This window comes from Stenotrophomonas sp. YJH_SMC_33 (genome assembly GCF_059372295.1).
This window is the reverse complement of sequence record NZ_JCAFVJ010000017.1, coordinates 1-57,671: the sequence shown is the minus strand read 5'-3', so window position 1 is coordinate 57,671 and position 57,671 is coordinate 1. Positions and strand designations below refer to the sequence as shown.

Annotated in this window: 45 protein-coding genes (1 of these 45 running past the window's edge); 38 read left to right on the top strand and 7 right to left on the bottom strand. The window is 66.7% G+C overall.

Going from position 1 to position 57,671, the window contains the following annotated elements:
• The 14 genes from AC5P9W_RS18660 to AC5P9W_RS18595 all read left to right on the top strand — a co-directional run.
• Positions 1 to 1,749: the 3' portion of a RelA/SpoT family protein gene (locus tag AC5P9W_RS18660; protein WP_010484045.1), read on the top strand. Its footprint begins 414 nt before the window's first position; the window shows 1,749 of its 2,163 coding nt (coding positions 415-2,163); the start codon falls outside the window, past its left edge; its stop codon occupies positions 1,747 to 1,749.
• A 177-nt stretch (positions 1,750 to 1,926) separates the two neighbouring features.
• A complete protein-coding gene (locus tag AC5P9W_RS18655; RefSeq protein ID WP_005410875.1) occupies positions 1,927 to 2,313 on the top strand; it encodes a RidA family protein in 387 nt (128 codons plus the stop codon).
• 7 nt (positions 2,314 to 2,320) lie between these two features.
• On the top strand, positions 2,321 to 4,432 hold the full coding sequence (gene recG / locus AC5P9W_RS18650) for an ATP-dependent DNA helicase RecG (RefSeq protein WP_495219393.1): 2,112 nt from the start codon (positions 2,321 to 2,323) through the stop codon (positions 4,430 to 4,432).
• Positions 4,433 to 4,769: 337 nt separating this feature from the next.
• Positions 4,770 to 5,708, top strand: coding sequence for a nucleoside hydrolase (locus AC5P9W_RS18645; RefSeq protein ID WP_021203710.1), 939 nt, complete (start codon positions 4,770 to 4,772; stop codon positions 5,706 to 5,708).
• 88 nt (positions 5,709 to 5,796) lie between these two features.
• On the top strand, positions 5,797 to 6,039 hold the full coding sequence (locus tag AC5P9W_RS18640; RefSeq protein ID WP_005410871.1) for a type B 50S ribosomal protein L31: 243 nt from the start codon (positions 5,797 to 5,799) through the stop codon (positions 6,037 to 6,039).
• Positions 6,040 to 6,335: 296 nt separating this feature from the next.
• On the top strand, positions 6,336 to 7,613 hold the full coding sequence (locus tag AC5P9W_RS18635; RefSeq protein ID WP_049453347.1) for a citrate synthase: 1,278 nt from the start codon (positions 6,336 to 6,338) through the stop codon (positions 7,611 to 7,613).
• Between the two features lie 291 nt (positions 7,614 to 7,904).
• Entirely contained in the window at positions 7,905 to 8,972 is a 1,068-nt protein-coding gene (locus tag AC5P9W_RS18630; RefSeq protein WP_111098861.1) for a hypothetical protein, read from the top strand.
• A gap of 350 nt (positions 8,973 to 9,322) precedes the next feature.
• Positions 9,323 to 9,685 carry a NirD/YgiW/YdeI family stress tolerance protein gene (locus AC5P9W_RS18625; protein WP_021203707.1) on the top strand — a complete coding sequence of 121 codons (363 nt, stop codon included), beginning with the start codon at positions 9,323 to 9,325 and terminating at the stop codon, positions 9,683 to 9,685.
• Positions 9,686 to 10,083: 398 nt separating this feature from the next.
• On the top strand, positions 10,084 to 10,593 hold the full coding sequence (locus tag AC5P9W_RS18620; protein WP_021203706.1) for a CS1 type fimbrial major subunit: 510 nt from the start codon (positions 10,084 to 10,086) through the stop codon (positions 10,591 to 10,593).
• A gap of 50 nt (positions 10,594 to 10,643) precedes the next feature.
• On the top strand, positions 10,644 to 13,370 hold the full coding sequence (locus tag AC5P9W_RS18615; protein WP_495219392.1) for a TcfC E-set like domain-containing protein: 2,727 nt from the start codon (positions 10,644 to 10,646) through the stop codon (positions 13,368 to 13,370).
• Positions 13,367 to 14,500 (top strand): CblD like pilus biogenesis initiator family protein, encoded by a 1,134-nt coding sequence (locus AC5P9W_RS18610; RefSeq protein WP_111098863.1) that lies wholly within the window; start codon positions 13,367 to 13,369, stop codon positions 14,498 to 14,500. The genes AC5P9W_RS18615 and AC5P9W_RS18610 overlap by 4 nt, the downstream gene beginning before the upstream one ends.
• A 16-nt stretch (positions 14,501 to 14,516) precedes the next feature.
• Entirely contained in the window at positions 14,517 to 15,224 is a 708-nt protein-coding gene (locus AC5P9W_RS18605; protein WP_111098864.1) for a pilus assembly protein, read from the top strand.
• Between the two features lie 68 nt (positions 15,225 to 15,292).
• A complete protein-coding gene (locus AC5P9W_RS18600; RefSeq protein ID WP_111103982.1) occupies positions 15,293 to 19,291 on the top strand; it encodes an ESPR-type extended signal peptide-containing protein in 3,999 nt (1,332 codons plus the stop codon).
• Between the two features lie 69 nt (positions 19,292 to 19,360).
• A complete protein-coding gene (locus tag AC5P9W_RS18595) occupies positions 19,361 to 20,104 on the top strand; it encodes a hypothetical protein (RefSeq protein ID WP_021203701.1) in 744 nt (247 codons plus the stop codon).
• Positions 20,105 to 20,491: 387 nt separating this feature from the next.
• On the opposite strand, the gene AC5P9W_RS18590 is transcribed toward AC5P9W_RS18595, so the two are convergent.
• Both AC5P9W_RS18590 and AC5P9W_RS18585 read right to left on the bottom strand, forming a co-directional pair.
• Entirely contained in the window at positions 20,492 to 21,136 is a 645-nt protein-coding gene (locus AC5P9W_RS18590; RefSeq protein WP_021203700.1) for a hypothetical protein, read from the bottom strand.
• Between the two features lie 271 nt (positions 21,137 to 21,407).
• The gene (locus AC5P9W_RS18585; protein WP_021203699.1) at positions 21,408 to 23,831 is read right to left on the bottom strand and encodes a penicillin-binding protein 1A; all 2,424 of its coding nucleotides are present in this window, start codon (positions 23,829 to 23,831) and stop codon (positions 21,408 to 21,410) included.
• 219 nt (positions 23,832 to 24,050) lie between these two features.
• On the opposite strand from AC5P9W_RS18585, the gene AC5P9W_RS18580 reads away from it, so the two are divergent.
• The 15 genes from AC5P9W_RS18580 (at position 24,051) to AC5P9W_RS18510 (ending at position 40,936) form a co-directional block, all read left to right on the top strand.
• The gene (locus AC5P9W_RS18580) at positions 24,051 to 25,109 is read left to right on the top strand and encodes a pilus assembly protein PilM (protein ID WP_021203698.1); all 1,059 of its coding nucleotides are present in this window, start codon (positions 24,051 to 24,053) and stop codon (positions 25,107 to 25,109) included.
• Positions 25,109 to 25,999, top strand: coding sequence for a PilN domain-containing protein (locus tag AC5P9W_RS18575; RefSeq protein WP_021203697.1), 891 nt, complete (start codon positions 25,109 to 25,111; stop codon positions 25,997 to 25,999). The genes AC5P9W_RS18580 and AC5P9W_RS18575 overlap by 1 nt, the downstream gene beginning before the upstream one ends.
• Positions 25,996 to 26,673, top strand: coding sequence for a type IV pilus inner membrane component PilO (locus tag AC5P9W_RS18570; RefSeq protein ID WP_021203696.1), 678 nt, complete (start codon positions 25,996 to 25,998; stop codon positions 26,671 to 26,673). The genes AC5P9W_RS18575 and AC5P9W_RS18570 overlap by 4 nt, the downstream gene beginning before the upstream one ends.
• Positions 26,673 to 27,206 carry a pilus assembly protein PilP gene (locus tag AC5P9W_RS18565; RefSeq protein ID WP_019659994.1) on the top strand — a complete coding sequence of 178 codons (534 nt, stop codon included), beginning with the start codon at positions 26,673 to 26,675 and terminating at the stop codon, positions 27,204 to 27,206. Before AC5P9W_RS18570 ends, AC5P9W_RS18565 begins: the two co-directional genes overlap by 1 nt.
• A gap of 21 nt (positions 27,207 to 27,227) precedes the next feature.
• Complete coding sequence (locus tag AC5P9W_RS18560; protein ID WP_134735199.1) at positions 27,228 to 29,198, top strand: type IV pilus secretin PilQ; 1,971 nt, start codon at positions 27,228 to 27,230, stop codon at positions 29,196 to 29,198.
• A gap of 202 nt (positions 29,199 to 29,400) precedes the next feature.
• Complete coding sequence (locus AC5P9W_RS18555; RefSeq protein WP_021203694.1) at positions 29,401 to 30,426, top strand: AAA family ATPase; 1,026 nt, start codon at positions 29,401 to 29,403, stop codon at positions 30,424 to 30,426.
• Positions 30,427 to 30,434: 8 nt separating this feature from the next.
• The gene (locus AC5P9W_RS18550) at positions 30,435 to 31,364 is read left to right on the top strand and encodes a DUF58 domain-containing protein (RefSeq protein ID WP_021203693.1); all 930 of its coding nucleotides are present in this window, start codon (positions 30,435 to 30,437) and stop codon (positions 31,362 to 31,364) included.
• A complete protein-coding gene (locus tag AC5P9W_RS18545; protein ID WP_019659998.1) occupies positions 31,361 to 31,810 on the top strand; it encodes a DUF4381 family protein in 450 nt (149 codons plus the stop codon). Before AC5P9W_RS18550 ends, AC5P9W_RS18545 begins: the two co-directional genes overlap by 4 nt.
• On the top strand, positions 31,807 to 32,811 hold the full coding sequence (locus AC5P9W_RS18540; protein WP_021203692.1) for a vWA domain-containing protein: 1,005 nt from the start codon (positions 31,807 to 31,809) through the stop codon (positions 32,809 to 32,811). The genes AC5P9W_RS18545 and AC5P9W_RS18540 overlap by 4 nt, the downstream gene beginning before the upstream one ends.
• Positions 32,808 to 34,646 carry a vWA domain-containing protein gene (locus AC5P9W_RS18535; RefSeq protein WP_180833030.1) on the top strand — a complete coding sequence of 613 codons (1,839 nt, stop codon included), beginning with the start codon at positions 32,808 to 32,810 and terminating at the stop codon, positions 34,644 to 34,646. The genes AC5P9W_RS18540 and AC5P9W_RS18535 overlap by 4 nt, the downstream gene beginning before the upstream one ends.
• A complete protein-coding gene (locus tag AC5P9W_RS18530) occupies positions 34,643 to 36,358 on the top strand; it encodes a BatD family protein (protein ID WP_021203690.1) in 1,716 nt (571 codons plus the stop codon). The genes AC5P9W_RS18535 and AC5P9W_RS18530 overlap by 4 nt, the downstream gene beginning before the upstream one ends.
• Before the next feature lie 57 nt (positions 36,359 to 36,415).
• Positions 36,416 to 37,735 carry a dicarboxylate/amino acid:cation symporter gene (locus AC5P9W_RS18525; protein ID WP_021203689.1) on the top strand — a complete coding sequence of 440 codons (1,320 nt, stop codon included), beginning with the start codon at positions 36,416 to 36,418 and terminating at the stop codon, positions 37,733 to 37,735.
• 336 nt (positions 37,736 to 38,071) lie between these two features.
• Positions 38,072 to 40,069, top strand: coding sequence for a transketolase (gene tkt, locus AC5P9W_RS18520; RefSeq protein ID WP_058980496.1), 1,998 nt, complete (start codon positions 38,072 to 38,074; stop codon positions 40,067 to 40,069).
• Positions 40,070 to 40,340: 271 nt separating this feature from the next.
• Complete coding sequence (locus AC5P9W_RS18515; RefSeq protein ID WP_010484073.1) at positions 40,341 to 40,619, top strand: type II toxin-antitoxin system RelE/ParE family toxin; 279 nt, start codon at positions 40,341 to 40,343, stop codon at positions 40,617 to 40,619.
• 11 nt (positions 40,620 to 40,630) lie between these two features.
• Positions 40,631 to 40,936: a HigA family addiction module antitoxin gene (locus AC5P9W_RS18510; protein ID WP_021203687.1), complete on the top strand. Its 306-nt coding sequence runs from the start codon at positions 40,631 to 40,633 to the stop codon at positions 40,934 to 40,936.
• An 86-nt stretch (positions 40,937 to 41,022) separates the two neighbouring features.
• On the opposite strand, the gene AC5P9W_RS18505 is transcribed toward AC5P9W_RS18510, so the two are convergent.
• Both AC5P9W_RS18505 and AC5P9W_RS18500 read right to left on the bottom strand, forming a co-directional pair.
• Positions 41,023 to 42,975: an acetyl-CoA hydrolase/transferase C-terminal domain-containing protein gene (locus AC5P9W_RS18505; protein ID WP_206621355.1), complete on the bottom strand. Its 1,953-nt coding sequence runs from the start codon at positions 42,973 to 42,975 to the stop codon at positions 41,023 to 41,025.
• A gap of 34 nt (positions 42,976 to 43,009) precedes the next feature.
• Positions 43,010 to 43,567, bottom strand: coding sequence for a flavin reductase family protein (locus tag AC5P9W_RS18500; RefSeq protein ID WP_134735193.1), 558 nt, complete (start codon positions 43,565 to 43,567; stop codon positions 43,010 to 43,012).
• A gap of 118 nt (positions 43,568 to 43,685) precedes the next feature.
• On the opposite strand from AC5P9W_RS18500, the gene AC5P9W_RS18495 reads away from it, so the two are divergent.
• Genes AC5P9W_RS18495 through AC5P9W_RS18485 form a run of 3 tightly spaced genes read left to right on the top strand, consistent with a single transcriptional unit; the run spans position 43,686 to position 45,845 of the window.
• Positions 43,686 to 44,051 carry a BlaI/MecI/CopY family transcriptional regulator gene (locus tag AC5P9W_RS18495; RefSeq protein WP_010484077.1) on the top strand — a complete coding sequence of 122 codons (366 nt, stop codon included), beginning with the start codon at positions 43,686 to 43,688 and terminating at the stop codon, positions 44,049 to 44,051.
• A complete protein-coding gene (locus AC5P9W_RS18490; protein WP_495219391.1) occupies positions 44,044 to 45,285 on the top strand; it encodes a TonB family protein in 1,242 nt (413 codons plus the stop codon). Before AC5P9W_RS18495 ends, AC5P9W_RS18490 begins: the two co-directional genes overlap by 8 nt.
• Entirely contained in the window at positions 45,282 to 45,845 is a 564-nt protein-coding gene (locus AC5P9W_RS18485; RefSeq protein WP_021203683.1) for a hypothetical protein, read from the top strand. Before AC5P9W_RS18490 ends, AC5P9W_RS18485 begins: the two co-directional genes overlap by 4 nt.
• 57 nt (positions 45,846 to 45,902) lie before the next feature.
• On the opposite strand, the gene AC5P9W_RS18480 is transcribed toward AC5P9W_RS18485, so the two are convergent.
• A complete protein-coding gene (locus tag AC5P9W_RS18480; protein WP_495219390.1) occupies positions 45,903 to 46,703 on the bottom strand; it encodes an MBL fold metallo-hydrolase in 801 nt (266 codons plus the stop codon).
• Positions 46,704 to 46,714: 11 nt separating this feature from the next.
• Positions 46,715 to 47,533 (bottom strand): S1/P1 nuclease, encoded by an 819-nt coding sequence (locus tag AC5P9W_RS18475; protein ID WP_308305413.1) that lies wholly within the window; start codon positions 47,531 to 47,533, stop codon positions 46,715 to 46,717.
• 113 nt (positions 47,534 to 47,646) lie between these two features.
• On the opposite strand from AC5P9W_RS18475, the gene AC5P9W_RS18470 reads away from it, so the two are divergent.
• Positions 47,647 to 48,774 (top strand): GGDEF domain-containing protein, encoded by a 1,128-nt coding sequence (locus tag AC5P9W_RS18470; RefSeq protein ID WP_111098873.1) that lies wholly within the window; start codon positions 47,647 to 47,649, stop codon positions 48,772 to 48,774.
• Between the two features lie 230 nt (positions 48,775 to 49,004).
• On the opposite strand, the gene AC5P9W_RS18465 is transcribed toward AC5P9W_RS18470, so the two are convergent.
• Positions 49,005 to 49,634: an OmpW/AlkL family protein gene (locus AC5P9W_RS18465; protein ID WP_005410839.1), complete on the bottom strand. Its 630-nt coding sequence runs from the start codon at positions 49,632 to 49,634 to the stop codon at positions 49,005 to 49,007.
• A gap of 192 nt (positions 49,635 to 49,826) precedes the next feature.
• On the opposite strand from AC5P9W_RS18465, the gene gap reads away from it, so the two are divergent.
• From gap to AC5P9W_RS18440, 5 genes are all read left to right on the top strand, one after another.
• Positions 49,827 to 50,831, top strand: coding sequence for a type I glyceraldehyde-3-phosphate dehydrogenase (gap, locus tag AC5P9W_RS18460; RefSeq protein WP_019660012.1), 1,005 nt, complete (start codon positions 49,827 to 49,829; stop codon positions 50,829 to 50,831).
• 125 nt (positions 50,832 to 50,956) lie between these two features.
• Complete coding sequence (locus tag AC5P9W_RS18455) at positions 50,957 to 53,632, top strand: DUF2339 domain-containing protein (RefSeq protein WP_495219389.1); 2,676 nt, start codon at positions 50,957 to 50,959, stop codon at positions 53,630 to 53,632.
• Complete coding sequence (locus AC5P9W_RS18450; RefSeq protein WP_021203678.1) at positions 53,629 to 55,005, top strand: DUF3999 domain-containing protein; 1,377 nt, start codon at positions 53,629 to 53,631, stop codon at positions 55,003 to 55,005. Before AC5P9W_RS18455 ends, AC5P9W_RS18450 begins: the two co-directional genes overlap by 4 nt.
• Positions 55,006 to 55,659: 654 nt before the next feature.
• Entirely contained in the window at positions 55,660 to 56,835 is a 1,176-nt protein-coding gene (locus tag AC5P9W_RS18445) for a phosphoglycerate kinase (protein WP_134735187.1), read from the top strand.
• Positions 56,832 to 57,485 carry an HAD hydrolase-like protein gene (locus tag AC5P9W_RS18440; RefSeq protein WP_019660016.1) on the top strand — a complete coding sequence of 218 codons (654 nt, stop codon included), beginning with the start codon at positions 56,832 to 56,834 and terminating at the stop codon, positions 57,483 to 57,485. The genes AC5P9W_RS18445 and AC5P9W_RS18440 overlap by 4 nt, the downstream gene beginning before the upstream one ends.
• Positions 57,486 to 57,671 lie beyond the last annotated feature (186 nt).

Genomic DNA, 57,671 nt, shown 5'->3' with positions numbered 1-57,671 from the left:
CTGCTGGCAATGTCGCGCGACCTGCGCGTGATCATGATCAAGCTGGCCGATCGCCTGCACAACATGCGCACGCTGGGCGCGCAGAGCCGCGAAGCGCGCGGCCGCATCGCCCGCGAGACGCTGGAGATCTACGCGCCCATCGCCCAGCGCCTGGGCATGAGCCTGGTCAAGAGCGAACTGCAGAACCTGGGCTTCAAGGCGCTGTATCCGTGGCGCCACGCGATCCTGGAAAAGCACATCCGCAGCCAGCCGGTGGTACGCCGTGAAGCGCTGGCACAGGTGGAAGTGCAGCTGTCGCAGCGGCTGGCGAAGGAAGGCATCGAGCATCGCCTGGTCAGCCGCATCAAGACGCCGTGGAGCATCTACAACAAGATGCGCGACGAGAACAAATCGTTCGACCAGGTGATGGACGTGTTCGGCTTCCGCCTGGTGGTGCGCAGCGTACCCAGCTGCTACCACGCGCTGGGTTCGGTGCATGCCACCTTCAAGCCGCTGGATGGCCGCTTCCGCGATTTCATCGCCATTCCCAAGGCCAACGGGTACCAGTCGCTGCACACCGTGCTGTTCGGGCCGTATGGCTCGCCGATCGAAGTGCAGATCCGCACCGAGGAAATGGACCTGATCGCCGAACGCGGTGTGGCCGCGCACTGGACCTACAAGTTCGGCGGCGATTCGCCCAACAGCGCACAGAGCCGTGCCCACGCGTGGATCGTCGAGCTGATCGACTCGCAGCGTGCCGCCGGGTCCTCGCTGGAGTTCCTCGACAACGTCAAGGTCGACCTGTTCCCGGACGAGGTCTACCTGTTCACGCCGAAGGGCAAGATCCTGGCCCTGCCGCGCAATTCCACCGCGCTCGATTTCGCCTACGCCGTGCATACCGACGTCGGCAACATGGCGGTGGCCTCCCGCGTGGACAAGAAACTGGTGCCGCTGCGCACCAAGCTGGTGTCGGGGCAGTCGGTGGAGATCATCACCGCACGCTCGGCCACGCCGAAACCGCAGTGGCTGGAATTCGTGGTCACCAGCAAGGCGCGCACTGCCATCCGCCACCAGCTCAAGCAGCTGGAGCACGAGGACGCCGTGCAGCTCGGCCACCGCATGCTCGACCGTGCGCTGGAGGCGATGGATTCGTCGCTGGAACGGTTGCCGAAGGGGCGCCTGGATGCGTTCCTGGCCGAGCATCGTTTCCCACGCCTGGAGGCGCTGCTGGCCGAGGTCGCACTGGGCAACTGGATGCCGACCCAGGCCGCGCAGGCGCTGATGGCCTACGCCGAACTGCGTGGCGGCCCGCATTCGCGCCACCACTCGCAGGAAAAGATCCTGATCAACGGCAGCGAGCGCGGCGTGGTCACCTTCGCCGGCTGCTGCCAGCCGATTCCCGGCGACGAGATCATGGGCTACCACACCGCCGGCAAGGGCATCGTGGTGCACCGCATGGACTGCCCGAACCTGGCCGAGCTGCGCAAGTCGCCCGAGCGCTGGGTGCCGATCGGCTGGGACACCACCGTTTCCGGCGACTACGACACTTCGCTGGTGGTGGAAGTAGAGAACGGCACCGGTGTGCTGGCGCAGCTGGCTGCTGCCATCGCGCAGAGCCATTCCAACATCGAGCGCGTGGACTACCTGGACCGCGACTTCAACGCCGCCGTGCTGGCGTTCAACATCCAGGTACGCGACCGCAACCATCTGGCCGAAGTGATGCGCCGTCTGCGCCGTCTGTCGGTCGTGCAGTCGGTACGCCGCCAGTAACGCGAACCCGGTAGTGCCGGCCGCTGGCCGGCAATTTCGCGGTGCTTCCGACGTTCATGAGGTTGCCGGCCAGCGGCCGGCACTACTGGAGCGGCGCGGTAGATCCACGCCATGCGTGGATGCACCCCCACCCGGTACAATCACCGCTCTGTTTTCCCCCAAGCACCGGAGCGACCCATGTCCCGCCAGATCATCAACACCGAAAAGGCCCCCGCTGCCATCGGCCCGTACTCGCAGGCCGTGCGCGCCGGCAACACCGTGTACTTCTCCGGCCAGATCCCGCTCGACCCGGCCACCGGCGACATCGTCGGCGCCGGTGACGTCGAAGCACAGGCCCGCCGCGCCTTCGACAACCTCAAGGCCGTGGCCGAAGCCGCCGGCGGCTCGCTGGACAAGGTCGTGCGCCTGGGCCTGTACCTGACCGACCTGGGCGAGTTCGCCAAGGTCAACGCGGTCATGCAGGACTACTTCCAGGCCCCGTACCCGGCCCGTTCCACCATCGAAGTCTCCGGCCTGCCGAAGGGCGCCAACTTCGAGGTCGACGCGGTGATGGTCATCGACTGACCGCCACGTGGCACGCAAGGCGGCGGTCACCCCGGTCCTGTCACCGTCCGGCGAAGCATCCCTGGCGATGCTCGCGGGCGTCGGTCCGGCCGTGGCCGCCAAACTGCAGGCGCGTGGCCTGGCCACCCTGCAGGATCTCTGGCTTCATCTGCCGCTGCGCTATGAAGACCGGACCCGGCTGACCCGCATCGAAGACCTGCGCAACGGCGTGCCGGCGCAGGTGGAAGGGCGGGTGGTCGCGGTCGAGCGCGGCATGCGCTACCGGCCGATGCTGAAAGTAGCGGTGGAAGACGAAGGGCAGGGCACCCTGGTGCTGCGCTTCTTCCATTTCCGCCAGCAGCAGGTCGGCCAGTTCGCGGTCGGCAACCGGCTGCGCTGCTTCGGCACGCCCAAGCCGGGCCACCTCGGCCTGGAAATCGTCCATCCCAGCTACCAGGTGCTGGGCCGCAACGACGATCCCGAACTCGGCGACCGCCTCGACCCGGTGTATCCCACCGTCGAAGGCGTGGGCCCGATGACGATGCGCAAGCTGATCGGCCAGGCGCTGGACCGCCTGCCGGAGGAAAGCACGCTGGAACTGCTGCCCAGCGGCTGGCTCGATGGCCTCGGCCTGCCGTCGCTGCGCAGCGCGCTGCTGACCGTGCACCGGCCGCCGCCCGATGCCGACCTGGCCGCGCTGGCGGCCGGCACTCATCCAGCGCAGCGTCGCCTGGCAATGGAAGAGCTGCTGGCCCACCACCTCAGCCTGCGTCGCCAGCGTATCGCGCTGCAGGCGCACCATGCACCGCCGCTGGCCGGCCCCGGCAAGCTGGCCAAGGCGCTGCTGAAGCAGCTGCCGTTCGCGCTCACCGGCGCGCAGGCGCGCGTGTTCAAGCAGATCCGTGAAGACCTCGCGCGGCCCAGCCCGATGCTGCGGCTGGTGCAGGGCGATGTCGGCTCCGGCAAGACCGTGGTCGCCGCATTGGCGGCGATGCTGGCGGTGGAGCAGGGCAAACAGGTTGCGCTGGCAGCACCGACTGAGCTGCTGGCCGAGCAACACCTCAACAACCTGCGCGGTTGGTTGGAACCGCTCGGCGTGCGCATCGCCTGGCTGGCCGGCAAGGTCACCGGCAAGGCGCGCGCCAAGGTGATGGAGCAGGTCGCCAGCGGCGAAGCGCAGGTGGTGGTGGGTACCCACGCGCTGATGCAGGAGGCGGTGGTGTTCCAGAATCTGGCACTGGCCATCGTCGACGAGCAGCATCGCTTCGGCGTGCATCAGCGACTGGCGCTGCGTGACAAGGGCGCGGGAGGCAACAGCGTGCCGCACCAGCTGGTGATGACCGCAACACCGATTCCGCGCACGCTGGCGATGTCCGAATACGCGGACCTGGATGTCTCGGCCATCGACGAACTGCCACCGGGCCGCACGCCGGTGCAGACCGTCGCACTGAACAATGACCGTCGCCCGGAGCTGATCGAGCGCATTGCGCTGGCCTGCCAGGAAGGGCGGCAGGTGTATTGGGTGTGCACGCTCATCGAGGAAAGCGAAGAGCTGGATGCAACCCCCGCGCAGGCCACTTACGAATCACTGCAGGCACTGCTGCCCGGCGTACGCGTCGGGCTGGTGCATGGCCGCCTGAAAGCCGCCGAAAAGCTGGCGACGATGGTGGCGTTCAAGGCGGGCGACATCGACCTGCTGGTGGCCACCACCGTGATCGAAGTGGGCGTGGACGTACCGAACGCCTCGTTGATGGTGATCGAGAACGCCGAACGCCTCGGCCTGGCCCAGCTGCACCAGCTGCGCGGCCGTGTTGGCCGCGGTTCGGCGGTGTCGCGCTGCGTGCTGTTGTACCAGGCACCGCTCTCGCAGATGGCACGCGAGCGCCTGCAGACCATGCGCGAAACCAACGATGGTTTCGTCATCGCCGAAAAAGATCTGGAGCTGCGTGGCCCCGGCGAACTGCTGGGTACGCGGCAGACCGGCCTGGCCGGCTTCCGCATCGCGGATCTGGCCCGCGACGCCGGCCTGCTGCCCGGCGTGCATGACCTGGCGGAGCGCCTGCTGGACCAGCAACCCGCGCTGGCTGATCGTGTGGTGCAGCGCTGGATCGGCACCGCCGTGCGTTACGCCTCGGCGTAAGTGCCGGGGGGCGGATCCCTTTGCACAGCAAAGGGCTCTAACCCCATTTCGGGGACGCACATCCACGCACGGCGTGGATCCACTGTAGAGCCGAGCCCACGCTCGGCTGCTGTGGGCGCTGCGCGCGGGAGTTGAGCATGGCCCGACTCTACAGAGAGCTCTTCCCCGCCATCCGCGGGAAACCCGCTTTTGACGTTGCTGTTGAAGTTGCCGGCCAGCGGCCGGCACTACCGCTTCGGCGGGTGCAGGGCGCAGCCCTGCCAGAACCCCAACACCCCGTACTTGCAACGGTCATCATCCCGGTCCACACTTCGTTGCCGATCTGAAGACGGCAACGATGACCCACAAGATCCCGCTGTTGATCGACACCGACCCCGGTGTGGACGACGCCCTGGCCCTGCTGATGGCCTTCGCCGATGAACGGCACGACGTGGTCGCCCTGACCATCGCCGCCGGCAATGTCGGCCTCGAGTACACCGTTCGCAACGCCCTCAAGCTCTGCGACATCGTCGGCCGCGCCGACGTGCCGGTGTTTGCCGGCAGCCCGGATCCGCTGCTGCATCCCTCCGTCGACGCTGCCCACGTGCATGGCCGTGACGGCTACGGCGACGTGGACCTGCCGCCGCCCAGCCGCCAGGCCGAAGCCGAGCACGCCGCACTGGCCATCCTGCGCCTGTCGCACGAGCACGCCGGCGAACTGATGCTGGTGATGCTGGGCCCGCTGACCAACCTTGCCCTGGCACTGAAGCTGGACCCGACCCTGCCCGAGCGCATCAAGCGCATCGTGGTGATGGGCGGCGCGGTCACCTGCCACGGCAACATCACCCCGGCGGCCGAATTCAACATTGCGTTCGACCCGGAAGCGGCGCACGTGGTGTTCACCTCGTTCAAGCACCTGCTGGTGTCGGACTGGGAGGCCACCGTCGCCCATGGCCTGCCGCTGCAGGACGCCGAGAAGTGGCTGCAGGCCGATTCCGATCGCGCCCGCTTCTACGAGTTGATCTCGCGCAAGACCCGGGGCCTGTCCGAAGACAGCAAGGGCGGCCGCTGGTACACCGCCGATGCGGTGGCCATGGCCTGGGCGCTGAACCCCGAAGGGCAGCTGCGGGTCGAGTCGCGCCCGCTGAACGTGGAGCTGAACGGCACGTTCAGTCGCGGCGCCACCATCGTCGACTGGAACCGCCAGACCGGCCAGCCGGACAACTGCGATCTGCTGATGGCCTACGACCAGCAGCGTTTCGAGGCCCTGGTGCGCCAGGCCCTGGGCGCGGACTGACGTCCATTACCCGGCACCGGTTGCCCCGGGCGGCAACCGGTGCTTATAATGCCGCTCTTGACCACCAGCCCATTTACGGTGTGAGCCCATGAAGGCCGATATCCATCCGAACTACCGCGACGTCGTCTTCCATGACGTCACCTCCGATTTCAAGATCCTGACCCGCTCGACCATGGCGACGAAGGAAACCATCCAGTGGGAAGACGGCAACGAATACCCGCTGGTCAAGGTTGAAATTTCCTCGGCTTCGCACCCGTTCTACACGGGCAAGCACAAGGTCATCGACACCTCGGGCCGTATCGACAAGTTCCAGAAGCGCTACGCGCGCTGATCTGTCGATCCAGCTTCGAACCAACGGCCGCGCTCTGCGCGGCCGTTTGTTTTTCCCCAACGCCAACCCAACGGGCGTTTGGATGGACGGAACACTGCGTTCGCGTGACAACGCTTTTGCCGATCCGGGCCGCTCAACGGCCGGCGTCTGGCTGCCTGTCGTATACGACTTCTGTCTAGCGCCGGGCAAATGCTGCTGTGCGATAATGACCTGATCCCCGGCACAGGCCGAGGACGTCATTCACGTGCCTGACCAATGCGCTTGGGCAGGCGCCTTCCCATGAAGGAGCGCACACAGTGTCCGATCTTGATCAGGTCACGCTCAACGCCGGCGACAAGTCGGTCGTTCTGCCCGTCATCAAACCCACCCTTGGCAACGACTGCGTCGACATCGCGAAGCTGACCAAGGAAACGGGGTATTTCACCTACGATTCCGGCTTCACCGCGACGGCCAGCTGCAAGTCCGCCATCACCTACATCGACGGCGACAAGGGCGTGCTGCTGTACCGCGGCTACCCGATCGAACAGCTGTCGGAAAAGTCGAGCTACGTCGAAGTGGCCTACCTGCTGATCAACGGCGAGCGCCCGAGCGCCGAGCAGCTGAAGGCCTTCACCGATGAGCTGACCGCCGAAGCCAACGTCGATGAGTCGATCAACACCCTGATCGGCAGCTTCGCCAAGGATGCCCACCCGATGGCCATCCTGGCCGCTGCGATCGCGCAGCTGTCGGCCATCTATCACGACTCGCTGGACCTGTCCGACGCCGAACAGCGCCGCCAGGCCGCCGTGCGCCTGATCGCCAAGGTGCCGACCCTGTCGGCGCTGATCTACCGCCACGGCAAGGGCCTGCCGGCCAACAAGCCGGACACCTCGCTGGACTACGTCAGCCGTTTCCTGAAGCAGACCTTCGAGTCGGCTGACGGCCAGTACGATCTGAACCCGGACGTGGTCAAGGCGCTGGACCTGCTGTTCATCCTGCACGCCGACCACGAGCAGAACGCCTCGACCTCGACCGTGCGCCTGGTCGGTTCGACCGGTGCCAACCCGTACGCGTCGGTCGCTGCGGGCGTCACCGCGCTGTGGGGTCCGGCCCACGGCGGTGCCAACGAAGCCGTGCTGAAGATGCTGGAAGAAATCGGCACTGCCGACAACGTCGAGTCTGCCGTGGTCAAGGCCAAGGACAAGACCTCCGGCTTCCGCCTGATGGGCTTCGGCCACCGCGTCTACAAGAACTTCGACCCGCGCGCCAAGGTCATCGGCGAGATGACCAGCAAGGTGCTCAAGCAGCTGGGCGTGCAGGATCCGCTGCTGGACGTGGCCGTGAAGCTGGAGCAGGCCGCGCTGCAGGACGAGTACTTCGTCGCCCGCAAGCTGTACCCGAACGTCGATTTCTACAGCGGCATCATCTACAAGGCGCTGCAGATCCCGACCGAGATGTTCACCGTCATGTTCGCCCTGGGCCGTACCTCCGGCTGGGTGTCGCATTGGCTGGAACAGCAGGTCGACCCGGAAATGAAGATCGGCCGTCCGCGCCAGGTCTACACCGGCAGCGACGTGCGCGACTACCAGGGCTGATCGCCCGCGTAGGTTGTGCCGAGAACGCCCCGCATCCGCGGGGCGTTTTTTTTGCGCGGACCTGGTAGGTGCGGACCGTTGGTCCGCACGATTTCGGCGCCCGCGAAAAATCATCCACGCATGGCGTGGATCTACCACCGCATCCGCCTTCGGTAGGTGCCAACCTTGGTTGGCACGCGCTTCACCGCGCCAAGACCGCGTGATTCAAGGGTCTCACCAGCTTCACAAGCGCTCGCGCAGCCTCAGGACGCCAGCTGCATCCGCAGCACCTGAAATGGAGCGTCCATCCCGATGAGCACCCGATTCGACCCACCCGAGCGCGACCCGCTTGGTCCCGACGTCGCCACTGTCGTCACCGCCCCCATCGTTACCCCTCCCAGCGAAAGCGCCGTGTCCTGGGGCGCGATCTTCGCCGGTGCCGCCGCTGCCGCTGCGCTCTCCCTCATCCTGCTGATCCTGGGCGTTGGCCTCGGCCTCTCCTCGGTGTCGCCGTGGTCATTCGAAGGCGTCAGCAAGGAAACCTTCGGCTGGTCCAGCATCGCCTGGCTCACCTTCACCGCACTGGCCGCCTCGGGCCTGGGTGGCTACCTCGCCGGCCGCCTGCGCACCAAGTGGACGCAGATCCATGGCGATGAAACCTATTTCCGCGACACCGCACACGGCTTCGTATCGTGGGCGGTGGCCACGCTGCTGACTGCGGGCCTGCTCACCTCCGCCATCGGTGGCGTGCTGGGCGCCGGTGCAAAGGTGGCGGGCGCCACCGCAGGCGCTGCCGCATCCACGGCCGGTGTTGCCGCTGCGGGCGCCGCCAGCACTGCCGCCGCGGCTCCGGAAGGCGACCTCAACTACTGGGTCGATTCGCTGTTCCGCAGCACCACCAGCGCAGGGCCGTCTGCTCCTGCAGCGCCGCCGCCGGGTGCACCGATGGATCCGAATGCCCCCCCGCCGCCGCCGGCCGCAAGCGTCGGCCCACGCGACGCGCGCATGGGCCCGCCGCCGCGCCCGATGCAGGGCAACGGCCCGATGGGCGACCGCCGCGAAGTCCGCGCCGAAGTGAACCGCATCATCGTCAACAGCCTGCAGGGCGATGGCTTGGATCCGGCCGACACCCAGTACCTGTCGCAGCTGATCGCGCGCGAAACCGGCATGAGCCAGGCCGAAGCGCAGGCCCGTGTGATCGATGTGCAGACGCGCATGCGTGCAGCGCTGGAGAAGGCGAAGAGCACCGCCAAGCAGGCGGCCGACGATGCCCGCAAGGCAGCAGCGTATGCCGCGCTGTGGCTGTTCATCACCTTGCTGATCGGCGCGTTCTTCGCCAGCCTCAGCGCCACCTGGGGCGGCCGCCGCCGCGACCTGTAACCCGCCTACCGTGCAAGGAGACCTGCCATGAAAATGATTCTGCTCTGGCTGTTGGGCGTGCCGATCCCGCTGCTGATCCTGTACGCGATCTTCTTCTGATCGCGCGCCAACGCGATGTCTTATCGGGCCGCCGAAAGGCGGCCTGATATCTGTAGAGTCGAGCCACGCTCGACTCCCGCGCGCAGCGCGGACAGCAGCCGCGCCCGGGCGCGGTTCCACAGGGACTCGCTTCAGGATCTGAATGCATTCTGACAATGGATGTCGCGTTCACATCTTTTCGGATCTATTGCATGGGCATCACATGGAGGGCGATAGAACCTGAGGGTACTCATCCCTCCACGGAGAACACCATGAACCGACTGCTTGCCATCGCCCTCATCGCCACGCCGCTTGCCCTGCTGAGCCCGCAGGCCTTTGCGCAGTACACCGGACCAGGCGCGGGAACGGCTGCCAGCACCGTCGCCGACGCACGCGCGCAGCGCGATGACCATCCGGTGGTGCTGCGTGGCACCCTCATCTCCAAGATCGGGGACGAACGCTACCAGTTCCGTGATGCCAGCGGCCAGATCGAAGTCGAGATCGATGACGAAGACCTGCCGCCGCAGGCCATTGGCGCCGACACCGTGGTCGAGCTGCGTGGCAAGGTCGACACGCATCGATTCAAGCCGACCGACATCGATGTCGATCACGTCACCGTGGTGCCCGCAGGTTGAAGCGAACGGCAGCCGCGCATGGGCCCGGCGCCACAGTAGATCCACGCCATGCGTGGATGACGTCAAAACGACCGGAAAAGCTGTCTGTAGAGTCGAGCCATGCTCGACTCGCACGTATGGTGCGAACAGCCGTCGAGCACGGCTCGACTCTACAAATGCGAAGCAATGAGGTTTATTGCATTCAAGCAGTGAGGGGAATTGCATAGCCCTCAAACATTGAACACCTTCAAGAATTCTCCTTAACGTTCCACGTTTTAGGAATGCTTGAATAGTCTGCATGGCAATGGATTCCTAACATTCTCTCCGTCGCCCGCAACCACCTCTGCGGGCGGCGCCTCCCTCCCTTTCTCCTTAGGGGAGGGGGGCTTTCATATTCCCCCTGTCCGAGAGAGACACCCATGCACGCCATTATCAAGAAGGCCGCGCTCGCTGCAGCGCTGGCCACTGCTTCGCTGTCCGCGCACGCCGTGGAAACCAAGATCTCCGTCTACGCCGACGTCGACCCGACCCTGGCGCTGCTGCGCGATGACGGCACGCCGCTGCCGGACATGGTCACCCTCACCCACGACCCGCTGCGCGGCCTGATTCCGAACACGCAGCGCGTGCGCATCCACTCCAACGATGAAACCGCGGATATCGAAGCCCGCATCGATGGCAGCTTCTTCCTGGCCAACGAGACCGGCGCCGTGACCGTGCCGATGACCATCAGCCTGAACAACCGCGCGCTGGGTGCAGCCGCCATCGAGTACAAGGCAACTGACCTGTTCAACGGTGCGGGCTCGACCCCGGGCGCCTCGATCTCGATGCCGCTGACCATCGCACAGACCACGCCGGCGCCGATCCTCACCAAGGGCGCGTACAGCGGCCTGGTCAACGTCGTGCTGAACCAGAAGGCGGCTACGCCGTAATCCCCCGCGCCGGCCCGCATCCCGGGCCGGCCGCTTGCAGCGGTGCCCCCATGACCCTACACGCCCCCGCCGTCACCCGGCTGGCGGTCGCGCTCGCCCTGGCGTTGTCCACTCCGCTGGCGGCCGCGCGCGGCGTCCCGCCCGGTTTTGAAGATCTGGTCGAAGGCCAGACCGAACAACTCGACATCCAGCTGTTCGGCCGCTCGGCCGGGCTGTCGCCGGTGCGCGTGACCCTGGAGCACGTGCAGCTGGAAGATCCCGCGCGCGTGCTGCAGGCACTGGACCTGACTGCCGAGGCGCAGGCCGCCCTGCTGCCTGCGCTGTCGCAGCCGCTGCCGCGCAACAGCCATCTGGCATGCCGCTTCGGTGGTGCCAGCGCCGGCTGCGGCTACATCGATCCGCCGGAAGCTCCCGACGAGGTGCGCGCGCTGTATGACGAAGGCGAGGGCGCGGTGCGCTTGTTCGTGGCGCGCCGGTGGATTCCCGGCAAGCCTGCCGCCGAGCGTTTCCACACGGTCACCGCCAATGCCGAGAACGCGTTCCTGCATCAGCAGACGCTCAACCTCAGTGGTGGCCGTGACTACCAGTCGCTGTCGGCACGCGGCGTCGGCACGCTGGGCCTGTTCGATCGCGGCCACCTGTCGGCCGAGTGGTACTACAACCAGCAGCGCTATCGCAGCCACAGCGACGACGATTTCCAGTTCGACAACGTCTATTACCGCCACGACCTGGGGCCGGCGCACTACCTGCAGGCCGGGCGCATGGACCGCCGCAACCTGTCCAGCCCGCAGGGCGGCACCTTCAGCTTCAGCATGCTGCCGCTGGACCGCTTCCAGGGCGCACGCCTGGGTACCACCCAGGCCTATGTGGACACCGACGCGGCGGTGCAGGCCAGCCCACTGACCGTGCTGCTGGCGCGCGATGCGCGGGTGGACGTGTTCGATGGCGAGCGCCTGCTGCAGACCTTCTACCTGCAGGCCGGCATCAACCAGATCGACACCCGCAATTTCCCGTTCGGCAACTACCTGGTCCGCATGCGCATCTACGAGGACGGTGTGCTGGTGCGCACCGAGGAGGCGCCCTTCGACAAGGGCGGCGACTGGACCAACAGCCAGTGGCAATGGTTCGTGCAGGGTGGCCACCGCAATGAGCGCCGCAGCGATGCGTTCGATGGCGAGCGCATCGCGATGGCCGGCGTGCGCGTGCCGCTGGGCCGCGACGCGGCCATGACCGCCGGTGCCGCCACGTTCGGCGGGCACCGCTACGGCGAGCTGCGCCTGGACCTGCGCCGGGTGATGGCCACGCAGGAAGTACGCGCCACCTTCAGCGGCATGCGCGGCAGCGACGGCAGCAACGGGCAGCAGCACCAGCTGTCGTACCGGCGCACGGCGTCGTGGAATCTCTACCAGCAGCGCATGCGTGGCAAGGCCTGCCAGTTCGAGGCCGAGGCGCGCGACCAGCTGGGCTGCACCAACGCGCTCAGTGGTTCGATGTCGCTGCCGCTGGCGGGCGGCAATGTTTACGTGGGCTACACCCGGCGCCAGACCTGGCGCACCGGCTGGCACCGGCCAGAGTTCGAGCAGGATCCGTTGTTCGGGCTTGAGCCGCTGTTGCCGCCGGGGCCGTTGGAACCGCGCCGCGAGCCGCTGCTCAGCCGCACCTGGCAGGCCAGCTTCAGCCGCAGCCATCGCTGGCAGGATTTCAGCGTCTCCACGCGCGTGGGCGTGTGGCGGCAGAACAGCACCGACAGCGTGCGTGGCAGCACCGAGCGCGACCGTGGCATCTACGTCAACCTCAGCCTGAGCCGCCGGCACCGCAGCGCTGCCGGTGATGGGCAGCGCCGCTATGCCGTGGATGTGCGCCAGCCGCAGCATCAGCGCCCGGCGATCGACTACAGCGTCGGCCAGAGCCTGCGCCAGGAACTGGATACACAGTACCGCGAGCTGTCCGGCGAGCTGCGCGCCAACAACAACGAGCGCTACAGCGCTTCACTGGGTGGCCAGCTGCAGAATGGCGTCGGCCACACCAGCGCCAGCGTGGCGCGCTACCAGCAGCGTGGCCGCAGCGAAACCGGCTACAGCGGCGCACACAGTTCCGGCTTCGCGCTCGGCCGTCGCGGCTTCTACTGGAGCGGTGCCAACGGCGCCGATGCCGGCCTTGCCGTGCAGGTGGCCGATACCGACGACGCCGACCTGCGCGGCGTGGCCGCCGAACTGCAGGTGGGCGGGCTGCGCAGGCAACGCCTGCAGATCGGCGAACGCCGGCTGCTGCCGCTGCCGGCCTATCAATCGCAACGTGCCGAAGTGCAGGACGCCAGCACGCTGGACAGCATCGCCGCCATCCGCGTGACCGGCGTGGGCGGTGCACGGCCGATGTTCCTCACGCCCGGCAAGCTGATGCGCATGCCGGTGCCGATCGAAGTGACCTACACCTTCATCGGCCATGCCCGCGACCTGGCTGGTGCGCCGCTGGGCGGCGCCCGCATTCTCAACGCGCCGGTGCCCGGCACCAGCGCCAACGGCGGCTTCGTCGCCGATTTCCCGCGTCGCGAAACGACGCTGTACCTGTTGCAGGACGACCGCCTGCTGCACTGCCCGCTGCAGGTGCGCGAGCGCCGCCAGGTGGTGCTGCTGGTCGGCGCCGTGCACTGCGAGCCGCTGGCCGTGGCCCAGCTGCCGGCCGAGATCCGCCAGCAGGCCCGCGTGACCCGGCTGCTGCAGGAACGCGCGTTGATTGCCGCCACGCCCCGGACCGCTGCTGCAGGAGGTACGCCATGAACCGGCGTTGGATGTTCGTGTTGATGCTGGTGTGTGCGCTCGTGCTGGTGATGCCGCGGGCGTGGGCGCAGTGGCCGCCGGAAACGCATCCGGCCGACCAGAGCCGGGACATCGTGATGAGCTGGGATCGCTCGGCGGTACCCGGTGATGTGGAGTTGTGGGCGCCGCGGACGGTGCTGGGATTCAGTCACGACCTGGCGCTGAAGTATGGGCAGATCCATGTGGTTTGTGAGTCTGCTTCAGATAGTGAATTCGGTCGGTGCCCGACGGAAGGAGATTCATCGATAGTTAGCGGGCCGTCCGAAGTCGCCTTGCGGCTTGTAGAGATCCGGACCGGCCTGCAGGCAGAGCTTCGGCTGCTCGGAAGCCTTCAGAGAATACTGAACGACTGGACTTGCAGCCCGGACTACTGGGATAGCAGTCAGCGTGCGCTCTATGAAGCGTTCTATTACACCTGTGGTATCGATCAGCCAATCGGTACGGGTGCGAGGCTTGCGCTTCCACCATCAGAACTGGCGCGCCTCGTAGCAGGTCACTGGAAAGCCACGATGCGCCTGAACATCAAGGCCGACCCCGCCGCAGCACCCGTCGCCACAGCCACCTTCAACTTCGATTTCACCGTCACCGACTACGACGCGATCTCGATCTACTTCCCGACCTTCGACACCGTCGCGCCGCTGGTCAATCTCGATCTGCGCTACGACCCCATCCAGAAGGTGGTGGGTGGCAGGAAACAACTGGACATGTGCCTGTACGACGGCCTGGGTTCGCAGAGCGAATACCTCGACGTCACGGTTCGCGACAGCGGTCCACGCCCACCTGCGGGATCGGACTTCTCGCTCTGGCACCGCGATGGCGGCAGCGATGCCAGCCAGCGCCTGGACTACCGCGTCCACCTGGACTACGGCGGCCACCGCCTGGCGATGAAGCACAACGTCAAGCAGCAGCTGCGCGGCATCGACAGCGCACAGCTGCGGCTGGTGATGCTGCCGGGCATCAGCCAGCCGGTGTACTGCGTGCCCACGCCGCTGACCCTGGAAACACCGCCTACCCCTATCGCCAGCCAGCGCCCCGGCCTGTACGAGGGCGAGCTGACCGTGGTGCTCGATGTCCCCACTGCCAAACCCTGATCCCGAGGAGCCTGCCATGAAGAAGCTGCTGTTCTGCCTGCTGCCGGTGAGCGCCCTGCTTGCCGTGCCGGCACACGCCAACCTTTCCATTCACCCGATGCGCGCAGCGGTGGATGCCAAGCGCGGCACCCATATCCGCGTGTACTCGCAGTCGACCATTCCGCAGTACGTGCAGACCCGCCTGCGGCGCATCGTCAATCCTGCCACGCCTGCCGAAGAAGAACAGGAGATGGAAGCCTCGGATGCGGCGATTGCCATCACCCCCGGCAAGTTCGCACTTTCCGGCGGCGGCAACCGGCTGATCCGGGTGATTCCGCTGCAGCAGGTCCAGAAGGAAACGGCCTACCGCCTCTACTTCGAAGGCGTGCGCGGGCCGGATGACGCTCCCCTCGAAGACGGCGAAGGCGCACAGGCAAACATCGGCGTCAGCCTGGTCTGGGGGGCGCTGGTCAACGTCACCCCCGACGACGGTGTGGTGGACCTACGCCTCCAGGACAACACGCTGCACAACACCGGCACGCTGCGCGTGGGAATCATCGGTGCCGAGGAGTGCACGGCCGCGGGCACCTGCACGCCACACCCCGTGTCGCACAGCCTCTATCCCGATGCCGCACTGACGCTGCCGTTCCAGCTTCAGCCGGGCAACTCGCTGCAACTGCGTTACCGGCTCACCCGCGATGGCTATCGCGAACACGTGCGGACGATCGAACCGACGGCGACCTGAGCCCGCACTTTGCCCGCCCCGTGCCCGGAACGGGGCCTCACTTTCCTTGTCCTGTTAAGGAGAAACACATGAATCGAATCTATCGTCGTATCTGGAATCACGCCAAAGGCTGCTGGGAGGTTGCCAGTGAATTTGCGATGAGGCGTGGAAAGGCCTCGCACTCAGGCATTATCGCGGAATCGAGGTGCATCCTTGCCTTACTGGTGCTCGGCTTTGCGTCAAGCAACGCTGGAGCAACGCAGTACTACCTCGGATGCAATGAGCATGAGGGGTGGGCAGCAAAGTGTACCCCGCTGTTTGGCAGCTATGACGAAAAGATGTTCACGGCAGGCGCTGGTGGTGCCGCATACAACGCTCTCGCCTTGGGAGCAGGCTCACGGGTGTATGGAGACAACTCCTTCGCGTTTGGCCACGGAACCCGGATTGAAAAGCAGAACAGCGCTGCGTTTGGCTTCAAGGCGCGGACCAGTGGCGTCGATAGTGTTGCCTTTGGGTACAACGCCAGTGCCAATGGCGGCCACGCCCTGGCAATGGGTGCGAACGCATACACCGGAGCACTTGGGGCTACGGCCGTGGGCAACGATGCTGCGGCCACCCGGCAGAACGCGGTGGCCGTTGGCAGCGGCTCCAGCGCGGAGAAGGAGAACGCAGTGGCGCTGGGTGCCAACGCGTGGTCCAACGGTGTGGATGGAGTGGCGCTTGGAAGCAGGGCACAGGTTGAGACCGGTGCAGGCACGGGTGGTGTCGCCATCGGTGGCGGTGCCCGTGCGGGAAGCCTGGGCTACACCGGTGCCATCGCCATCGGCGGCGATACGCGCGCGTACATCGACGGCGTTGCGCTGGGCTATGCGGCGTCTGCGTCCGCACAGGGCGCCGTAGCCCTGGGTGTCCGCTCGGTGGCCACGGAAGCCAATACGGTGTCGGTAGGCAGCGCCTCGGTGCGCCGTCGCATCGTGAACGTGGCCGATGGTCGTGTCACCGCCTCCAGCACCGATGCGGTCACCGGTAAGCAGCTGCATGCCATGAACGAGCGGGTTGACGGCATGATCAAGCAGGATTCCGCAGGCGGCATCGTACGCATCGCCAACAGCAACACCGGCTCGGAAGTCAGCATGCGCAACGCGGTGCTGGCCACGCGCAAGGTGAGCGGCGTGTCCGATGGCGCGCTGACGACGACCAGCACCGACGCTGTGAACGGACGCCAGCTCAACACGACCAATGGTAATGTCACCAAGGCGCAGACCGCTGCGGATGCGGCCAAGGCTGATGCCAGCAAGGCGCTGGCCCAGGTCACCACGGTGACCGGCCTGATCGGCCAGACTTCGTCCACCAGCAGTGTCCGCTTGGGCGAGAAGAACAGCGGTACCTCGCTGGATGTCCGCAACAGTGCCAATGCCAACCGCAAGGTGACCGGTGTGGCCGATGCCACGCTGAGCACCTCCAGCACGGAAGCGGTGACCGGCAGGCAGTTGAACACGACCAATGAGAATGTTGCCAAGGCACAGACCGCTGCGGGAGAGGCCAAAGCTGATGCGAGCAAGGCGCTGACTCAGGTGGTGACGCTGGGCGGCCTTGTCGGGCAGGTGTCTGCAACCGGCAATGTCCGTCTGGGTGAGAAGAACAGCGGTACAACGTTGGACGTCCGCAACAGCGCCAATGCCAACCGGAAGATCAGTGGTGTGGCGGATGGCTTGCTGAGTGCCGGCAGTACTGAGGCTGTATCTGGGAAGCAACTGTATTCAAGTAACTCACGGATCTCAGCTTTAGAAGGCGTGAGTCAATATCTGAGTATCGGCGTGGCCCCCATTAGTGAACCTGCTGAAGCTGGAGCGGGAGGGGTCGCTATCGGCAACTCGGCCAAAACCGGTGCTGAAAGTGGCACAGCTGTTGGGACGCGAGCCAGAGCAATGGGTAGGAATTCAACTGCGATTGGACGAGGAGCTACCGTTTTCGAGGACTCCGAGAATGGCTTTGCAATGGGGGCTGGTGCGGAGGTGGGGGCTGCAGGTGGCGGAGCAAATGACGGTGTCGCTATTGGTGCGGGTGCAAAGATCGGAAGCGGAGCCCATGGTTCGCTGGCACTTGGAAGAGACGCACAGGCAAATGAAGCTGGAGTTGTATCCTTCGGCAACAGCGGTATGCAGCGTCGCCTCGTGAACATTGCTCGAGGTACTGTCGATCACAATGCCACTACCGTCTCCCAGCTCAAAGACTCCCTCGCTACCCTTGGCGGCGGAGCAGGGGTGGACGCCAGCGGAAATATCATCGCCCCAACCTACTCGGTGCAGGCCGGAACGCAGAACTCGGTCGAAGACGCATTGATGGCGCTTGATGGCGCCGTCATCTCTGCAGGTCGTCGAGCGGGCAAGGTGGAAGATCAGCTCAGCTCCATCTTCCAGGACTCGCCGTCGGCCCGTGCCGATGGCATGAACCAGATCGCGCTCAGTGGCGTGAACGGCATGGTGCTGACCAACTTGGCTGACGGACGAGTGGCGCCAGGAAGCCGTGATGCTGTGACCGGTAGCCAGTTGTACGCCGCAGAGCAGAAGATCTCGCAGAATCGGAATGATCTGGAGGCGATGCGCAAGGAGAGGGAGATGGGGCAGCAGACGATGCGTGGATTGGATGCGAGCGGTCCGATTGATTTCGGTGGTGCGCGTTTGACTGGCGTGGCCGAGGCGAAGTTGTCGGCTGACAGCTCGGATGTTGTACGGGGTAGCCAGCTCTATGAGACCAATAGCCGTGTGTTGGCCATGGAAGGCATCAGCCAGTATGTCAGCGTGGGCACAGCGCCTGGATATGGCCCTGCTCAGGCTGGTCCGGTTGGTCTCGCAGTTGGGAACTTCGCCAAGGCCGGCAACGAGGGAGGAACTGCAGTGGGGACCCATGCGAAGGCACTAGGCAGAAATTCCATAGCGCTTGGTCGCGCTTCGGTCGTGCACGAGGATTCGGATGGTGGATTTGCACTAGGTACTGGAGCAGAGGTGGGCATTGCCGGAGGCGGTGCGCGAGGAGGCATTGCTATCGGCGCTGGAGCAAAAGTGGATAAAGGAGCGGATAGTTCGTTGGCGATAGGCGAAGGCTCTCAGGCGAATGAGGCCGGAGTAGCTTCATTTGGAAGTGCAACTGCTTATCGCCGCCTCGTAAACATCGCCAACGGCACCGCCAACCACAACGCCGCCACCGTCGGCCAGTTGCGCGGTGCGCTGTCCGCGCTCGGCGGTGAAGTCGATGCCAACGGCAACATCGTCGGCCCCAGCTTCACCGTGCAGGGCCAGTCCCAGTCCACGCTCAATGGTGCATTGGAAGCACTCGACGGCGCAGTGGTCAGCAACCGCTCGCGCGTGAACCAGGTCGAGTCGCAGCTGCGCAGCGTGTTCCAGGACACGCCCTCCGTCCGCGCCGACGGTCTCAACCAGCTCACCCTGGCCGGAACCCACGGCATGGTCATTTCCAACGTGGCCAACGGCCTGATCGCGGCCGGCAGTCGTGATGCCGTCAATGGCGGCCAGCTGCACTCGATGCAACAGCAGCTCAACGGCCGCATGGACGGGCTGGAGCAGCGCATCGATGCGCCGCAGCCGCAGGCAATGGCGGTTGCTTCGGTGCCGGAGCCGGAAGCGCCGGTGCCGCAGGCCGAAGGCGGCCAGCAGGTGGCGTCGGCAGGCGAGGGTGAGAAACCTGCACCGCAGCCGAAGACGAAGAAGGAGGACTCCCCGAAGCCCCAGGTCGATACCGCTGAACTGGAGAAGATGCTGGCCCGCGCCAACGAGTATACCGATGGCGCGATCAGCAACTTCGAGCGTCGCCTGGACAAGATGGACAAGCGTTTCAACCGCATGGCGGCAATGAGCAGCGCACAGACCGCGATGGCGATGAACACCGCCGGCCTGGCCACCTACAACCGCCTCGGTGCGGGCGTGGGCTACGCCGAGGGTGAGTCGGCGATGGCAGTGGGCTACCAGCGTGTGCTCAACGAGAAGGGCTCGGCCACCTTCAGCCTCAATGGCGCGTTCACCAACAGCGGCGAACGCAGCATGGGTGTCGGCGTGGGCATCGGCTGGTAAGCCATGCGGCCCCGGCGTGGTGCGCGTAATGAACCCCGTCGCGCCGGGGTCCTTGCCGAGGAGAAGGCAATGTACAGATGGGTAAGTGGAATCGTCAGCTATCGCACGTTCTATATCTGGCGGGCGCGCTTTCGCTACTACACCCGGAACCTGGACCTGTGGACGCTGATGAGCGGGCTATGCATCGCCGGTCTGCTGCTGGTGCTGTGGTATCTGTGGCAGATGCTGGGCGTGCCGCCGCCGCGCGTGCGTCCTCAGGCAGCGGCGCTGCGGATCGAGGGCGTCACCAGCGAGGCGATCCATCGCATCGTGCTGGTGCGCCACGCGGGCCGCACGCCGGGTGCACCGTTCACCACGCCGGAGGAGATAAGGGCGAGCACGTTGCGCACGATGCGGGTGCGGCAGGTGATGGACAGCGAAGTGGTGTGGCGGCTGAAAGCCGACATGCTGGCGGACATCGCCGACTACATCACCGCCACGGGTGGGTGCGTCCCGTACGACTGCCGACGGATTCGCGCTCGATTGGAGGATGTGCGCAGGGCGGGTGTTGAGAATGCGCAGATCAACACAGCACTGTTGACGATCCTGGAGGTGTCGCTGGACCAGATGCCGTCGTTGGAGGCGGTCGAGCATGAGCGGGTGAAGAGTGGGTGGTCGGATGGGTTCAACGACATCTATGATCAGATCTGGTTGCTGCGGGGCCTGCAGGTCATGCATGCACAGATGATGCGGGAGTATCCGCAGCGAGCCGCCGCGCCGTGGTTGCCGCGGTTGCTCAGCGACCCGCTGCGCGATACCCGTTTCGTCTGGTAGCGGGAGCATGATGGGCATCATCTGCCAGCGCAGGTAGCGCAGCTTTTGTAGAGTCGAGCCGTGCTCGACTGCTCTCCGGCCAGCAATCGAAATGCCTGAAGCACAGTGCGGACCAACGGTCCGCACCTACCGAACACGGGTGCAGCGCTTCTGTAGAGTCGAGCCGTGCTCGACTGCTCTCCGGCCAGCAATCGAAATGCCTGAAGCACAGTGCGGGCCAACGGTCCGCACCTACCGAACACGGGTGCAGAGCTTCTGTAGAGTCGAGCCGTGCTCGACTGCTCTCCGGCCAGCAATCGAAATGCCTGAAGCACGGTGCGGACCAACGGTCCGCACCCATCACTGGCAGGTACCGCTGCGCTCGCCGGCCATGGGCCGGCGCTACCGTCATCCGCCGATGTACGCGCTGATCTCCGCTTCGGCCAGCACCTGCCGCAACTGCGCCACGGACGCACGTCGCATCGGCTTCTCATCCACCGGTGACAGTGGGGCCTGGCGCAGGGCGTCGTACGGCAGCACGGCCAGGTCGAAGGTCAGCTCCTCGGCACTGAACACCCACACCGGCACGTCCAGGCAGCGTTCGCGGTCCATGCGCAGGCGGCGCGTCCGCGATTCGGCGGGAATGCCGTGCTCCTCCAGGAAGCGGTGCACGGCTTCCGGGTCGTCGCTGTGCAGGTGCAGCTGCACGGGACTGTTGGCGTCGGCGGTGCCCTCCAACACTGGGCCAGCCAGGCGCGGGGAGAAGCCGTGCAGGAACTCCAGCGCACGCATGGCAGCCTCGCGGCGGCGCTGAAGCTCGCTGCCGTGCTGGGGGCCAGCGAACAGCCGCTGGTATTCGCGCAGGGCGTCTTCGATCTCGGTGTTGCGGGGCAGGGAGGCATCGTCGTGGATGCCGAGCCGGCTGGCGGCCTTCAACTTGGCCTGGTGATAGTCGCGGATGCCGCCTTCGGCCATCAGGCGGGCGGCTTCGTGGGCGAGGCGGTGACGCCGCTCGCGGGTCTGGCTGGCAGCATGCTGACGGGCGCGATGCATGCGATGACTCCCTGTTGCGACCTGGCTACAGAGTAGCGCAGGGATGTGACATCTGCGTGGGTATGGCGGATGTTGCTGCTCTGGTAGGTGCCGACCTTGGTCGGCACGAAGCGCCAACCAAGGTTGGCATCTACCACGGCAAAAGGGTGCTGTTGATCCTGTAGAGCCGAGCCCATGCTCGGCTGCTCTACCGCGGGCCCCCGAAGCCGAGCATGGGCTCGGCTCTACAGAGGCGGCGCCAACCAACGGTTGGCACCCACCGAATGCTTCCTCAGAAGATATCGAACGCGGCGGCGTCGGCCTGCGGCGTATTGAGGTTCAGGTCGTAGTCGGTCAGGCGGTCCATGTCTTCCACCTTCACCCACTCGGTCGCGCCGTTGAGGGTGGCCTGGACCATGCCGCTGGGCGGCTCGTTCTGCGCAATCGGGGTGTCCTTCAGCGCGGTGCGCATGTAGTCGATCCAGATCGGCAGCGCGGCCTTGCCACCGTATTCGCGGTAGCCCAGCGAGCGGAAGTCGTCGCGGCCCACCCACACGGTAGTCACGTACGGGCCACCGAAGCCGGAGAACCAGGCGTCGCGGTGGTCGTTGGTGGAGCCGGTCTTGCCGCCCACGTCCTCGCGGCCGAGCACCTTGGCCTGCACGCCGGTACCGCGCTGGACCACGTCGCGCATCATCGACACCAGCTGGTAGGCGGTGCGGGCGTCGATCGCGCGCGGGGCGGTGCGGGCATCGGGGTTGACCGGCGCGGCCGGGGTCTCGGCCTTGGCTTCGGCCTTGGCCGCAGCAGCCGGGTCCACCTTCGGGGCCGGGGCGCCGAAGTTGAAGCCGTCCACCACCTGGTTGACCGGCTGGTCGCTGCTGCCGGCGCAGTCGCGGCAGGCCATCGCCGGGTTTTCCTTGAACACCAGGTTGCCGTCGCGGTCGTTCACCTGGTCGATCAGCCAGGTATCCACGCGCGAGCCGCCGTTGGCGAACACCGCGTAGCCACGCGCCACCGACAGCGGGGTGAGCGAGGCAGTACCCAGCGACATCGACAGGTTCGGCGGAAGCTCCGATTCGGCGAAGCCAAATTCGCTGATGTACTTGCGCGCATAGTCCACGCCCATGCCATCGAGCAGGCGCACCGAGACCAGGTTGCGCGACTGCACCAGCGCTTCGCGCAGGCGCATCGGGCCGCGGAAACCGCCGCCGTCGTTCTGCGGGGCCCAGGTCTTGCCGCGGCGGTCGCGGAACACGACCGGGGCGTCGAGCACGATCGAGGCCGGGTTGTAGCCCTTGTCGAAGGCCGCGGCGTAGATGAAGGGCTTGAAGCTCGAACCCGGCTGGCGGCGGGCCTGGGTGGCACGGTTGAACTTGTTGCCGGAGAAGCTGAAACCGCCAACCAGCGCCTTCAGTGCACCGCTGTGGGCATCCAGCGAGACCAGCGCGGACTGGCCGCGCGGGAGCTGATCCAGCAGCCACTCCCCTTCCTTGGCACCGGCACGCACGCGCACGATGTCACCGCGCTGCACCAGCTTGCCCGGGGTCTTGTTGGTCCACTTGGCGGCACCGGCCGGCAGCACGATCTCGGTCCGGTTGGCCAGCACCACCGTGGCGCTGCCATCGGCACCGGTGCTGGCAACGATGGCCGGCAGCAGGCCGGCCTGGCCGTACAGGCCACGCAGGTGTTCGGCCAGGGCGGCGGCGTCTTCACCGGCACCCACCTGCACCTGCTTCTCCACGCCGTGCCAGCCGTGGCGGTGGTCGTAGAGCAGCAGGCCATCACGGACGGCCAGGTTGGCGGCGGTCTGCAGGGTGGAGTCGATGGTGGTGGTGACGTGGTAACCCTTGTTGACCACATCGCCGCCGAAGCGGGCGATCATCTCCTGGCGCACCAGCTCGGCCACGTAGGGCGCGTCGACCTGCACCGGCGGCTCATGCGCGGTGGCGTGCATCGGCACGGCCTTGGCCGCGTCGGCTTCGGCCTGGCTGACGAACTTCAGGTCGGCCATGCGCTGCAGCACATAGTTGTCACGACGCTGGCGGGCGCGCTCCGGGTTGGAGATCGGGTTGCCCGAGGACGGGAACTTGGGGATGCCGGCCAGCGAGGCCATCTCGTCCAGGTCCAGCTCGTTGAGCTTCTTGCCGTAGTAGAACTCGGCGGCGGCGGCCACGCCGTAGGCGCGGTTGCCGAAGAAACTCTTGTTCAGGTACAGCTCGAAGATCTCGTCCTTGCTCAGTTCGGACTCGATCTTCCGCGCCAGCAGGATCTCGGCCAGCTTGCGGGTATAGCTGTACTCGGAGCTGAGGAAGAACTGGCGGGCCACCTGCTGGGTGATGGTGGAACCACCGGGCACGCGCTTGTCGTTGGTGGTGGCCAGCAGCCAGACCGCGCGGCCGATGCCCTTGTAGTCCACACCGCCATGCTCGTAGAAGCGGGCGTCCTCGGTTGCCAGGAAGGCCTGCTTCAGCTTCTCCGGCACGTCCTTCATGGTGATCGGGGTACGCCGGGTCTCGCCGAACACCGCCATCAGCTTGCCGTCGGCGGCATAGACGTACATCGGCTCCTGCATTTCCACGTCGCGCAGGGTCTGCACGTCGGGAAGCTTGGAGGACACGGCGTAGTACAGACCGCCCACGGCGGCCGCGCCGATCAGCGCCAGGACCAGGACAATCAGGAAGATCCAGCGCAGCCAGCGGCGGAGTCGAGTCATCGGGTTCAGATTCCGATTGCGAATTTCGTGGTCGCAGAGTATAGATTACGCAAGGTGGCGGCTGGGGTCGGCACCGGGGAGCGCAAGGGGAACAGTCAGGGGCTGCATCGTGAATCCGTGAGGAACTTCACAGCAGGGCCGTTGCCATTTGCTAAGAATACGTTATTAATGCTCGGGCGCAGGTCTTGCGTCCAAGTGCCCGTCGGCAGGGGAGAAACCGTGGGGCTCATCCCAAAAAGTCAGTCGCCGCTTGTAGGCGTCGACATCAGTTCGACTGCGGTAAAGCTTTTGCAGCTGTCCCGCAGTGGCAACCGTTTTCGCGTGGAACATTACGCTGTGGAACCTCTTCCGCCGAATGCGGTGGTGGAAAAGAACATCGTCGAAGTGGAGGCCGTAGGTGAGGCCATCCGCCGCGCGATGAACCGCTCGGGGAGCAAGGCCAAGCTGGCCGCTGCCGCCGTTGCCGGTTCGGCGGTGATCACCAAGGTGATCCCGATGCCGGCCGAGCTCGACGAGAACGACATGGAAGCCCAGATCGAGCTGGAAGCGGTCAACTACATTCCGTACCCGATCGAGGAAGTGAACCTGGACTTCGAGGTGATCGGGGCGATCCCGAACAACCCGGAGATGGTCCAGGTGCTGCTGGCCGCGTCGCGTTCGGAGAACGTGGAACTGCGCCAGTCGGCCCTGGAACTGGGGGGGCTGCAGGCCAAGGTGATGGACGTGGAGGCCTTCGCGGTCGAGAACGCCTACGCCCTGGTCGCCAGCGAGCTGCCGGTGTCCATCGACGGCGTGGTCGCGCTGGTGGACATCGGCGCCACCATGACCACCCTCAACGTTCTGCGCGGCGGCCGCAGCCTGTACAGCCGCGAACAGGTGTTCGGTGGCAAGCAGCTGACCGACGAGATCATGCGCCGTTACGGCCTGAGCTACGAGGAGGCCGGCCTGGCCAAGCGCCAGGGTGGGCTGCCGGAAAGCTACGAGATGGAAGTGCTGGAGCCGTTCAAGGAAGCCACGGTCCAGCAGATCAGCCGCCTGCTGCAGTTCTTCTACGCAGGCAGCGAGTTCAACCGCGTCGATCACATCGTGCTGGCCGGCGGCTGCGCCGTGCTCGGTGGCCTGCCGGAAATGGTCGAGGAACAGCTGGGCGTGCCGACCGTGGTCGCCAACCCGCTGGCGCAGATGACCCTGGGGCCGAAGGTGAACGCACATGTGCTGGCCCAGGATGCCCCCGCGCTGATGATCGCCACCGGTCTGGCGCTGAGGAGCTTCGACTGATGGCACGCATCAATCTATTGCCCTGGCGCGCCGAGCGGCGCAAGCAACGCCAGCGCGAGTTCTACGCAATGCTGGGCATGGCCGCGATCGGTGGCCTGCTGCTGTCGCTGGTGATCTGGTTCTATTACGACCGCCAGGTGAGCGGCCAGATGGACCGCAACGCCTATCTGGAAGCCGAGATCGAGAAGGTCAAGGAACAGAACAAGGAGATCGACCGCCTTGACGCGCAGAAGGAACGCCTGCTGGCCCGCAAGAAGGTCATTGAGGAACTGCAGGCCAAGCGCTCGCAGATGGTGCACCTGTTCGATGCGCTGGTGCGCACGATTCCCGATGGCCTGGTGCTGACCGCGCTGAAGCAGGAAGGCGACGTGCTGACCCTGGAAGGGCGCACCCAGTCCAACGCCCGTGTTTCGGCGTACATGCGCAACCTGGAAACGTCCGGCTGGATGACCAACCCGGAACTGTCGATCATCGAAGCGCGTGACCCCGAGAAGGACAAGGACGGCAAGACCGGCCCGGTTGCGGACATCAAGGCGCTGCCCTACGTGTTCGTGGTCAAGGTGAAGCTGCCGGCGCAGAGTGAGGAAGTGGCCGCTACGCCAGGCCTCAACGCCGATGGTTCGGTGGCAACGCCGGCGCCGCCCGCAGTGGCCCCGCTTGCCGCCGGCCCGGATGCAGCGGCGCCCGCCGCGCCGGCCGCAGGCCAGCCCGCTGCTGCTCCGGCTGCACCCGCCCCCGCCGCCGCTCCGGCCAACGCACCTGCTGCCACCCCGGCCGCGCCGAACCCGCCGGCAGCCCCGGCTGCCAAGCCTGCGCCGAAGCCCGAGGGCAGCCGCCTGGCGCAGCCGCCGCAGGCCTTCAACGCCCCGCTGCAGGGGGATCGCGCATGAGCCAGAAAATCGATCTGAAGAACCTGGATTTCAACGACATCGGCAACTGGCCGCAGAAGGCCAAGATCGTCTTCTGCTCGCTGTTGGCGCTGGTGATCATGTTCGTTGCGTGGATGCTGCTGATCAGTGGCAAGCGCGAGGAACTGGCCGGCCTGGAATCGAAGGAAGTCGACCTGCGTGCCGAGTTCACCAAGCAGCAGGAACGCGCGGTGAACCTGGCGCCGCTGAAGCAGCAGCTGGCACAGATGGAACAGGTGCTGCAGCAGATGCTGCGGCAGCTGCCCAGCAAGACCGAAATGCCGGACCTGATCATCGACATTTCGCAGACCGCGTTGTCCAGCGGCCTGACCAACGAGCTGTTCGAGCCGGAGCAGGAGCAGGTCAAGGAGTTCTACGCCGAAAAGCCGATCAAGCTGCGCATGGTGGGCAGTTACCATCAGTTCGGTGCGTTCGTCAGCGGCGTGGCCTCGCTGCCGCGGGTGGTGATCCTGACCATGCACGACATCAACCTCAAGCCCAAGGACAAGGCCAGCGGCAACGCCCGCAGCGGTGCGCTGGAGCTGTCCGGCACGGTCAAGACCTATCGCTATCTGGATGAGACGGAAGTGCAGGCGCAGCAGGCTGTCGCCGATGCCGAAGCGAAAAAGAAGAACGGCAAGGGGGGCAAGAAGTGATGCGCACGTACATCGCACGCAGTGCAGTGGCGTTGGCGGTCCTGTTGCTGGCCGCCTGTGGCCGCGGCGTGACCAGCACGCCGGGTGATGCGCCGAATCTTGAAAAGTGGGTGGAAGGCGAGCGTGCACGACCGGCGCAGCCGCTGGAGCCGCTGCCGGTGATGCAGCAGTTCGAAACCTTCGAATACTCCGCACAGGGCCTGCGCGATCCGTTCACCGATGCCTGGACCAATCCGCAGCAGGGGAATGGCGGATTGCGTCCGGATCCGAACCGGCGCAAGGAGCCGTTGGAAGGCTTCCCGCTGGATGCACTGGACATGGTCGGTACCATCGGCACCGGCGCCGCTACCGTGGCGCTGGTGATGGGGCCGGACAAGGTGACCTACCGGGTACGCCCGGGTGGGTACCTGGGGCAGAGCGACGGGCGGGTCACGGCGGTCTTCGAAGACCACGTGGAGCTGATCGAACTGGTGCCGGATGGCGCGGGCGGCTGGCTGGAACGGCCGGCAACGCTCTCGCTTGAAGATCAATGATCGTTTACTGGGGATAGCACGATGACCTTTCACCAAGCCAAGGGGCTGCGTCCCATCCGGCGCTCTACCTTGAACCGTGTCAGCGCGTTGGGAGTCGCGCTGATGCTGGCCTGCGCTCCGGCGCTGGCCGCCGCACCGGCCGAGAAGCCGGTGGGCGCCACCGTGGCACCGGCGGCAGCGCCGGCGGGCCTGTCGGTGGCCAAGATCGATTTCAAGCGCGGCGATGATGGCGCCGGGCGCCTGATCGTCCAGTTCGACGGCCAGGGCGCGGTCCCGGACCTGCGGACGCAGGGCAACAGCGTGGTGGTCGATGTCGGTAACGCCCGGCTGCCGGCCAACCTGCAGAAGCCGATGAACGTCACCGACTTCGCCACGCCGGTGCAGCGCATCGACGCCAAGCCGTCCGGTGCCGGTACCCAGCTGGTGCTCAGTACCGGTGGCGCGGTGGAGTCGCTGGCCTACCAGAGCGGCAACGAGTACGTGGTGGAGATCAGCCCGCGGCAGGCGCCCGCCGCGGTGGGCGCGGTCACCGCCGGCAGCGTCACCCAGGCCGCCAAGGCGGTGGGGCAGCGTGGCTTCACCGGCAAGCCGGTGACCTTCAACTTCCAGGACGTGCCGGTGCGCACCGTGCTGCAGTTGATCGCCGAGGAATCCAATCTCAACGTGGTGGCCTCCGATTCGGTACAGGGCAATGTGACCTTGCGCCTGGTCAACGTGCCGTGGGACCAGGCGCTGGACATCGTGCTGCGCGCCAAGGGCCTGGACAAGCGTCGCGATGGCAGCGTCATCTGGGTCGCTCCGCAGGCTGAGCTGGCCAAGTTCGAGCAGGAGAAGGAAGACGCGCGCATCGCCATCGAGAATCGCGAAGACCTGGTCACCGATTACGTCCAGATCAACTACCACAGCGCCACGCAGATCTTCAAAGCGCTGACCGAGGCCAAGGGCATCGGTGGAAGTAGCAACAATAGTGGTAATGGAGGCAGTTCATCGCAGGAGGATAGTGGCTTCCTTTCTCCACGTGGCCGTATCGTGGCCGACGAGCGCACCAACACGCTGATGATCAGCGACATCCCGAAGAAGATCGCGCGCATGCGTGAGCTGATCGGTGTGATCGACCGTCCGGTTGACCAGGTGCTGATCGAAAGCCGTATCGTCATCGCTACCGATACCTTCGCCCGCGAGCTGGGTGCGAAGTTCGGCATCAGCGGCAGCCGCGACAACGTGTATTTCAGTGGCAACCTGGAAGCCAATCGCCTGACCCGCGAATCCCAGGTCAAGGCTGCACAGGATAATGCCAAGGCCGAACGTGACTGGATTACTGGCGGCCGCGTCGGTCCGCCGCCCGTGCCGACGGGTTCGGCAATTACCCGTGGCCTGAACTGGAGTGTGCCGGTAGCCGCGGCCAACAACCCCGGCTCGCTGGCGCTGTCGATCCTCAACGCAGGCTACCTGCTGGACGTGGAGCTGTCGGCCATGCAGGAAGAGTCGCGAGGTGAGGTGATCTCCAACCCGCGCGTGGTTACCACCAACCAGCGCGAGGCGATGATCAAGCAAGGCAAGGAGATCGGCTACGTCACCATCAGCGGCACCGGTGCTGCCGGTGGCGCCGGCTCCACCCCGAACGTGCAGTTCAAGGAAGTGGTGCTGGAACTGCGGGTGACCCCGACCATCACCAACGACAACCGCGTGTTCCTCAACATGCAGGTGAAGAAGGATGAGGTCGACCGCCTGATCGAACTGCAGGGCTACGGCACGGTGCCGTCGATCAACCGCCGCGAGGTCAACACCGCGGTACTGGTCGAGGATGGGCAGACCGTGGTCATCGGTGGCGTGTACGAGTTCACCGACCGCAGCAGCATCAGCAAAGTGCCGTTCCTGGGCGACGTGCCGTTCCTGGGCAACCTGTTCAAGAAGCGCGGCCGCAACAAGGACAAGGCCGAGCTGCTGGTGTTCGTCACGCCGAAGGTGCTGCGCGTGGCCAAGCAGAACTGAGCCCGCGCCACCCGCGCAACGCAGAAGGGCCGCCATGCGCGGCCCTTCTGCGTTTCCACCCGTAGATCCACGCCATGCGTGGATAGCCCAGTAGATCCACGCCATGCGTGGATGGGCCGTTCAGCCGTTCTTGATGCCAATCGCAGGGCACCCTGCGATGATGTCGGGAACCCGTGCCGTCCCGCGCCGGTCAAAGGCCCCCATGAACCTGCCACCGCCGATGCCCGAAACCGTCTCGCCGCCGCCCGCGCCGGCCGCCTCCCGCCTGCATGGCGCCTTCACCCAGCTGCGCGATGCCCTGTCGGCCGAGATCGTCGGCCAGGCGGCACTGGTCGAACGCCTGCTGATCGCGCTGCTGGCCGATGGCCACCTGTTGGTGGAAGGCGCTCCGGGCCTGGCCAAGACCACGGCGATCCGTGCGCTGGCCTCGCGCCTGGAGGCGGATTTCGCCCGCGTGCAGTTCACCCCGGACCTGTTGCCGGCCGACCTGACCGGCACCGAGATCTGGCGCCCGCAGGAGGGCCGCTTCGAATTCGTACCCGGCCCGATCTTCCACCCGATCCTGCTGGCCGATGAAATCAACCGCGCGCCGGCCAAGGTGCAGTCGGCGCTGCTGGAAGCGATGGGCGAGCGCCAGGTCACCGTTGGCCGCCACACCTACGCGCTGCCGCCGCTGTTCCTGGTGATGGCCACGCAGAACCCGATCGAGCAGGAAGGCACCTTCCCGCTGCCCGAAGCACAGCTGGACCGGTTCCTGATGCATGTACGCATCGGCTACCCGGACCAGGCCGCCGAATCGGAGATCCTTCGGCTGGCCCGCGACCGCGCCCGTGGCGCGCTGGGCGAAGCCGCACCGGCGGCGGAAAAGCTGCCGATGCAGGATGTGTTCGATGCCCGCCGCGAAGTGCTGGACCTGCACATGGCGCCGGCGCTGGAACGCTACCTGATCGAGCTGGTGCTGGCCTCGCGTGATCCGTCGCGCTATGACGCTGGCCTGGGCCGCCGCATTGCCTGGGGCGCCAGCCCGCGCGGTTCCATCGCACTGGAACGCTGCGCGCGTGCGCGCGCCTGGCTGGCCGGCCGCGATTTCGTCACCCCTGATGATGTGCGTGCGGTCGCTGCTGACGTGTTGCGCCATCGCGTGCTGCCCAGCTACGAAGCTACTGCCGAAGGCTGGGATGGCGAACGCCTGGTGCAGGAGCTGCTGGCCCGGGTGCCGGCACCCTGAGCCTGCGCATGGCCGATCCATCCCTGCACCACGCCTCTTCCGTCAGCGACGGTGACGGGCTGCACCCGCAGCTGGCCGAACTGGTAGCGCTGCGCCGCCTTGCACAGCGACCGCCGCCGCCACGCCGTGGCCGCGCCGGCAACGCGGGGCAGGCGCCGTCGCCGCTGCGTGGGCGTGGCATGGAGTATGCCGAGTCACGCGAGTACGTGGCCGGTGATGATGCGCGCCATATCGACTGGCGGGTGACCGCACGCACCGGTCGTGCCCACACCAAACTGTTCCAGGCCGAACGCGAGCGGGTCAGCCTGATCGTGGCCGATACGTCGCCGGCGCTGTACTTCGGCACCCGCGTGCGCTTCAAATCGGTGCAGGCCGCACGTGCCGGTGCTGTCGCCGCGTGGTCGGCACAGCGTCGTGGTGATCGCATCGGCGCCCTGCGTGGCAGCGACCGTGAACCACCGATCGCACCGGCAGGTGGCCCGCGCGGCGTGCTGCGCGTGCTGGATGCGCTCACCCGGTGGTATGCGCAGCCACCGGCCGATGACCTTGGCCTGGAGCGCGCGCTGGACCATGCCGGTCGCGTCCTGCGCCCGGGTGCACGCGTGCTGGTGCTGGCCGACCCGCAGCAGGCCATCCGTATTCCGCCTGCGCGCTGGAGTGCGCTGGCCCAGCACCATGACCTCAGCCTGGTGCTGCTGGTCGATCCATTGGAACTGCAGCCTCCATCGGCTGCGCTGCAGTTCCAGACCCTGCAGCAGCGCATCGGCCTGGACCTGCGGCGCAGCGAGGTGCAGGCGCATTGGCAGGCCCACTTCGTCGAACCATTGCAGGAACTGCGGCGCCAGCTGGGGGCGCGCCGTGTCGATGTGCAGGTGCTGTCCACCGATGCGCCCAGCGATGCCTGGCTGGCACCATCGCCCACCGAGGTGCCGGCATGAGTGCCAACCTGCCGCTGCGCGACGTCCAAGTGCCACCGCCTCCGTCGTGGTGGCCACCGGCACCGGGCTATCTGATGATCGGCGGTGGGGTGCTGCTGTTGCTGGCGGCGATGGCCTTCGTGTGGTGGCAGCGCCGCCGACGCTGCCAACGCTGGTTGCAGCTGTTCGATCAGGAGCTGGCAACCACCGCCGATGCGGCTGCAGAACTGGCGGCGATTGCAGGACTGCTGCGTCGCGCCGCGCGCCAGGCACAGCCCGGCAGTGAATCCCTGCGCGATGATGCCTGGTGGCAGCGCGTGGATCCGGAAGGCACGCTGCCCGCGGCGCGTCGCAGCCTGCTGGCCGAAGGTGCCTATCGCCCACGCGTGGACGCCAACGATGTGGCGGCGCTGCGCAGCTGGGCGCGCGAGCGCTATCTGGCCATGCTGCTGGAGCGGCGCCGATGAACCTGCTGGCAAGTTACTGGCCATGGCCGGACCTGCAGCTGGCATGGCCGCTGGCCCTGCTGGCGCTGCCGTTGCCGTTGCTGGTGCACTGGTGGAAGCGTCGTGCCGATCCCGGCGCAGCACTGCGTGTGCCCTATGCGGCGACGGAACTGGAAGCGCTGGCCGGTGGCGGCCGCGTTGATGTGTCGTGGCTGCGCACGCTGCTGTTGTGGCTGGGCTGGTGCGCGCTGTGCGTCGCACTGGCACGCCCGCAACAGCTGGGCGAAGCAGTCACCCCGCCGCAGCAGGGCCGGCAGATGATGCTGGCGATGGACGTGTCCGGCAGCATGGGCGAGGGCGACATGGTGCTGGGTGGACAGGCGGTGGATCGCCTGACCGCAGCCAAGGCCGTGTTGGCCGATTTCCTCGATCGTCGTGCCGGCGACCGCATCGGCCTGCTGATCTTCGGCGACCGCGCCTACACGCTTACGCCGCTGACGGCCGATCTGGCCAGCGTGCGCGACCAGCTGCGCGACAGCGTGGTTGGCCTGGCGGGTCGCGAGACGGCCATCGGTGATGCCATCGGCCTGGCGGTGAAGCGCCTGCGCAGCCAACCCGAAGGCCAGCGCGTATTGATCCTGCTGACCGACGGCGTCAGCAACGCCGGCGTGCTGGAACCGCTGCGCGCGGCGGAGGTGGCCCGCGCCGAGGGCGTGCGCATCCACACCGTCGCATTTGGTGGCGATGGCAGCATGCGCCTGTTCGGTATTCCCATCTCCGCCGATCAGGACCCGGTCGACGAGGCCACGTTGAAGAAGATTGCCAGCATGACCGGTGGCCAGTTCTTCCGCGCGCGTGACACCGCGCAGCTGGCCGGGATCTACGCTGAACTGGACCGGCTGGAGCCGATCGCCGCGAAGGGGCCGAGCCTGCGCCCGCGCGAAGAACGTTATGCCTGGCCATTGGGGGTGGCGTTGCTGCTGGGCGTGCTGGCGTGGCTGTGGCCGGAGCGTCGCCGATGATCGCGCTTGCTTCGAATCTTCCCGATTGGAATGCGCTGCACTTCCTGCGCCCGGAATGGCTGTGGGCCTTGCTGGCTTTGCCGGTCATTCTTGCACTGGCGCTGTACCGGCAGCGGCGCAGCGATGTGTGGCGAACAGCGGTGGATGCCCACCTGTTGCCGCATCTGCTGGCCGCGGGCACGCGCCGCCGCGTACGCCTGCCCTGGGCCGTGCTGCTGGGCTGGACGCTGGCCTCGCTGGCCATGGCCGGGCCGAGCTGGCGCCAGCAGGCACAGCCGATGTTCCAGGCCAGCGCACCGCTGCTGGTCGTGCTGGATCTGTCCAGCCGGATCAATGCCACCGACCTGCCGCCGTCGCGCCTGCTGCAGGCCCGGGCGAAAGTGGGTGAGCTGCTGCGTGCCCGCCAGGGCGGACAGGTGGGCCTGGTGGTCTACGCCGAGGATGCCTACACCGTGGCGCCACTGACCGACGACGGCAGCAACGTTGCGCTGTATCTGGACGCGTTGTCGCCGGATGTGATGCCACGCGACGGCCAGCGTGCCGACCGCGGTATCGACTGGGCGACGCGGTTGATGCGCCAGATCGGGGCATTGCGGGGGCAGATCCTGCTGGTCAGCGATCAGGCGGATGATGAAGCGGCACTGGCCGCCGCGCAGGCGCGCAGCCTGGGCCTGCAGGTGTCGGTACTGGGCCTGGGCACCCCCGCCGGGGCGGCGTACCGGGATGGCAGTGGGCAGATCCGCCAGGCTGCGCTGGACGAAGGCAGCCTGCGTGCCGTGGCCACCGCGGGAGGTGGCCGCTATGCCCGCATCGCCGCCGATGCCAGTGATCTGCGCGCACTGGGTGTACTGGATGCACGCGAAGGTACTGCGGCGCAGCGGCCCGGGGAGGGCAAGCAATGGCGTGATGAAGGGTTCTGGCTGCTGCCACCGGTGATGCTGCTGGCGCTGCTGGCCTTCCGCCGCCGCGCGCTGCTGGTGGCAGTGCTGGCGGTGGGTCTGCTGCCATGGATGAGCGACGTGCAGGCGCAGGCGCCTGCCGCGCCCGCCGCACCGCCAGCGCAGGGCACGCTGTGGAAACGCGCCGACCAGGTGCAGCACCAGCGCTTGGCCGAAGGTGCGCAGGCGTACCGCAATGGCGATTTCGCCAGTGCCCGCAAGCAGTTCGAGGGCATCGACAGCGATGCGGGCTGGTACAACCTGGCCAATGCACTGGCCCGCCAAGGCCACTACGACGAAGCCATTGCCGCCTACGACCGCGCGCTGGCACTGCATCCCGGCATGGCCGATGCGGTCGCCAACCGCGCCGTGGTCGATGCCGCGCGCAAGCGCAAGCAGTCCGGTGGCAAAGGCCAGGATCAGCAGAAGCCACCGCAGAACGGGCAGCAGAAGCCACCGCAGAACGGCCAGGGGCAGCAGAATCCGCAGGGCCAGCAGCCGCAGCAGGGCCAGCAGGATCCTGGCCAGGGCCAGCCGCAACCGGGCCAGCAGGGGCAGCCCAAGCCCGGTGACGACAAGAACCCGTCGAGCCCGCAGCCCGGCGAGCGCGGCCGCGATGGACAGCAGGCGCCACCACAGGTGGAGGATGCCAAGGCACAGGCCCGGGCCGATGAGCAGCAGCGCCAGCGCATGCAGCGGGCAATGCAGCAGGCACGTGAGGGCAAGGGCGAGCAGGACGGCAAGCCGGTGCCCGGAAGCGACGGCAGCACTGCGCGCCAGCGCGAGGAGCAACAGGCGGTGGAGGCGTGGATGCGACGCGTGCCGGATGATCCGGGTGCATTGCTGCGGGCCAAGTTCCAGCTGGAAAACGAACGCAGGAAGAGGGAGGGGCGATGACGCGGGCGATCAACATGCACAGGCACTGGCTCCGACAGGTACTGGCGGCGTTGCTGCTGTGGCTGCCGCTGCTGGCCTGGGCGCAGCCGCGCGCGTGGCTGGACCGCGACCGCATCGCGTTGGGTGACACGGTCATGCTCAATGTCGAGAGCGACCAGGGCGCGCCGGACTTCACGTCGTTGCGTACCGACTTCAATCTCAGCGGCCAGACCAGCAGCCGTCAGGTGGAGTGGAGCAATGGCAGCATGCAGCAGCGCACTCTGTATGGCGTGGCACTCACGCCGCGGCGTAGCGGTGCGCTGGTGGTGCCGGGCCTGCAGGTGGGCAGCGTACGTACTGCGCCGTTGACCCTGCAGGTGGATGCCGCTGCCGTGGCCGGCCCCGACAGCAACGCAGTGGCCTTCATCGAAACCGTCGTCGATGACGAGACGCCGTATGTGCAGCAGAGCGTAGGCGTGGTGGTGCGGTTGTATTTCGCTTCGCAGCTGGCCTCCGGCGAACTGGTGCTGGATACCCCGGCCGGTGCGTCGTTGCAGCGGGTGGGCGATGACCGCACCGATGTGCGGCAGGTCAATGGCCGCCGCTACAACGTGGTCGAGCGGCGCTTCCTGCTGATTCCTGAGCGCAGCGGTGCACTTCGGCTGGCCGGTGCGCGTTTCAGTGGGCGCAGTGCCGGTGGCTTCTTCGACGATTTCTTTGGCGGCGGCGACGGGCGGATGAATGCCACCGGCGCCGACCGCACGTTGCAGGTTCAGGCACAGCCGGCACAGGCGCCGCAGCCGTGGCTGCCGCTGCAGGGCCTGCAGCTGCGCTACACCAGTGCACCGACCAGCGCACGTACCGGTGAGGCGGCCAACGTGGTGGTCGAGGCGATTGCCGACGGTGCCACCCGCGCGCAGTTCACCGACCTGCCGGTGCCCGACGTCGGCAGCGCCGCACAGGTGTTCGCCGAACCGGCGCAGTACGAAGAGACCTTCAACGGCAGCACGCCGCGCCTGAAGATCACCCGCCGTTATTCGATCGTGCCGCGCCAGCCGGGTTCGCTGGTGGTGCCGGGGCCGCGCCTGCCGTGGTGGGATGTTCGTGCGGGCAAGCCACAGGAAGCGAAGCTGCCGGACCTGACACTCGCCGTCGCAGCCGGTAATGGCGGTGGCAGTGCTTCACCTGCGCCGCTGCCGCCGATCGACACAGATGCTGCGCTGCCGGGGGGCGATGGCCAGGACAGCCGTATCGCGGCCACCGATCCGCGCGCCAGCGGCCTGGCCGAGCGTCCGTGGCCATGGATGGGCGCCGCTATCGGCCTGGCGCTGCTGTGGCTGCTGACCCTGCTGTGGGGCTGGCAGCGTGGCCGTCGCCCGCGCGTGGCGCCGCCTGAGGCGGGCAGGGGGGCTGTGCCGGCTGTGGCGACTGGACGTGCCGGCCTGGCCGAACTGCGCCGCGCGCTGGATGGCGAAGGCTTCGATCAGGTAGAAGCTCAGCTATGCGCGATGGCCGGCGTTGAACGCATCGAGCAGGTCATCGCCCGGTTGGATGACCCGGCCCAGCGCCAGGTGCTGCAGGACCTGCAACAGGCCCGCTGGGGCGGGCAGGGTGATCTGGCGCCGCTGCGCACGCGCCTGCGCGGGGTCTTCCGTGACGGACCGCACTGGTCGGCGGCGGCGATCACCGCTGACACTGGCCTGGCGCCGCTGTATCCGCCGCGGCGAACCTGAACCGGCGCCGCTTGCGCGCTTTGTTAGAGTGCATTCATTTTTCGAGGAAACCCGCGCATGACAGCAGCTGCTGCCGACAAGAAGAAGTTGCCCCTGCATTGGAAGATGGGCATCGGCTTTGCGATCGGCCTGATCCTGGGATTGATCGTGCACGCCCTGGGCGGCAGCGTCGAAGGTCTGCAGGCCGGTGCCAAGTGGGTAATGGACTACGTCACCACCCCGGCTTCGGGCCTGTTCCTCAACCTGATCTTCATGCTGATCGTGCCGCTGATCTTCTCGGCGCTGATCATGGGCGTGTCGGAGATGGGCGACATCCGCGCCCTTGGCCGCATCGGCTGGAAGACCCTGGCCTATACCGTGCTGTTGTCCGGCATTGCCGTGGGCATCGGCCTGGTGCTGGTCAACCTGCTCAAGCCGGGCGCCGGCGTCGATCCGCAGGTCGCCGCCATGATGCTTTCGGAGAACGCCGAGCGCAGCAAGGAAATCGTTGCCGGCATCCATGGCACGCCGAAGGGCATGGACATGCTGTTGTCGATCGTGCCGAGCAACGTGCTGCAGGCCGCGTCCGACAACGGCGCGATCCTGTCGCTGATGTTCTTCGCGCTGATGTTCGGCATCGGCATGGTGTTGACCGACGACGAGAAGGTCGCCCCGCTGCGCCGCGCCATCGAAGGCGTGTTTGAAATCTCGATGACCCTGATCAACCTGGTCATCCGCCTGGCCCCGTACGCGGTGGCCTGCTTCATGTTCAACCTGGCCGCACTGTTCGGCTTCGAGCTGATCATCCGCCTCGGTGCCTACGTGGGCGTGGTGGTGCTGGCGCTGGGCCTGCACATGATCGTGACCTACGGCACCGCCGTGTGGCTGTCCGGCCGTTCGCCGCTGTCGTTCTTCCGCGATACCCAGGAAGCGACGGTGATGGCGTTCTCCACCGCCTCCAGCAACGCCACCCTGCCGACCGCGCTGCGCGTGGCCGACCAGATGGGCCTGCCGCAGCGCGTGTCGCGCTTCGTGCTGACCGTGGGCGCCACCGCCAACCAGAACGGCACTGCGCTGTTCGAGGGCGTGACGGTGATCTTCCTGGCCCAGTTCTTCGGCGTGGACCTGAGCATCGGCCAGCAGATCATGGTGATGGCGGTCTGCATCCTCGGTGGCATCGGTACCGCTGGCGTGCCATCCGGCTCGCTGCCGGTGGTGGCGATGATCTGCGCCATGGTGGGCGTGAACCCGCTGGGCATCGGCCTGATCCTGGGCGTGAACCACTTCCTGGACATGTGCCGTACCGCACTGAACGTGACCGGCGACCTGGCCCTGACCACCCTGGTGGCCAAGGGCGAAGGCCACGATGGCCCGGCGCTGGGCCCGCAGCAGGACTGAGTCCGGATTCCCGCCCCCGGACTCCGGGGGCGGGTAGTGCCGGCCGCTGGCCGGGTACGCGTCATCGCATGCGCGCTGCCGCTCCCACGTTCCGCGATGCGAATCGTAGGCCCCCCTTACCGGCCTCCACACCCCCGCGCCTAGGGCGCAGCCCCCGGACTCCTGGGGCTGTAGTGCCGGCCGCTGGCCGGCAACTTCATGATCTTCATTGAATTCTGCGCACTTGGCGGCCAGCGGCCGGCACGACCGGACAAGGTGAACCGACCCCCCGCCCGGCGACTATGGGACAATAGGCCGCCCGCACGTCCGCGGCCGCCTCCCGATTCCGACAGAACCATGACGCAGCCTACCCGTCGCCAGTTGGCCAACGCCATCCGCTTCCTTGCCGCCGATGCGGTTGAAACCGCAAAGTCCGGCCACCCCGGCATGCCCATGGGCATGGCCGACATCGCCGAAGTCCTCTGGAACGACTACCTCCGCCATAACCCGAGCAACCCGCACTGGTTCAACCGCGACCGTTTCGTGCTGTCCAACGGCCATGGTTCGATGCTGCAGTACGCGCTGCTGCACCTGAGCGGTTACGACCTGCCGATCGAGCAGCTCAAGTTGTTCCGCCAGCTGGGCAGCCACACCGCCGGCCACCCGGAGCGCCATGAGACCCCGGGCGTGGAAACCACCACCGGCCCGCTGGGCCAGGGTTTCGCCAACGCCGTGGGCTTCGCCCTGGCCGAGAAGCTGCTGGCACAGCGCTTCAACCGCCCGGAGCTGGAAGTGGTCGACCACCGCACCTGGGTGTTCATGGGCGATGGCTGCCTGATGGAAGGCGTGTCGCATGAAGCGGCGTCGCTGGCCGGTACCTGGGGCCTGCACAAGCTGGTCTGCTTCTGGGACAACAACCACATCTCCATCGACGGCAACGTCGAGGGCTGGTTCACCGACAACACCCCGGAGCGTTTCGAAGCCTATGGCTGGAACGTGGTCCGTGACGTCGATGGCCACGACCCGGAAAGCATCAAGGCCGGCATCGAGGCCGCGCTGTCGCAGAGCGACAAGCCGACCCTGATCTGCTGCCGCACCACCATTGGTTTTGGTTCGCCGAACAAGGCGGGCAAGGAATCCAGCCACGGCGCACCGCTGGGCAAGGACGAACTGGAAGCCACCCGCAAGCAGCTGGGCTGGGAATACGGTCCGTTCGAGATCCCGCAGGCGATCTACGACGGCTGGCGCGCCAATGGCGCCGGTACCCTGCGCCAGGCCGAGTGGGAACAGCTGTTCGACAAGTACGCCAGCCAGTACCCGGGCGAGGCCGCCGAACTGACCCGTCGTTCGCACGGCGAACTGCCGGCCGACTTCGTTGCCAAGGCCGATGCCTACATCGCCCAGGTGGCGGCTGAAGGCCCGACGATCGCCTCGCGCAAGGCCTCGCAGCTCGCCATTGAAGCCTATGCCCCGCTGCTGCCGGAAATCGTCGGCGGCTCGGCCGACCTGGCGCACTCCAACCTGACCCTGTGGAAGGGCAGCAAGTCCGTTGCCAGCGACGACGCCAACGCCAACTACGTGTACTACGGCGTGCGCGAGTTCGGCATGACCGCCATTGCCAATGGCCTGGCCCTGCACGGTGGCTTCATTCCGTTCGACGCCACCTTCCTGGTGTTCAGCGACTACGCCCGCAACGGCGTGCGCATGAGCGCGCTGATCCCGGCCCACGCCATCCACGTCTACACCCACGACTCGATCGGCCTGGGCGAAGACGGCCCGACCCACCAGCCGGTGGAGCACCTGGCTTCGCTGCGCTACATCCCGAACAACGACGTGTGGCGCCCGTGCGATGCGGTCGAGTCGGCAGTGAGCTGGAAGGCCGCGATCACCCGCCAGGACGGCCCGAGCTGCCTGGTGTTCAGCCGCCAGAACCTGCCGCACCAGCCGCGCAGCGCCGAGCAGATTGCCCAGATCGAGCGCGGCGGTTATGTGCTGGCCGATGCTGCCGGTACCCCGGACGTGATCCTGATCGCCACGGGCTCGGAAGTCTCGCTGGCCACCGAAGCCAAGGCCCAGCTGGACGCGGCCGGTATCAAGACCCGCGTGGTCTCGATGCCGTCCACCGACGTGTTCCTGCGCCAGGATGCGGCCTACCGTGAATCGGTGCTGCCAAATGCCGTGCGCAAGCGCGTGGCCGTGGAAGCCGGCGTCACCGGTTTCTGGCGCCAGTTCGTCGGCCTGGACGGTGCTGTGGTCGGTATCGACACCTTCGGTGCCTCGGCGCCGGCCGATCAGCTGTACAAGCACTTCGGCATCACCACCGCCCACGTGGTGGAAGCGGCCAAGTCGCTGTAAGCAGCATCGCAGCGTGATGCAGGAAAGGCCGGCGCACGCCGGCCTTTCTCGTTTTCCTGGGTAGATCCACGCCATGCGTGGACGAGAAAAGGGGACGGCGTGTTCCGCCCGACGGCGCCGCTGTCGCGTTGGCCTCTTCATCTGGCCTGCGTTCCTTGCGAAAAGGAGAGTCTGCCGAGACAACCTCAATAGTAAAAATGGTCAACAAGCGCGGCGCAGAAACCTATACTGGATTTGCGGAGTGTAAGGTGTGGCCTTACACTGGTGCTGCATGATCGTCAGCTTCAGGCATAAGGGCCTGAAGGCGCTCTATGAGCGGGGCGACATTTCCGGAGTCCGTGCCGATCATGTGGCTCGGTTGCGGCGTTTGCTTCTGCAGTTGGATCAAGCCCGGCTGCCTGGAGACATGGGGCTGCCCGGAAATCGCCTGCATCCCCTGCACGGAAGCTATAGCGGCTACTGGGCTGTGAATGTCTCGGCGAGTTGGCGATTGGTGTTCCGCTTTCGTGGGCTCGACGTCGAACTGGTCGATTACCTTGATTACCACTAGGAGTCTGCTCGATGCCGTTGCATGATCCGCCGCATCCAGGAGAATCGCTGCGCGAAGACATCCTGCCGGCGATCAGCATGTCCATCAGTGCGCTGGCGCAGCACCTTGGTTATTCCCGTGGACAGCTGTCGACCATCATCAACGGGCACGCCGGCATCTCTGCTGAACTCGCGTACCGTCTTGAACTTGCGGGCCTCGGCAGTGCTCGTATGTGGCTGGCGATGCAGGCGGCCTATGACCTGTGGCAGGTCGAGCATCGAGAGCATCCGCCCATTGCCCGCCTGTATCTTGAGGATGCAGTGAGGATAGAGCGGTAGATCCACGCCATGCATGGATGAAAAAGGGGACGGAGGGGATCAAGTCGTCTGTGCATGAACGACTTGATCCCCTCCGTCCCCCTTTCTCAGGCAGTGCGTGCCAGCGCCAGGCGCAGCAGTCGCGCCTCCAGGCGCTCTGCGAAATCCGTCGGGGCCTGTAGACCCATGCGCTGCAGGTACACCGCATCGCCGTCGCCGGCCGGTTGCCGCAACGCTGCCCAGACGGTACGCAGCTTGTCGCCGCGGGTCTGCGTGTTGGCCTTCAGCCAACCCAGCGCTTTCACCAGCACCTGCTCGATCTCGTTGAAGTCGCTACCCAACGGATAGTCCGGCAGGCTGCCATCGGCGCGGAACGGTGCCAGTGCCGCGGCCAATGCCTGCGGCGTATTGCGCTGCAGGCGCACCGGGTGCGGTTGCGCGGTCGCCAGCAGCTTGCACGCGGCATGTGCCTGCTGCAGCAGATCGCCCTGGAACGGGGCTTCGGTGATCGCGGTCATCGCATGCACGCAGTCCTCGTCGGTCAGTCCACGCAGGTCGGCGATGCCGTACTCGTTGAGGTAGATGTCGCGCAGGTGGCGAGGGATGGTGGTGTGCCCGTAGTTCCAGCGCACGTTGGATTCACGCTGGCCCTTGTCATCGCGCGCGGCGCGGAACATCAGCACGCTGCGCGCTTCCGGCAGCGCATGTGCCATCGCCACGAAGTTGTATTGGCCGCCCACGCCGGATACCACGCGTCCATCGTCCAGCGCGTCCGACACCGCCGCGCCCAGCGCGGTGGCCATCATGCAGGAGTTGAAGAAGCGCGCATGGCGGCGCTGCAGGCGTTCCAGCGTTTCGTTGCCGCCGTACAGCTGGTTGATCTCGCTGATGCGGCGCATGCCAATCGCGCGGCATTCGTCTTCCGGCAACGTGCGCAGCCATTCGTAGAATTCCGGCGAGCCCAGGTAGAACGCGCCGTGCAGGTACTCACCCTCGGCGGCCAGGGTGGCGTGGTCGATCGACAACGTGCTGCCGTTCTCGATGCGCTGCATCAGCGCCAGGTCGTCGTGCACCTTGCGCTTGATCACCCCGGTCTGCACCAGCCGGCGGAAGCCCTCGTTGAGCATCTCGCTGCAGCCGTACAGGCCCACCTCGAACGGATCCAGTCCGCCGATTTCCTGCACCAGCGGGTGGCTGGCCAGCTGCGGGTCCAGCGCGTGCAGTACGCGGCGGTAGCGGGCGTTGTCGGTATGGCGCAGCACCAGCGCGTGGCTGAGTGCATCGGCCAACGTGCCGATACCGATCTGCAGGGTGCCGCCGTCGCGCACCAGCGTGCTGGCGTACAGGCCAATGGCGTAGTCGGCATCGCCGACCGGCTGCCGCGGCAGCCCGAACAGCGCCGGGTACGGCGGTGGCGGGGTGATCACCAGATCGAAGAACGACACATCGACCGTGGCCGAGCCGCCCATATAGGGCAGCTGCGGATCGATCTCGGCGATCAGCAGCGGACGCGGCAGGCCACGCGCGGTCATTGCATCCAGCGTGTCCTGGGTGATGTCGTTGTTGCACGACAGGGAAAGCCGGCGGTCGTTCGGGCGCATCGCCACCTTCTGCACGATCACCTGCGGTGCGCGCTGCGCCACCGCGTCGGCGGCATGGGTGTAGTTCAGGCTGGTATAGCTGGATTGTGCCTGCCGCGACCCGAGCAGGGCGCCGGACTGCATGTAGAACTCTTCCACCTGCACATGTGCCGGCAACGCGTCGCGCGCGATCGCATCAGCATAGGCCAGGCGCGGGAAATCGTCGCCGAAATGGCGCTGCGCGAACGGCGCCAGGAAGCGCGCTTCCAGACCGTTGCCGCGCGCCTTCGGCGGGTTCAGCGACAGCGCGGTATACAGCTGCAGCGGCCGCGAAGGGTCGTGCTCGACGCGTGCGTAGAGGGCATTGAGCAGCCGGTGTGGCTTGCCCAGTGCCAGCGGTGCCCCGATCCGCAGCGGCCCGTCCACGCGCGCAAACAACCAGTCGACAGCGGCGTCCAGGTCGGTGAGGTGTTCGGTCATGCGGGGCGGTCCTGCGTGTGGGGGAGTGCGGGCATTACAGCATGTCGGGCTTGAACCGCCGTCGACGCGACACTTCGGTGCCGGACACCATGAACTGCCCATCGCCGCGGTAATGCACCGTGCGCGGCAGCTTCGGCCGGGGCGCGACGTGGGCGCGCACGATTTCCCAGATGAACAGGTTGCTCGATGCCACCTGGCTGTCGTCGTACAACCGGCATTCGAAGTTCGAGTGGCATTGCCCGACCAGTGGTGCGCCGACCTCGCGTGCGGGCAGCGCGTCGAGCCCGAACCGGGCGAACTTGTCGACCTCGCGGCCGCTGCAGTTGCCGATGTCGACCACGGTATCGAGCAGCTCCACGCCGGGTACGTTGATCACGCACTCGCCACTGCTGACGGCCAGTGCATGGCTGTGGTTCTCATTCCACAGGTAGGTGGCGACCAGCGACGGCGAAAAGCCCATCACCATGTGCCAGCCCATCGTCATCAGGTTGCGCTGGCCCTGCCACGCGGTACTGACCAGCACGATCGGGCCGGGTTCGAGGAAGCGGCGCGCCTGCTCGACCGGGAAATCCTTCTTGGGCAGCGCTTTCATCCGGGGCCTGGGGCGGGAGGAATCGATGCTGGCGCAGCCGGGATGAACCCGGAGTCGAGGGGCTTGACAGATGATTCGATTACGCGCGTAATCGATCTGTCGATTACGGATGTAAACCATGACCCCGATCAGCGAAGCCGAAGCCGTTGTGATGGAGGTGCTGTGGCAGCAGGCACCACGGAGTGCCGATGACGTGGTGGCCGCGCTGGCCCATCGCGACTGGGCCGAGCCGACCATCAAGACCCTGCTCAACCGCCTGCTGACCAAGGGCGCGATCGCCGCCGAGCGCGATGGACGGCGTTACCTGTACCGGCCGCTGCTGCAGCGCCAGGCTTGGGTGGAGGCGCAGAGCCAGGACTTCATCGGGCGTGTCTTCGAGGGGCGCGTGGCGCCGCTGGTCGCGCACTTCAGCGAACGTGGCCAGTTGAGCGCACAGGACATCGCCGAACTGAAGAAGCTGATCCAGGAGCTGGACCATGACTGAGCTGCTCGACGGACTGTGGCAGGCCAGCCTGTGGCTGGCGGTGGGCGTGATCCTGCTGGCAGTAATGCGACCGCTGCTGGTGCGGATGGGCGGTGCGGGGCTGGCCTACCGCAGCTGGTGGCTGCTGCCGATGCTGCTGGTGGCGCTGATGCTGCCGTTGCCGCAGGTTGCGCTGTTGCAGCAGGTGCCCACGCTGCCGCTGAAAGTGACGCCCGGTGCCATCGATGCTCTGAACGGGCCGTCGTTGCCATGGGCAGGGCTGTTGTTCGCGCTGTGGGCGCTGGGCGCGGGCATCTGCCTGCTGCGCGACCTGCGCGCACAACTCCGTTTCGAACGGCGGATGGGTCCACTGACGCCGCGCACCGATGGCAGCTGGCAGGCCAGCGGCGATCCCGGCCTGCCCGCGCTGGTGGGCCTGTGGCGACCGCGCATCGTGGTCGGCCCGGCATTCGACCAGCAGTTCACCGCACAGGAGCAGAACCTGATCCTGCAGCACGAGCGCAACCACCGTCGCAACGGCGATCACTGGGCCAACGGCGCGCTGCTGCTGGCGCGCGTGGTGTTCTGGTTCCACCCGCTGCTGCCATGGGCCGCACGCCGCTTCCTGCGCGATCAGGAACTGGCCTGCGATGCCCGCACCATCGGTCCGCAGCCTGCGCTGCGCGGCCTGTATGCCAGCACGCTGCTGAAGGCGCAGTTGGTCCACCCGGTTGCGCCCGCGGTTTGCCATTGGCGCAGCCAACCCGTGTTGAAGGAGCGTATCGCCATGTTGAAGCAGTCCAAGCGGAAGGCATTGCCGTGGGTGTCCGGGCAGGTGCTGGTGGTCGGGTTGTGTGTGGGCATGGGGGCGGTGGCATGGGCCAGCCAGGGCGGTGCGGCCGGTGGCACCCGGATCGGTGTCGAGCCGTTCGAACATGCGCAGGACGATGCGGCCAAGGCGGGGTTGGACCGGCCGATCCAAGTGGACAAGATGCCGCCGCCGTCCTATCCGAAGTCCGCCGTCGAGCAACGCCAGGTAGGCGTGGTCAATCTGCGCATCGAAGTGGATGCACAGGGCCATCCGACCGATGTGCGGGTACTCAGTGCGACCAATCCGGGCGTGTTCGATGCGGTGTCGATCGCTGCGGCACGCAGCTGGACCTATCGTCCCGCGGTGAAGAACGGCAAGCCGGTGGCCGGTGCCGTACGCATTCCGATCACCTACGCCATGGATGACACCGAGGACGCGAAGTGAAGTCCGCGCCGCTGTTGATGATGGCAGCGCTGCTGGTGGGGTGTGCAACCCAGGATCGCCTGACCACCGTCGATACCCGCAGCGAGAATGTCGGTCACCAGCGCCTGCAGCCGCAGGCGGGCGGCGGCAGTGGGCAGCTGCAGGTGTATTCGCTGGGTGCGACCGAGGGCTACCGGATGCCGCAACTGTACGCGGCACCGGACCCGGAGGTCGGGGATAGCGACCCGCGCGCGGAACTGGCGCCGACCACCATCTGCCTGCAGGTGGTGGTTGATGCCAACGGCGACGTCGAGCGCAGCCTGCCATTGACCGATCGCCCGGAGTGCGCGGCAGGGGCTGCACGCGAGAACGCGCCCCTGCTGCAGGCTGCGCAGGAAGCCGTGGCGATGTGGAAGTACTCGTCCGCAGCGGTCTGCCACTTCGCGGCCGGCAAGGTGCCTGCCGACCGCGGCGACTGCCGCGGCGCCGAGCGCGTCGAGCCGGTAGCGGTCACCCTGCAGTACGCCTTCACGTTCGAGATCGTGAAGGGACAGCACGTGGTGCGCACGCAGGGAAAATGACTGCTCGCGATGACCAGGATAGCGCCGGTCCACACCCGGCGGGCGCAGTGGCGTGGATCAGGCCCCGCCCTGGATGTTGGCCTTCACCGCCGGCTGCATCAGCGCCGGCTCGGCCAGCGTGGCATCGCGGGCCTGGCGCACGCTGACGAACTCCGCCTCGGCCACGCCGTCGTGCACGTGGATATTGTGCGCGCGCTGTTCGCCGATGGTGGTCTCGTTGGCGAACCCGCGGCCACCCGGGCCGTAGTCGTGGCAGACGAATACGCGCGTCGCATCGGGCAGGGCCAGCAGACGCTGGATCGAGCGGTACAACTGCGCGGCATCGCCGCCCGGGAAATCGCAGCGGGCGGTGCCGCCATCGGGCATGAACAGCGAGTCGCCGGTGAACAGCGCATCGCCGATCAGATAGGCGATGCTGTCGCTGGTGTGGCCGGGCACGGCGATGACCTGACAGCGCAGTTCGCCCAGAGCGAAGGTCTCGCCATCGCTGAACAGGCGATCGAAGATCTCATCGGCGGCCGGAAGCTGCAGGCCGTAGCGCGGCGCAAAAGTGGCCTGCACCGCACGGATGCCTTCGCCGATGCCCAGCGTGGCCTGCGGAAAGCGGTGCTTGAGCCGGCGCCCTGCCGACACATGATCGGCGTGGGCATGCGTCTCCAGCAGCCAGCGCAGCTGCAGGCCTTGTTGTTCGATGGCATTCAGCACGTCGCGCAGCGGTGCTTCGCTGCTGGCGTCGGTATCCGGGTCGTAGTCCAGTACCGGGTCGATCAGCGCTGCCTCGCCACTTGCCGGGTCGCTGACCAGATAGCTGAAGGTGTTGCTGTCACGGTGGAAGAACGACTGCACCTGGACCGACATTGGAACGCTCCTCAGCGCGTGCCGAGCACGCGGTTCAGCAACTGCGCCAGGTTCTCGCCGGCCAGTCGCAGCTGCGCTTCGGCCAGCGGCCGGTAGCGCTCGGTGTATTCATCACCGATCTTACGCGTGGCCGGATAAACGCCAGCTTGCATGGAAATGCGGCAGCTGGCCTCGGCCCAGGCCTGCGGGTCGCGCTGCGGGTTGGACTGGCGTGCCAGCTTCGGCGCGCGCTGGCTCTGCAGCAGCGGCAGGTAGCCGGCATCGTCCAGCTTGCGGGTGTTGAGCATGCCGCTGTCCCACAGCGAGTGCAGGTTCGTACCGCGGTTGCCGAACTGCAGCTGGAAATCGTTGCCGCCCTTGTCATGGGCGTAGCCGGCGTGCATCGGCTGGTGGATGTCACCCACCAGGTGCACGACGAACTTCAGCGCCTGCAGGCGCTCGCCGTCGGTCAGGCTGCGGTCGCCGAGGATGGCACTCTGTGCTTTCAGTGCCTCGACAATGCAGTTGCCGCTTTTGCAGTGCTTCGGTGCTTCGTAGTGGCAGTTGTCTTCGGCGATGTTGACGTAGTGCCAACCGGCCGAGCGACGGCCCAGGCCGGGGTCCTTGGCGCGCAGCTGATCGGCCCAGGGCGCGATGCTGGCCAGGGTGGCGTCTGGCTCGGTGGCCAGCAGACGGTCCACTTCGGCGCGGGCGGTGGGGGTGAGGCGGGCGTCGGCGACTTCGGCGACAAGGCGGTGGCCTTGCGCACCCCAGGCATGGGCCGGGGCGGAAGCGGACAGCAGGGCCGGCGCCAAGGCGGCGGCGAGGAACAGGGAGTGCAGGGCTTTCATGCGCACATTCTAGCGGGCCTCGGCAGGCCCGGGCTTGATCACGCCCGGTGTTCGCCACGCGGCCTTGATGCGGCGGCCGCTAGGGTGGCCCGTGCACATGCGGGGAGGGGCCGATGGCGATCACGGACAGGCGCATCATGGCCGGGCATCCCGATGACGACGGGTTCGCTGCCGCGTTCGATGCCCAGGTGGTCTGGCGCATGCGCTGGGCCTGCGCCGTGGCCGGGGCGTTCTCGCTGGGCTTTGCCGTGCTCGATACCTACTGGTTGCCGCCGGACGTGCACGCGCCGGTGCTGCGCTGGCGGCTGGGCGTTCTGCTGCCGGCACTGCTGCTCGGCGTCGCGCTGACCTTCGTGCCGGTGCTGCGGCGCCACCTGCAGTGGCTGGGCGGCAGCGTCGTGCTGGTCAGCGGGCTGGCGCTGGTGACCATGATCTGGACCGCGCACCGTGCCGGCGTGGACTACCCCTACGAAGGCATCAGCCTGTTCCTGTTGTTGAACTACTTTCTGTGCGGGCTGCGCTTCGGGGTAGCGACGCTGACCGGAACCCTGATCGCGCTGGCCTTCGTGCTGGCCGAGCTGCAGGTGGGCCGGCACTGGGCGCAGATGCTGCAGAGCGTGATGTTCGTGCTGGCCAGCAACCTGGCCGGCATTGTCGGCAGCTACATCTCCGAACGGCAGGCGCGTGCAACGTGGCGGGCCGAGCAACGCCTGGATGCATTGGCCAACCACGATGGGCTGACCGGCCTGCTGAACCGGCGCGCCTTCGATCGCCAGGCCAACCAGATCTTCCAGCGCTATCTGCGTACACCGCATGCGCGTGGCGCACTGCGCATCGCCATGATCGATATCGACTACTTCAAGCGCTACAACGACCACCACGGCCATCCCGCCGGTGACACCGTGCTGCATGCGGTGGCGACGACCCTGGCTGCTCAGCTGCGTGGTAGCGACTCGGTGGTGGCACGCTACGGCGGCGAAGAGTTCGTGGCGCTGGGGCACTGGGCGCCGGGACAACCGGAATCAGCGCCGTTCGAGCAGCTTCGGCAACAGGTGCAGGCGCTGGCGATCGCACATGCCGATTCGGATGCGGCCCCGGTGGTGAGCGTGAGCATCGGTGTGGCACGCTGGCATGATGATGGTGGCGATACGCTGGAACAGGCATTGGCGCGGGCCGATGCAGCGCTGTACCGCGCCAAGGAAGGCGGCCGCAACCGGGTGGAAGTGGCGCCGGATCAATAATCGACTGAAAGGCGGCCCGTTCATGCTTCTGTAGAGCCGAGCCATGCTCAGCTGATCTTCTTCGGGTACCTGCGCGCTCCGCGCGATAGCCGAGCATGGCTCGGCTCTACAGAAGAGCGCGCCTCTGCATGCTTTCCAAAAAAAAGCCCCGGCAAAGACCGGGGCAACATGCTGCGAGGGTTTTGCGTTCAGCGGGGGAGCGGGGGGAAGCCCCCGCGCCCGGCACACGCTTAGAACTTGAAGACGTACGACGCGCCGTAGACCAGCGGATCGATGTTGACTGTGCCGATCTTCTCGCCGTTCAACTTCACCTTGCTGTCGATGTCGATCCAGCGCATGTCCACGCGCAGGGCGCCCTTCTCGCCGATCGCGAAGTCGATGCCGGCATGCGCGGCCAGGCCCCACGAATCCTGCAGCTTCAGCTTGCTGCCGGCCAATGCGCCGGTGGTGTCTTCGCTGAAGAAGGTCGTGTAGTTCACGCCGGCGCCGACGAACGGCGAGACCTTGCCCTTGCTGTTGAAGTGGTACTGCAGGGTCACCACCGGCGGCAGCTGCTTGGTGCTGCCCACGCGGCCCAGGCCGTTGATGTTGATGTCGTGCTTGAACGGCAGCGCGGCCAGCACTTCGATGCCCAGGTTGTCGGCGATGAAGTACTCGCCGGTGATGGTCGGCTTGACGTCGTTGTCGACGTCGACCTTCAGGGTGTGGCCGGCCAGCCAGCCGTTGTTCGACTTCGGCGCCACCTGGTGGACGCCGGCCGAGACGGTCCAGTCACCCTTGGACTGGGCCATGGCCGGGGCGGCGGCGAGGGACAGGGCAGCGGCCAGGCCGGCCAGGATCAGGGGGGAGGTCTTGCGCATGGGGGTGATCTCGTTGCTGGGTGGATGGCGGCAGTCTCGGCCTCACGCCGCGCTAACGCTTTGATCCGGATCAAATCCTGTCCGCCCGCCCTCTGGCGCGGGGGCTGGCCCACGGTGGCCAGCCCCGGTTTGCTAGACTTGTGGGCCCTATCCATCCCGCCGCACCCGTCGCGGCCGCAGGAGCTTGAGAACATGGCAATCAAGGTTGGTATCAACGGTTTCGGTCGCATCGGGCGTAACGTCCTGCGCTCGGCGGTGCTGAACTTCGGCGACGACATCGAAATCGTGGCCATCAACGATCTGCTGGAGCCGGATTACCTGGCGTACATGCTCAAGTACGACTCCGTGCACGGCCGCTTCAAGGCCGACGTGGCCGTGCAGGGCAACGACCTGCTGGTGAACGGCAAGAAGATCCGCCTGACCCAGGAACGCGACCCGGCCAACCTGAAGTGGGACGAAGTCGGCGCCGACGTGGTGCTGGAAGCCACCGGCCTGTTCCTGACCAAGGAAACCGCGCAGAAGCACATCGATGCCGGCGCGAAGAAGGTCATCATGTCGGCCCCGTCGAAGGACGACACGCCGATGTTCGTGTTCGGCGTGAACGACAAGACCTACGCCGGCCAGGCCATCATTTCCAACGCGTCGTGCACCACCAACTGCCTGGCCCCGCTGGCCAAGGTCATCAACGACAAGTGGGGCATCAAGCGTGGCCTGATGACCACGGTGCATGCGGCCACCGCCACCCAGAAGACCGTCGATGGCCCGTCCAACAAGGACTGGCGCGGCGGCCGTGGCATCCTGGAAAACATCATTCCGTCGTCCACCGGTGCGGCAAAGGCCGTCGGCGTGGTCATTCCGGAACTGAACAAGAAGCTGACCGGCATGAGCTTCCGCGTCCCGACCTCCGACGTGTCGGTGGTCGACCTGACCGTCGAGCTGGAAAAGGAAGCCACCTACGCCGAGATCTGCGCTGAAGTGAAGGCACAGAGCGAAGGCGCGCTGAAGGGCATCCTGGGCTACACCGAAGACAAGGTGGTGGCCACCGATTTCGTCGGTGAAACCCACACCTCGGTGTTCGACGCAGACGCCGGCATCGCCCTGGACGGCACCTTCGTCAAGCTCGTGTCGTGGTACGACAACGAGTGGGGCTATTCCAACAAGTGCCTGGAAATGGCCAAGGTTGTCGCCGCCAAGTAAGGCCGGCGAAGATCGCACGCGGACCCCGGCCTGGCCGGGGTTCGTCGTTTATGGGGCCGGCCCTGTCGTAGCATGGCCCGGTCGACCGCTGCCGCTGGGGCGCGGGATTGCAATGGAAGCATGCAATGGAAGCATTGATAGCCCTGGTGGTACTGGTTCTGCTGGCCATCCCGCTGCTGCTGGTGGTGGCGCTGGTGATGATTGCTGGCCTGCGCCGCCGTGTGGCCGCGCTGGAAGCCGCCATGGCTGCCGCGCCGGCCGCCCGGCCGGTTGCAGCCGAGCCTGCGCCGGAACGGTCTGCGCCCCTGCCTGTGGCCGGCGCCGATCCGCCGTTCCTGCGGCCGGTGGCGGCTGCCGCACCGCCTCCGCCCCAGCCAACGCCACCGCCGGTGCGCGAAGCGGTGTCTGCGGCAGTGGAGGCGCCGCGCCCGGTCGCACCACCGCCGGTGCCACCCGCGCCGGTGCAGCCGCCGTTGCCCCCCGAACCGGCACTGCCCAACTTCATCGAGCGCGGCATCGGCGCGGTCAAGCGCTGGTTCACCGAGGGCAACGTGCCGGTCAAGATCGGCATGCTGGTGCTGCTGGCCGGTGTTGCCGCGCTGTTGAAGTACGTCAGCGACCAGGGCTGGCTGGTGCTGCCGATCGAGCTGCGCCTGGCCGGTGTCACCGTGGGTGCGCTGGGCCTGTTGGCGTTCGGCTGGCACCAGCGCGAGCGCCGGCGCCTGTTCGCACTGGCACTGCAGGGCGGTGCCATCGGCGTGTTGCTGCTGACCATCTTCGCCGCCTTCAAACGGTTCGAGCTGCTCAACCCCGGGTTTGCCTTCGCCAGTTCGATCGCGCTGGTGGCCGGCCTGTGCGTGCTGGCGGTGGTGCAGAACTCGCGCACGTTGGCGGTGCTGGGCATCCTCGCCGGCTTCATGGCACCGCTGTGGCTGTCCACCGGCAGTGGCAACCACGTGGGGCTGTTCAGCTACTACGCGGTGCTCAATGCTGGCATCTTCGCCATCGCCTGGTTCCGTCCGTGGCGTGCGCTGAACCTGCTTGGCTTCGCTTTTACCTTCGGCATCGGTACGTTCTGGGGCGTGTTGCAGTACGCGCCGGACAAGTTCAGCAGCACCGAGCCGTTCCTGCTGCTGTTCTTCGCCTTCTACCTGTTGATCCCGCTGCTGTACGCGCGCCGGCAGCCCGCCGGGCGACGTGACCTGGTCGACGGCAGCCTGGTGTTCGGCACGCCCCTGGTTGCCTTCTCGATGCAGGCGGGCATGCTGCACGAGCAGCCGATGACGCTGGCGCTGTGCGCGCTGGGCCTGGCGGCGATCTACGCCGTACTGGCGCGGGCACTGATCGCGCGCGCGTCTTACACCGTGCTGGCGCAGTCGCATGCGGTGCTGGCGGTGGGCTTCGCCACGCTGGCGGTGCCGCTGGCATTGTCTGCGCGTGCCACCGGCGCGGTGTTCGCGCTGGAAGGTGCGGGCCTGGCCTGGCTGGGCCTGCGCCAGAAACGCTGGCTGCCGCAGGTGTCCGGCGCGTTGCTGCAGATCGGTGCTGCATTCGCCTTTGTGGCCGGCGCCGACCACTGGCTCGAAGACGCACGCTTCCTGCTCAACCCGACCGCCATCGGCGCGTTGCTGCTGGCCATTGCCGGCTTCGCGTCGGCGTGGAGTTACCAGCGCAGGGAGCGCCATGAGATCGCACTGGTCTACTACCTGTGGGGCCTGCTGTGGTGGCTGGGCGGTCTGGTGCACGAGATCTTCCGCTTCTTCCCGCACCGCACGCAGGCCGATGCGCTGCTTGTGCTGGTCGCTGCCACGGCCTGGCTGGCGGCTGAAATGCAGCGCCGCCAGCCGGCACGCGCGCTGGGCGTAACCGCCCTGGCGATGCTGGCCCTGGGCTTCCCGCTGGCGCTGATGCAGAGCGATGCGCACCAGCAGCCGTTCGCCGGCTATGGCGCACTGGCCTGGGCGGTGTTCGCGGCGCTGGGCGTACGTACGTTGCTGTGCCTGCGCCAGGGCGGCAACACCGTGGCACGCATCGCGCAGTTCCTGTGGTGGCTGCTGTGGCCGTCGCTGCTTTCGTTGCTGGCCCTGTGGGGCGGTGGCGAGGCCGGGCTGGCACAGGGCTGGACGCTGCTGTTGTTCACGCTGCCGTGGCTGCTGATGGCGGCGCTGTCGTTGTGGCGCTGGGACGCACTGCGGTGGCCCCTGGGGGCTGCCTTCGACAGCGTGCGCCTACCGTTGCAGTGCGTGCTGTTCGGCCTGCTGTCCGCAGGCTGGCTGTTCGGCCAGTTGCTGCCGGGTGACGCAGCGCCGCTGCCGTGGCTGCCGGTGTTGAACCCGGCCGAGCTGGGGCAGTGGTTGAGCCTGGTGCTGCTGGCGCGGTGGCTGTACCGCGGGCAGGCGCCGCAGGCACTGGTGAAGATCCGGCTGCCGCTGTTGGCATTGGCCATCTTCGTCGCGCTGACCAGCCTGGTGCTGCATGGCGTGCATCAGTGGGGCGGCCTGTCGTGGAGTTCGTCGATGTTGCGTTCCAGCCTGGCGCAGACCAGCCTGACCGTGCTGTGGAGCGTGCTCGGCGTGATCGCCTGGGTCTGGGGTTCGCGCCGTGGCCAGCGCGTGTTGTGGATGGTGGGAGCGGTGCTGATGGGCGTGGTGTTGGCCAAGCTGGTGCTTGTCGATCGCCAGCACCTGGGCAACCTGCTGGGCATCGCATCGTTCATCGCCTACGGCCTGCTGTGCACGGTCGTGGGTTATCTGGCACCGGCACCGCCCAGCGCGGCGCCGACCGTGGAGGAAAAACAATGAAGACGTGGAGCAGGGCGCTGCTGCCGGCGATGTTCGGCATGCTGGCCGCCATCACCGCACAGGCTGCCGATTACCGTACCCAGTACGCCGAACAGTGGCCGCTGACGTTGTCCAGCGCACAATCGGGTGCCTACCGTGTCGTGCTGGAACCGGCGATCTACCGTCGCTCCGGTAGCGCAGACCTGGGTGACGTGCAGGTGTTCAATGCCGCCGGCCAATCGTTGCCGTCGGCATTGCTCGCGCCGGACCAGCCGCTGGCACAACCGCCGGTGCAGCGGGAACTGCCGTGGTTCGCGTTGCCGCCGCTGGCCGAAGCACAGCGTAACGACCTGCAGTTGCTGACCGAGCGCGATACCGATGGCCGTGTCCGTCGCGTGGAAGCACGTGTGACTGGCGGTGCAAGGGCCAACGGGCAGGGCGGCTGGCTGATCGACGCCAGTGTGCTGGGCCAGCAGCCGCTGGCGGCGCTGGTACTGGATTGGGCCGACAGTGGCCAGCCGTTGCAGGCTCAGGTGCAGCTGGACGTCAGCGACGACCTGCAGCATTGGCGTGCACTTGGCCGCGACATTCCGCTGGTGGACCTGCAGCGCGCCGGCAAGCGCCTGCTGCAGCGCCGCCTGCAGGTGGATGGGGAAGCGCGCTATCTGCGCGTGCTGGCGCAGGGCGATGCCCGTCTGCCAACGTTGCGCAGCGTACTGGCCGAGCTGCCGCCGGCACCGGCCACACTGCCATGGGAGTGGTTGTCGCTGGCACCGACCTCGAAGGGCAAGGGCGAGTACACCTTCGAGATGGATGGCCGCTTCCCGGCGGCGCGTGCCGACGTGGCCAGCACTGACAACAGCCTGGTGCAGTGGACTTTGTTCAGCCGCGATGACGAGAGCGCGGAGTGGCAGCGGCGCAGTGCGCCGTGGATTGCCTATCAGCTGCAGCAGGGCGCGCAGGGCCAACGGCAGCAATCGGCCGCGCAACCGCTGGGCGGCGTGCACCGCGATCGTTACTGGAAGCTGGTGGCGAACCCCGCCGAAACGGCAACCGCACCCACCCTGCGCCTGGGTTATCAACCCGAAGTGCTGGTGTTCCTGAGCCAGGGTGCAGCGCCATATGCACTGGCAGTGGGCAGCGCGACCGCGCGCCGCATGGAAGCGCCGATCGGCGTGCTGATTGAAGAGCTGCGCCAGCGTAATGATCCGTCGTGGCAGCCGACGCTGGCGCGCCTGGAAGGCAGTCCGGAACCGCTGGCCGGCGATGCGGCGCTGAAGCCGCCGCACGATTGGAAGGCGTGGTTGCTGTGGGCGCTGCTGGGGCTGGGTGTGTTGGTTGTTGGCGGCCTGGCGGTCAGCCTGCTTCGGCAGAAGCCGGCGCCTTCGGCGTAGGTTCCGGCGAACGGCGCAGCCCCTCGTGGGTGGGGTTGGTCGTGCAAAGCAAAAGCAAAAGCCGCGCTTGGCCGGGCGGGGTGGGTTCGTGGGGGACGCCGCAAGTACGTCCTTGTAGGCTTGGCAGCGGCATCCATGCGGCTGACACCCCGTGAACCCACCCCGCCCGGCCTCTGACAGTTTCCGGTTGCGTCCACCCACGGAAGAGAAAAAAGAAGAGCAAAAGCAAAGCAGCTTCGCTGGGCGCTTCTTGTAGAGCCGAGCCCACGCTCGGCTGCTGCTCGCGGTAGACCCAGCCGAGCATGGGCTCGGCTCTACATTAGTTTCTCCGACATCAGAAACCGCTCTTGCCTTTGCCATCCGCTCCGTCACATGAACCTGTCGAGGCCGGGGCGGTGTGGGTTGGCAGGGTGTCAGCCGCATGGATGCGGCTGCCAAGCCTCCATGGACGGATTCACGGCGCCCCCTGCCAGCCCACACCGCCCCGGCCCACCCCCAGCATCATGAAGCGTCAGCGCTTTGGCAGTTGCTGTTGCCGTTGCCGTTGCCGTGCGCCTCTGCCTGCCGCAGGCATCGACCCTCCCACCACCCGCACCCGATACAATGGCCGTCTGCCGTACCCCGGCATCCCGTCCCTGAGCCAAAGAGTTGCCCATGTCCATCGTCCGCATGACCGACCTCGACCTCTCCGGCAAGCGCGTGCTGATCCGCCAGGATCTGAACGTGCCGATCGAGAATGGCCGCATCACTTCCGAACAGCGCATCACCGCTTCGCTGCCGACGCTCAAGCGTGCGCTGGAGCAGGGCGCGGCGGTGATGGTCACCTCGCATCTGGGGCGCCCGAAAGAAGGCGTGTGGAGCGAAGCCGATTCTCTGGCGCCGGTGGCCCAGCGCCTGTCCGAACTGCTCGGCCGCGAGGTTCCGCTGGTGCGTGACTGGGTCGACGGCGTCGAGGTGCAGCCGGGCCAGCTGGTGCTGCTGGAAAATTGCCGCATGAACGTCGGCGAGGGCAAGGACGATGAAGCCCTGTCGAAGAAGTACGCGGCGCTATGCGATGTGTTCGTGATGGATGCCTTCGGCACCGCGCACCGTGCGCAGGCCTCCACCCATGGTGTCATCCGCTTCGCACCGGTCGCGGCCGGTGGCCCGCTGCTGATGGCCGAGCTGGACGCGCTGGCGCAGGCGCTGGATGCACCGGCCAAGCCGTTGCTTGCCATCGTCGCCGGCAGCAAGGTCAGCACCAAGCTGGAACTGCTGGCCAACCTGGTCGGCAAGGTCGATCAGCTGATCGTGGGTGGCGGCATCGCCAATACTTTCATTGCTGCCGCTGGCCATAACGTCGGCAAGTCGCTGTATGAACCGGACCTGCTGGACACGGCGAAGAAGATCGTGGCCGATGCGAAGGCGCGTGGCGCCGACATTCCGCTGCCGGTGGACGTGGTCACCGCCAAGCAGTTCCTGCCCGACGCTGCCGCGGAAGTGAAGGCGGTCGATGCCGTTGCCGAAGACGACCTGATCCTGGACATCGGCCCGCAGACCGCCGCGCAGTACGCGCAGCTGATCGAGAAGGCCGGCACCGTGGTCTGGAACGGCCCGGTCGGCGTGTTCGAGTTCGAAGCCTTCAGCAAGGGCACCGAAGCGCTGGCCCGCGCCATCGCCAGCTCGCCGGCATTCTCCATCGCCGGTGGCGGCGACACCCTGGCCGCGGTCGACAAGTTCGATATCGCCCAGCAGGTCAGCTACATCTCCACCGGCGGCGGTGCGTTCCTGGAGTTCCTGGAAGGCAAGACTCTGCCTGCAGTGGCCGCACTCGACGCGCGCGGCGCATGAGTGGCGAGCGCGGCAAGGATGTGCTGTTCTTCGACCTGGACGGCACGCTGATCGATTCGCAGGTGGGCATCACCGCCTGCATCGCCTATGCGCTGCAGAAGATGGAGTACCCGGTGCCGCCGCAGGACACCCTGCGGGGCTGGATCGGTCCGTCGCTGCGTACCACCTTCATGCCGCTGTTCGGTGAACCGGCGCGGGTGGAACAGGCAGTGGGCTACTACCGGGAGCGCTTCGATGTCGAAGGCTGGCGCGAGCACACGGTGTACCCGCAGGTGGAGGACACCCTGCGCACGTTGCATGGTCGCGGCCACCGCCTGGCGGTGGTCACGGCCAAGAACGAGCCGCATGCGCGCCGCATCCTTGCCCACCTGCCGTTCGGCGGGCTGTTCGAGGAGATCGTCGGTTCGACCCTGGACGGCTCGCGCAGCCACAAGCCGGAACTGGTCGGCGAGGCGTTGCGTCGGCTGCAGGTGCAGCCTGCGCAGTGCTGGATGATCGGCGACCGCCGCATGGACATCGAAGGCGCGCGCCACCACGGCCTGCGCAGTGTGGGCGTGCTGTGGGGCTTTGGCGGTGAGGCCGAACTGACCGAAGCCGGCGCGGGTCAGCTGGCCCGTGAGCCGGCGCAGCTGACGACGCTGTTGGCCTAGGCTCCTGTAGAGCCAAGCCCATGCTCGGCTGCTTCGGCCTATGCCCAGCCGAGCATGGGCTTGTATGTTCCTCCCGGCTCCTACGCGGTATGTAGGAGCCAGGGTGGAGGGACCGTCAACATGATATCTGCGGATAGCAGCCGACAGACGAGCCGAGCGATCCCCATCCCGCACCTTAACGTCGAT

What these genes read in the sequence shown, in the direction of transcription:
- AC5P9W_RS18655 (WP_005410875.1), top strand. Translation starts at nt 1,927, where the DNA reads ATGTCCCGCCAGATCATCAACACCGAAAAGGCCCCCGCTGCCATCGGC.
- AC5P9W_RS18645 (WP_021203710.1), top strand. Translation starts at nt 4,770, where the DNA reads ATGACCCACAAGATCCCGCTGTTGATCGACACCGACCCCGGTGTGGAC.
- AC5P9W_RS18640 (WP_005410871.1), top strand. Translation starts at nt 5,797, where the DNA reads ATGAAGGCCGATATCCATCCGAACTACCGCGACGTCGTCTTCCATGAC.
- AC5P9W_RS18630 (WP_111098861.1), top strand. Translation starts at nt 7,905, where the DNA reads ATGAGCACCCGATTCGACCCACCCGAGCGCGACCCGCTTGGTCCCGAC.
- AC5P9W_RS18625 (WP_021203707.1), top strand. Translation starts at nt 9,323, where the DNA reads ATGAACCGACTGCTTGCCATCGCCCTCATCGCCACGCCGCTTGCCCTG.
- AC5P9W_RS18620 (WP_021203706.1), top strand. Translation starts at nt 10,084, where the DNA reads ATGCACGCCATTATCAAGAAGGCCGCGCTCGCTGCAGCGCTGGCCACT.
- AC5P9W_RS18615 (WP_495219392.1), top strand. Translation starts at nt 10,644, where the DNA reads ATGACCCTACACGCCCCCGCCGTCACCCGGCTGGCGGTCGCGCTCGCC.
- AC5P9W_RS18610 (WP_111098863.1), top strand. Translation starts at nt 13,367, where the DNA reads ATGAACCGGCGTTGGATGTTCGTGTTGATGCTGGTGTGTGCGCTCGTG.
- AC5P9W_RS18605 (WP_111098864.1), top strand. Translation starts at nt 14,517, where the DNA reads ATGAAGAAGCTGCTGTTCTGCCTGCTGCCGGTGAGCGCCCTGCTTGCC.
- AC5P9W_RS18600 (WP_111103982.1), top strand. Translation starts at nt 15,293, where the DNA reads ATGAATCGAATCTATCGTCGTATCTGGAATCACGCCAAAGGCTGCTGG.
- AC5P9W_RS18595 (WP_021203701.1), top strand. Translation starts at nt 19,361, where the DNA reads ATGTACAGATGGGTAAGTGGAATCGTCAGCTATCGCACGTTCTATATC.
- AC5P9W_RS18590 (WP_021203700.1), bottom strand. Translation starts at nt 21,136, where the DNA reads ATGCATCGCGCCCGTCAGCATGCTGCCAGCCAGACCCGCGAGCGGCGT.
- AC5P9W_RS18585 (WP_021203699.1), bottom strand. Translation starts at nt 23,831, where the DNA reads ATGACTCGACTCCGCCGCTGGCTGCGCTGGATCTTCCTGATTGTCCTG.
- AC5P9W_RS18575 (WP_021203697.1), top strand. Translation starts at nt 25,109, where the DNA reads ATGGCACGCATCAATCTATTGCCCTGGCGCGCCGAGCGGCGCAAGCAA.
- AC5P9W_RS18570 (WP_021203696.1), top strand. Translation starts at nt 25,996, where the DNA reads ATGAGCCAGAAAATCGATCTGAAGAACCTGGATTTCAACGACATCGGC.
- AC5P9W_RS18565 (WP_019659994.1), top strand. Translation starts at nt 26,673, where the DNA reads ATGCGCACGTACATCGCACGCAGTGCAGTGGCGTTGGCGGTCCTGTTG.
- AC5P9W_RS18560 (WP_134735199.1), top strand. Translation starts at nt 27,228, where the DNA reads ATGACCTTTCACCAAGCCAAGGGGCTGCGTCCCATCCGGCGCTCTACC.
- AC5P9W_RS18555 (WP_021203694.1), top strand. Translation starts at nt 29,401, where the DNA reads ATGAACCTGCCACCGCCGATGCCCGAAACCGTCTCGCCGCCGCCCGCG.
- AC5P9W_RS18550 (WP_021203693.1), top strand. Translation starts at nt 30,435, where the DNA reads ATGGCCGATCCATCCCTGCACCACGCCTCTTCCGTCAGCGACGGTGAC.
- AC5P9W_RS18545 (WP_019659998.1), top strand. Translation starts at nt 31,361, where the DNA reads ATGAGTGCCAACCTGCCGCTGCGCGACGTCCAAGTGCCACCGCCTCCG.
- AC5P9W_RS18540 (WP_021203692.1), top strand. Translation starts at nt 31,807, where the DNA reads ATGAACCTGCTGGCAAGTTACTGGCCATGGCCGGACCTGCAGCTGGCA.
- AC5P9W_RS18535 (WP_180833030.1), top strand. Translation starts at nt 32,808, where the DNA reads ATGATCGCGCTTGCTTCGAATCTTCCCGATTGGAATGCGCTGCACTTC.
- AC5P9W_RS18530 (WP_021203690.1), top strand. Translation starts at nt 34,643, where the DNA reads ATGACGCGGGCGATCAACATGCACAGGCACTGGCTCCGACAGGTACTG.
- AC5P9W_RS18525 (WP_021203689.1), top strand. Translation starts at nt 36,416, where the DNA reads ATGACAGCAGCTGCTGCCGACAAGAAGAAGTTGCCCCTGCATTGGAAG.
- tkt (WP_058980496.1), top strand. Translation starts at nt 38,072, where the DNA reads ATGACGCAGCCTACCCGTCGCCAGTTGGCCAACGCCATCCGCTTCCTT.
- AC5P9W_RS18515 (WP_010484073.1), top strand. Translation starts at nt 40,341, where the DNA reads ATGATCGTCAGCTTCAGGCATAAGGGCCTGAAGGCGCTCTATGAGCGG.
- AC5P9W_RS18510 (WP_021203687.1), top strand. Translation starts at nt 40,631, where the DNA reads ATGCCGTTGCATGATCCGCCGCATCCAGGAGAATCGCTGCGCGAAGAC.
- AC5P9W_RS18505 (WP_206621355.1), bottom strand. Translation starts at nt 42,975, where the DNA reads ATGACCGAACACCTCACCGACCTGGACGCCGCTGTCGACTGGTTGTTT.
- AC5P9W_RS18500 (WP_134735193.1), bottom strand. Translation starts at nt 43,567, where the DNA reads ATGAAAGCGCTGCCCAAGAAGGATTTCCCGGTCGAGCAGGCGCGCCGC.
- AC5P9W_RS18495 (WP_010484077.1), top strand. Translation starts at nt 43,686, where the DNA reads ATGACCCCGATCAGCGAAGCCGAAGCCGTTGTGATGGAGGTGCTGTGG.
- AC5P9W_RS18490 (WP_495219391.1), top strand. Translation starts at nt 44,044, where the DNA reads ATGACTGAGCTGCTCGACGGACTGTGGCAGGCCAGCCTGTGGCTGGCG.
- AC5P9W_RS18480 (WP_495219390.1), bottom strand. Translation starts at nt 46,703, where the DNA reads ATGTCGGTCCAGGTGCAGTCGTTCTTCCACCGTGACAGCAACACCTTC.
- AC5P9W_RS18475 (WP_308305413.1), bottom strand. Translation starts at nt 47,533, where the DNA reads ATGAAAGCCCTGCACTCCCTGTTCCTCGCCGCCGCCTTGGCGCCGGCC.
- AC5P9W_RS18470 (WP_111098873.1), top strand. Translation starts at nt 47,647, where the DNA reads ATGGCGATCACGGACAGGCGCATCATGGCCGGGCATCCCGATGACGAC.
- AC5P9W_RS18465 (WP_005410839.1), bottom strand. Translation starts at nt 49,634, where the DNA reads ATGCGCAAGACCTCCCCCCTGATCCTGGCCGGCCTGGCCGCTGCCCTG.
- gap (WP_019660012.1), top strand. Translation starts at nt 49,827, where the DNA reads ATGGCAATCAAGGTTGGTATCAACGGTTTCGGTCGCATCGGGCGTAAC.
- AC5P9W_RS18455 (WP_495219389.1), top strand. Translation starts at nt 50,957, where the DNA reads ATGGAAGCATTGATAGCCCTGGTGGTACTGGTTCTGCTGGCCATCCCG.
- AC5P9W_RS18450 (WP_021203678.1), top strand. Translation starts at nt 53,629, where the DNA reads ATGAAGACGTGGAGCAGGGCGCTGCTGCCGGCGATGTTCGGCATGCTG.
- AC5P9W_RS18445 (WP_134735187.1), top strand. Translation starts at nt 55,660, where the DNA reads ATGTCCATCGTCCGCATGACCGACCTCGACCTCTCCGGCAAGCGCGTG.
- AC5P9W_RS18440 (WP_019660016.1), top strand. Translation starts at nt 56,832, where the DNA reads ATGAGTGGCGAGCGCGGCAAGGATGTGCTGTTCTTCGACCTGGACGGC.